General features: G+C 46.2%; 52 protein-coding genes (2 of these 52 only partly in view). 29 read left to right on the forward strand and 23 right to left on the reverse strand.

The window, feature by feature from the left end:
- From LU361_RS06015 to LU361_RS06030, 4 genes are all read left to right on the forward strand, one after another.
- A protein-coding gene (locus LU361_RS06015) for an ABC transporter permease (protein WP_233087911.1) crosses the window boundary here: on the forward strand, positions 1-864 show its 3' portion. It extends 345 nt beyond the left edge of the window; the window shows 864 of its 1,209 coding nt (coding positions 346-1,209); its start codon lies off the left edge, out of view; it ends in the stop codon at positions 862-864.
- A gap of 3 nt (positions 865-867) precedes the next feature.
- Entirely contained in the window at positions 868-2,064 is a 1,197-nt protein-coding gene (locus LU361_RS06020; protein ID WP_233087912.1) for an ABC transporter permease, read from the forward strand.
- 93 nt (positions 2,065-2,157) lie between these two features.
- Positions 2,158-3,174 (forward strand): hypothetical protein, encoded by a 1,017-nt coding sequence (locus LU361_RS06025; RefSeq protein ID WP_233087913.1) that lies wholly within the window; start codon positions 2,158-2,160, stop codon positions 3,172-3,174.
- A 123-nt stretch (positions 3,175-3,297) separates the two neighbouring features.
- A complete protein-coding gene (locus tag LU361_RS06030; RefSeq protein WP_233087914.1) occupies positions 3,298-5,058 on the forward strand; it encodes a DUF885 domain-containing protein in 1,761 nt (586 codons plus the stop codon).
- 90 nt (positions 5,059-5,148) lie between these two features.
- On the opposite strand, the gene LU361_RS06035 is transcribed toward LU361_RS06030, so the two are convergent.
- Positions 5,149-5,562, reverse strand: a complete 414-nt coding sequence (locus LU361_RS06035; protein ID WP_233087915.1) for a hypothetical protein — start codon at positions 5,560-5,562, stop codon at positions 5,149-5,151.
- Positions 5,563-6,037: 475 nt separating this feature from the next.
- Between LU361_RS06035 and rsd the strand changes: the two genes are divergently transcribed.
- Positions 6,038-6,520: a sigma D regulator gene (gene rsd, locus LU361_RS06040; RefSeq protein WP_233087916.1), complete on the forward strand. Its 483-nt coding sequence runs from the start codon at positions 6,038-6,040 to the stop codon at positions 6,518-6,520.
- 111 nt (positions 6,521-6,631) lie between these two features.
- Positions 6,632-7,627, forward strand: a complete 996-nt coding sequence (locus tag LU361_RS06045) for a WD40 repeat domain-containing protein (protein ID WP_233087917.1) — start codon at positions 6,632-6,634, stop codon at positions 7,625-7,627.
- On the opposite strand, the gene elbB is transcribed toward LU361_RS06045, so the two are convergent.
- The 10 genes from elbB to ftsY form a co-directional block, all read right to left on the reverse strand.
- The gene (elbB, locus tag LU361_RS06050) at positions 7,614-8,270 is read right to left on the reverse strand and encodes an isoprenoid biosynthesis glyoxalase ElbB (RefSeq protein WP_233087918.1); all 657 of its coding nucleotides are present in this window, start codon (positions 8,268-8,270) and stop codon (positions 7,614-7,616) included. The genes LU361_RS06045 and elbB overlap by 14 nt on opposite strands.
- Positions 8,271-8,327: 57 nt before the next feature.
- Entirely contained in the window at positions 8,328-8,924 is a 597-nt protein-coding gene (locus LU361_RS06055; protein WP_233087919.1) for a hypothetical protein, read from the reverse strand.
- 199 nt (positions 8,925-9,123) lie between these two features.
- Positions 9,124-10,221, reverse strand: a complete 1,098-nt coding sequence (locus tag LU361_RS06060; RefSeq protein ID WP_233087920.1) for a hypothetical protein — start codon at positions 10,219-10,221, stop codon at positions 9,124-9,126.
- Between the two features lie 328 nt (positions 10,222-10,549).
- A complete protein-coding gene (locus LU361_RS06065; RefSeq protein ID WP_233087921.1) occupies positions 10,550-12,898 on the reverse strand; it encodes a hypothetical protein in 2,349 nt (782 codons plus the stop codon).
- A 552-nt stretch (positions 12,899-13,450) separates the two neighbouring features.
- Positions 13,451-14,164, reverse strand: coding sequence for a tRNA (guanosine(46)-N7)-methyltransferase TrmB (trmB, locus tag LU361_RS06070; RefSeq protein ID WP_233087922.1), 714 nt, complete (start codon positions 14,162-14,164; stop codon positions 13,451-13,453).
- 31 nt (positions 14,165-14,195) lie between these two features.
- Positions 14,196-14,582, reverse strand: a complete 387-nt coding sequence (locus tag LU361_RS06075) for a DUF423 domain-containing protein (RefSeq protein ID WP_233087923.1) — start codon at positions 14,580-14,582, stop codon at positions 14,196-14,198.
- A 96-nt stretch (positions 14,583-14,678) separates the two neighbouring features.
- Positions 14,679-15,533: an RNA polymerase sigma factor RpoH gene (gene rpoH, locus LU361_RS06080; protein ID WP_233087924.1), complete on the reverse strand. Its 855-nt coding sequence runs from the start codon at positions 15,531-15,533 to the stop codon at positions 14,679-14,681.
- Positions 15,534-15,813: 280 nt separating this feature from the next.
- Positions 15,814-16,863: a permease-like cell division protein FtsX gene (ftsX, locus tag LU361_RS06085; RefSeq protein WP_233087925.1), complete on the reverse strand. Its 1,050-nt coding sequence runs from the start codon at positions 16,861-16,863 to the stop codon at positions 15,814-15,816.
- Complete coding sequence (gene ftsE / locus LU361_RS06090; RefSeq protein ID WP_233087926.1) at positions 16,856-17,554, reverse strand: cell division ATP-binding protein FtsE; 699 nt, start codon at positions 17,552-17,554, stop codon at positions 16,856-16,858. The genes ftsX and ftsE overlap by 8 nt, the downstream gene beginning before the upstream one ends.
- Before the next feature lie 7 nt (positions 17,555-17,561).
- Entirely contained in the window at positions 17,562-18,605 is a 1,044-nt protein-coding gene (ftsY, locus tag LU361_RS06095) for a signal recognition particle-docking protein FtsY (protein ID WP_233087927.1), read from the reverse strand.
- Positions 18,606-18,882: 277 nt separating this feature from the next.
- Between ftsY and rsmD the strand changes: the two genes are divergently transcribed.
- Both rsmD and coaD read left to right on the forward strand, forming a co-directional pair.
- Positions 18,883-19,485: a 16S rRNA (guanine(966)-N(2))-methyltransferase RsmD gene (rsmD, locus tag LU361_RS06100; protein WP_233087928.1), complete on the forward strand. Its 603-nt coding sequence runs from the start codon at positions 18,883-18,885 to the stop codon at positions 19,483-19,485.
- 119 nt (positions 19,486-19,604) lie between these two features.
- On the forward strand, positions 19,605-20,096 hold the full coding sequence (gene coaD / locus LU361_RS06105; RefSeq protein WP_233087929.1) for a pantetheine-phosphate adenylyltransferase: 492 nt from the start codon (positions 19,605-19,607) through the stop codon (positions 20,094-20,096).
- Between the two features lie 38 nt (positions 20,097-20,134).
- Here the strand turns inward: coaD and mutM are convergent, their stop codons facing one another.
- Positions 20,135-20,956, reverse strand: coding sequence for a bifunctional DNA-formamidopyrimidine glycosylase/DNA-(apurinic or apyrimidinic site) lyase (gene mutM / locus LU361_RS06110; RefSeq protein WP_233087930.1), 822 nt, complete (start codon positions 20,954-20,956; stop codon positions 20,135-20,137).
- Positions 20,957-21,103: 147 nt separating this feature from the next.
- Between mutM and LU361_RS06115 the strand changes: the two genes are divergently transcribed.
- A complete protein-coding gene (locus tag LU361_RS06115) occupies positions 21,104-23,119 on the forward strand; it encodes a hydantoinase/oxoprolinase family protein (protein ID WP_233087931.1) in 2,016 nt (671 codons plus the stop codon).
- Positions 23,120-23,756: 637 nt separating this feature from the next.
- On the opposite strand, the gene rpmG is transcribed toward LU361_RS06115, so the two are convergent.
- The 3 genes from rpmG to radC form a co-directional block, all read right to left on the reverse strand.
- On the reverse strand, positions 23,757-23,912 hold the full coding sequence (gene rpmG, locus LU361_RS06120) for a 50S ribosomal protein L33 (RefSeq protein ID WP_233087932.1): 156 nt from the start codon (positions 23,910-23,912) through the stop codon (positions 23,757-23,759).
- Between the two features lie 36 nt (positions 23,913-23,948).
- A complete protein-coding gene (gene rpmB, locus LU361_RS06125) occupies positions 23,949-24,185 on the reverse strand; it encodes a 50S ribosomal protein L28 (RefSeq protein WP_233087933.1) in 237 nt (78 codons plus the stop codon).
- A 193-nt stretch (positions 24,186-24,378) separates the two neighbouring features.
- Positions 24,379-25,053, reverse strand: a complete 675-nt coding sequence (gene radC, locus LU361_RS06130) for a RadC family protein (protein ID WP_233087934.1) — start codon at positions 25,051-25,053, stop codon at positions 24,379-24,381.
- A gap of 319 nt (positions 25,054-25,372) precedes the next feature.
- Here radC and coaBC point away from each other — a divergent pair, with 319 nt between their 5' ends.
- From coaBC to slmA, 4 genes are all read left to right on the forward strand, one after another.
- Positions 25,373-26,620, forward strand: a complete 1,248-nt coding sequence (gene coaBC, locus LU361_RS06135) for a bifunctional phosphopantothenoylcysteine decarboxylase/phosphopantothenate--cysteine ligase CoaBC (protein ID WP_233087935.1) — start codon at positions 25,373-25,375, stop codon at positions 26,618-26,620.
- A 279-nt stretch (positions 26,621-26,899) separates the two neighbouring features.
- Positions 26,900-29,356: a phosphomannomutase/phosphoglucomutase gene (locus LU361_RS06140; RefSeq protein ID WP_233087936.1), complete on the forward strand. Its 2,457-nt coding sequence runs from the start codon at positions 26,900-26,902 to the stop codon at positions 29,354-29,356.
- A 90-nt stretch (positions 29,357-29,446) separates the two neighbouring features.
- Positions 29,447-30,358, forward strand: coding sequence for an acetylglutamate kinase (argB, locus tag LU361_RS06145; RefSeq protein WP_233087937.1), 912 nt, complete (start codon positions 29,447-29,449; stop codon positions 30,356-30,358).
- Between the two features lie 383 nt (positions 30,359-30,741).
- Positions 30,742-31,398: a nucleoid occlusion factor SlmA gene (gene slmA / locus LU361_RS06150; protein WP_233087938.1), complete on the forward strand. Its 657-nt coding sequence runs from the start codon at positions 30,742-30,744 to the stop codon at positions 31,396-31,398.
- A 23-nt stretch (positions 31,399-31,421) separates the two neighbouring features.
- Here slmA and LU361_RS06155 read toward each other — a convergent pair whose 3' ends face one another.
- Complete coding sequence (locus tag LU361_RS06155) at positions 31,422-32,048, reverse strand: hypothetical protein (RefSeq protein WP_233087939.1); 627 nt, start codon at positions 32,046-32,048, stop codon at positions 31,422-31,424.
- 4 nt (positions 32,049-32,052) lie between these two features.
- On the reverse strand, positions 32,053-32,700 hold the full coding sequence (gene pyrE / locus LU361_RS06160) for an orotate phosphoribosyltransferase (protein ID WP_233087940.1): 648 nt from the start codon (positions 32,698-32,700) through the stop codon (positions 32,053-32,055).
- A gap of 97 nt (positions 32,701-32,797) precedes the next feature.
- Here pyrE and LU361_RS06165 point away from each other — a divergent pair, with 97 nt between their 5' ends.
- Positions 32,798-33,568, forward strand: coding sequence for an exodeoxyribonuclease III (locus tag LU361_RS06165; RefSeq protein WP_233087941.1), 771 nt, complete (start codon positions 32,798-32,800; stop codon positions 33,566-33,568).
- Positions 33,569-33,614: 46 nt separating this feature from the next.
- On the opposite strand, the gene rph is transcribed toward LU361_RS06165, so the two are convergent.
- Positions 33,615-34,337, reverse strand: coding sequence for a ribonuclease PH (gene rph, locus LU361_RS06170; RefSeq protein ID WP_233087942.1), 723 nt, complete (start codon positions 34,335-34,337; stop codon positions 33,615-33,617).
- A gap of 211 nt (positions 34,338-34,548) precedes the next feature.
- On the opposite strand from rph, the gene LU361_RS06175 reads away from it, so the two are divergent.
- Positions 34,549-35,412, forward strand: a complete 864-nt coding sequence (locus tag LU361_RS06175) for a YicC/YloC family endoribonuclease (protein ID WP_233087943.1) — start codon at positions 34,549-34,551, stop codon at positions 35,410-35,412.
- A gap of 24 nt (positions 35,413-35,436) precedes the next feature.
- Here the strand turns inward: LU361_RS06175 and LU361_RS06180 are convergent, their stop codons facing one another.
- The 3 genes from LU361_RS06180 to LU361_RS06190 all read right to left on the reverse strand — a co-directional run bounded on the left by LU361_RS06180 (position 35,437) and on the right by LU361_RS06190 (position 38,197).
- Complete coding sequence (locus LU361_RS06180) at positions 35,437-36,060, reverse strand: hypothetical protein (RefSeq protein WP_233087944.1); 624 nt, start codon at positions 36,058-36,060, stop codon at positions 35,437-35,439.
- A gap of 414 nt (positions 36,061-36,474) precedes the next feature.
- Positions 36,475-37,059 carry a DUF502 domain-containing protein gene (locus LU361_RS06185; RefSeq protein WP_233087945.1) on the reverse strand — a complete coding sequence of 195 codons (585 nt, stop codon included), beginning with the start codon at positions 37,057-37,059 and terminating at the stop codon, positions 36,475-36,477.
- A gap of 31 nt (positions 37,060-37,090) precedes the next feature.
- Entirely contained in the window at positions 37,091-38,197 is a 1,107-nt protein-coding gene (locus LU361_RS06190) for a hypothetical protein (protein ID WP_233087946.1), read from the reverse strand.
- A gap of 395 nt (positions 38,198-38,592) precedes the next feature.
- On the opposite strand from LU361_RS06190, the gene gmk reads away from it, so the two are divergent.
- The 4 genes from gmk (at position 38,593) to LU361_RS06210 (ending at position 42,708) form a co-directional block, all read left to right on the forward strand.
- Positions 38,593-39,210 (forward strand): guanylate kinase, encoded by a 618-nt coding sequence (gene gmk, locus LU361_RS06195; RefSeq protein ID WP_233087947.1) that lies wholly within the window; start codon positions 38,593-38,595, stop codon positions 39,208-39,210.
- 101 nt (positions 39,211-39,311) lie between these two features.
- Positions 39,312-39,560, forward strand: a complete 249-nt coding sequence (gene rpoZ, locus LU361_RS06200; protein ID WP_233087948.1) for a DNA-directed RNA polymerase subunit omega — start codon at positions 39,312-39,314, stop codon at positions 39,558-39,560.
- A 491-nt stretch (positions 39,561-40,051) separates the two neighbouring features.
- Entirely contained in the window at positions 40,052-42,172 is a 2,121-nt protein-coding gene (locus LU361_RS06205) for a RelA/SpoT family protein (RefSeq protein ID WP_233087949.1), read from the forward strand.
- Between the two features lie 152 nt (positions 42,173-42,324).
- On the forward strand, positions 42,325-42,708 hold the full coding sequence (locus tag LU361_RS06210; protein ID WP_233087950.1) for a RidA family protein: 384 nt from the start codon (positions 42,325-42,327) through the stop codon (positions 42,706-42,708).
- Here the strand turns inward: LU361_RS06210 and LU361_RS06215 are convergent.
- Positions 42,701-43,633, reverse strand: a complete 933-nt coding sequence (locus LU361_RS06215) for an NAD-dependent epimerase/dehydratase family protein (protein WP_233087951.1) — start codon at positions 43,631-43,633, stop codon at positions 42,701-42,703. The genes LU361_RS06210 and LU361_RS06215 overlap by 8 nt on opposite strands.
- 156 nt (positions 43,634-43,789) lie before the next feature.
- Between LU361_RS06215 and LU361_RS06220 the strand changes: the two genes are divergently transcribed.
- From LU361_RS06220 to LU361_RS06230, 3 genes are all read left to right on the forward strand, one after another.
- Positions 43,790-44,716, forward strand: coding sequence for a hydrogen peroxide-inducible genes activator (locus LU361_RS06220; RefSeq protein ID WP_233087952.1), 927 nt, complete (start codon positions 43,790-43,792; stop codon positions 44,714-44,716).
- 136 nt (positions 44,717-44,852) lie between these two features.
- Entirely contained in the window at positions 44,853-46,943 is a 2,091-nt protein-coding gene (gene recG / locus LU361_RS06225) for an ATP-dependent DNA helicase RecG (RefSeq protein WP_233087953.1), read from the forward strand.
- A 214-nt stretch (positions 46,944-47,157) separates the two neighbouring features.
- Complete coding sequence (locus LU361_RS06230; RefSeq protein WP_233087954.1) at positions 47,158-48,555, forward strand: aminoacyl-tRNA deacylase and HDOD domain-containing protein; 1,398 nt, start codon at positions 47,158-47,160, stop codon at positions 48,553-48,555.
- 207 nt (positions 48,556-48,762) lie between these two features.
- Here the strand turns inward: LU361_RS06230 and LU361_RS06235 are convergent, their stop codons facing one another.
- Positions 48,763-49,038, reverse strand: coding sequence for an HU family DNA-binding protein (locus LU361_RS06235; RefSeq protein ID WP_233087955.1), 276 nt, complete (start codon positions 49,036-49,038; stop codon positions 48,763-48,765).
- A 272-nt stretch (positions 49,039-49,310) separates the two neighbouring features.
- Between LU361_RS06235 and ubiA the strand changes: the two genes are divergently transcribed.
- The 7 genes from ubiA to LU361_RS06270 form a co-directional block, all read left to right on the forward strand.
- Positions 49,311-50,192, forward strand: coding sequence for a 4-hydroxybenzoate octaprenyltransferase (ubiA, locus tag LU361_RS06240; RefSeq protein ID WP_233087956.1), 882 nt, complete (start codon positions 49,311-49,313; stop codon positions 50,190-50,192).
- Between the two features lie 137 nt (positions 50,193-50,329).
- A complete protein-coding gene (phoB, locus tag LU361_RS06245; RefSeq protein ID WP_233087957.1) occupies positions 50,330-51,034 on the forward strand; it encodes a phosphate regulon transcriptional regulator PhoB in 705 nt (234 codons plus the stop codon).
- Positions 51,035-51,085: 51 nt separating this feature from the next.
- A complete protein-coding gene (gene phoR / locus LU361_RS06250) occupies positions 51,086-52,420 on the forward strand; it encodes a phosphate regulon sensor histidine kinase PhoR (RefSeq protein WP_233087958.1) in 1,335 nt (444 codons plus the stop codon).
- Positions 52,421-52,717: 297 nt separating this feature from the next.
- The gene (locus LU361_RS06255; RefSeq protein WP_233087959.1) at positions 52,718-53,866 is read left to right on the forward strand and encodes a GNAT family N-acetyltransferase; all 1,149 of its coding nucleotides are present in this window, start codon (positions 52,718-52,720) and stop codon (positions 53,864-53,866) included.
- A 188-nt stretch (positions 53,867-54,054) separates the two neighbouring features.
- On the forward strand, positions 54,055-55,710 hold the full coding sequence (locus tag LU361_RS06260) for a tetratricopeptide repeat protein (RefSeq protein ID WP_233087960.1): 1,656 nt from the start codon (positions 54,055-54,057) through the stop codon (positions 55,708-55,710).
- Positions 55,711-56,342: 632 nt separating this feature from the next.
- Complete coding sequence (locus tag LU361_RS06265; protein ID WP_233087961.1) at positions 56,343-57,014, forward strand: alpha/beta fold hydrolase; 672 nt, start codon at positions 56,343-56,345, stop codon at positions 57,012-57,014.
- 359 nt (positions 57,015-57,373) lie between these two features.
- Positions 57,374-57,671: the 5' portion of a hypothetical protein gene (locus tag LU361_RS06270; protein WP_233087962.1), read on the forward strand. 23 nt of this gene lie beyond the right edge of the window; only the first 298 of its 321 coding nucleotides appear in the window; the start codon lies at positions 57,374-57,376; the stop codon falls past the right edge of the window.

Genomic DNA, 57,671 nt, shown 5'->3' on the forward strand with positions numbered 1-57,671 from the left:
GACTCTCGCGCCCGCGAAACCCTTCTTATTGGCACCACCAACACGTTTATCGATATTCAAAAAATCACCCTGTCGCAAGGGCGTAACTTGATCATCAATGATATTCGCCGAGCCGACGGTCAATGCTTAATAGGAGAAACGCTGCGCAAAGAATTATTCAGTACCAATCCAGTGATTGGGGAAAATTTAAGAATCGCGGATTATCGCTGCCGTGTTGTCGGAGAGCTGCAAGGGCGGGGCGACGCCTTTGGTATGGATTTAAGCGATAGTGTAATTATTCCGGTGGCATCGGCGCAAAGGGTTTTTAACATCGAAGGTTTATTCCGAGTACTCATACAAATAAAAGCCAATGCCAACCTTGAACAGACCAAGCAGCAGATTCTCGCCACCATGACAGAACTGCACCAGGGCGAACAAGACGTAACCTTAGTCAGCCCAGATGCGATTTTATCGACCTTCGATGACATCATTTCAGCACTGACGTTAGCGATTGGCGCCATTGCTTCGATCAGTTTGCTGGTTGCCGGACTGCTGATTATGAATATCACGCTGATCAGTATTGGCCAGCGCACGCGCGAAATCGGCTTGCTCAAAGCACTCGGCGCTTCGGCTCGGCAAATCATGACGTTATTTCTGTTGGAATCTGCGTTAACCAGCGGCATTGGCGCGTGTTTGGGATTATTAATCAGCTTGGTGTTTATCGCCGCCGCCAACGGTTTTGTGACTAGCACTGAGTTTACCGTTCCTGTGTGGGTATTTTTTGCCGCCGTATTCACCGCACTGGCAACCAGTCTTATTTTTTCATGGGTGCCGGCAAAAAGGGCCAGCCGACTGGCCGCTGTCACCGCTATTCAAAAGGTGTAAAACGTGAATTTAATCGACGGTTTTACCTGGATCACCCGATCGGTTTTAAGCGCAAAACAACGCAGTGTGTTGACCGTTGCTGGTATCGCAATTGGAATTACTGCGGTTGCATTATTAACGTCGGTGGGTGAAGGACTCAGGCATTACCTGCTCGACAGTTTCTCGCAATTTGGCACTCGCATTATCGCGGTCACTCCTGGAAAAAGCAGCACTCAAGGCATGCCTGGCGTATTGAACTCGGTAAAGCCTCTGAGTATTGATGACGCTGAATCCTTAAGGAAATTGCCCTACGTAACCGCCGTTGTTGCCATTGTCAATGGCACCGGTAAGGTCGAAGCCGATCAATTCAGTCGCGATACAAATATTTTTGGCGTTAGCTCAGATGCCGATAAAGCCTGGAAAATTAATGTCTCGCAAGGGCGTTTTCTACCGGCAGACGATCCTCATTCATCACGAGCTTACGCGGTATTAGGCAGCAAATTAAAACAAGAATTGTTTGGCGACCGACCGGTATTGGGAGAATTTGTCCGAGTTGGTGGTACGCGTTTTCGCATTATTGGCGTTATGGAATCAAAAGGCCAACTGTTGGGTTTTGACTTGGATGACATTATCTATATTCCTGTCGCCCGAGGTCTGCAATTGTTTGATCGCGAAAGCTTGATGGAAATTGATATTGTCTTTGATGAATTTACCAATAGCACCAACATGAGTGATCGTATTACACGGCAATTAGTGTCTTTACACGGGATTGAAGACTTTACCCTATTTACTCAAGAAGACATGCTATCAACCCTGGATGATATTCTTCGATTCATTACCTTAGCGGTGGCCAGCATTGGTGGAATTTCTTTATTTGTCGGCGGTGTCGGCGTAGTGACAATCATGATGACATCACTGCAAGAGCGCGCCAGCGAAATAGGCTTACTCAGCGCCTTGGGTTCCACCCGGCAGCAAATTTTAAGTTTGTTTTTAGGCGAAGCTGTTGTACTTTCTTGCTCGGGTGGACTAATCGGAATAGTCACTGCGCTCGGTATTGTGTTTACGTTAAATGTTACTTTGCCGAACTTACCTTTATCGATAAACGTATTTTATTTGTTGTTGGCGCTATTGTTATCGTTGATTATTGGCTTGATTGCCGGAATTCTTCCAGCCTTAAAAGCGTCTCGATTGAACCCTATTGAAACTTTGCGTAACGAATAATTTACGCGCATTGGCTTATAGGGAACCAAATACCAGCCCTAGCGGTCTTTTCGATGTTGATTCTAAAAATTCATCATCAAAAAGGTGTTTTCCTTGCAAGCGGTATACGAACAGGAATGTTTGGATTCTAACAACACCCTATTTTCTAACCGGAAATTATGGTATTGCTTGAGTGCCAGTTTTGTTCTTCACGCCGCTGCATTTATTTATATTTCAGAAAAATACACCAACCATAGAACCCCATCCGTTACCGAAAAATCCGTTGTTATTAATATCAACATACAAACCAATAGCGTAAAAACTGAAAGCTCGGCAACAGAATCATCACAAGCGCACGACAATAACTCAACGTCAGAAGATACAATCGTAGAGCCAAAACAAACAAGAAAAACAGTCGCCGCTCATACAACGCCAACAAAAACCGAAACAACGAATCCAATCGAAAACACCACTGAAACTCAATCAGAAAAAACACCCGAAAAAATACCGACACCAGAATTTAATTACTCCGAGCAAATCAGCCGTGCTGTTGAGTTGGAACAATCTGCAAGCACCGACAATTTAACCTTTCGTCCATTTAATTCCTGTACTGACCAAGAAAGAAAATCCGGCGTCGTCAATTGCTCAGATTTTTCTAATTTAGCAATTCAACCTGAGTCAGATCGCCTGCCCATTAATTCGAAACATTTGATCGTTAAAAATTTTGAATTAAACCAGGTCGATTTTAAAAAACGAGTTCAATTAATTGAGCACCTTTCACTGATTGAATCTTTATCGAACAACCCAAGTATTGATAAATCGGTATTGATCGAACACAGACGCAAACTCACCCAAGAGATAAATTCAATTGATGATCAACAAACTCGATTCGGGCTACTCAAAATTCCAATCATTGCCGGCCAAATTATCGCACATGAACTCAAGCAAGAAGGGTACTACGACAGCGCCAAAAATCGACCTAAATTAATAATCGATCACAAAGAAGAATCTTCTCAAGAAGCCATTACTGCACCCGGCGCTGATAGACAAAATACGGATTCACCCAATAATCCAGTAGATACCCCAGCCAATACGCCGGTAAGTGTACCGGAGAGGCCAGACTCACCTTAACTGTTCATGTCAGCGAGAGTATTTCGGAAAAAGTATTTCGGAAACTGTCGATGAAATTATGCGGCAGGCGAGGTTTTATCCGTCGTATCAAGCATTAATATTTCAGTTTGATGAGTGGATACCATGAACAGTAAATTTTATCTAACGTGTTGGTTAGCCTGTGTGCTAGCGTCAGTGCAGTATGCCCATGCTGGAGCAGCAGACAAAAAATTCGAGCGAATACTCGACGACCACTGGCAGTATTCCTTGCAGGAAAGCCCGTTCACAGCATCCTCAGAAGGCGATAAGCGCTACAACAGACAATTACCAAAGACATCGTTGGCCGATTTGGCCCGCAGAGCCGAGCAATCAGAAAAATTCTTGCAGCGCCTTAATAAAATAAAGGTTAAAAAATTAAGTGCCAGTAACCAACTCAATCTTCAACTTCTAAAACAAGATTTGGAGTACCAGGTAAAACGCCACGACGTTAAATACGATTTGATCAACTTAACCAATCGCGGCGGCATCCATTTGGATTACCTTTATTCCATGAATCGTTTGGCGTTGTTTACCGAGCAAGATTATCGGGATTACATCGAAAGAATTCGCGCTTTCCCTGAGTATTTATCAGGCCATGTAGAAGTCATGCGCGAGGCAATCAAACACGGCTTCACTCACGCCTGCGAATCCATGCAGGGCTATGAGACGTCTATTAGCGCTCACATTGTCGATGCAGCAAGTGACAGCTCGTTGTATCAGCCTTTTAATAGCCTTCCCGACAGACTCAGTGAGGACACCCGTTCTCAACTTAAAGCCGAAGCTCAAGCGGCAATCTCCGATCAATTTATTCCGCCACTCAAACAGCTTTACCAGGTTTATACCGAAGAGTATCACCCTGCATGCCAGCAAAATCCAGGGATTCGTCACTGGCAAAATGGCGATGAAATTTATAAATCTCGCGTTGCGCAATTCACCACCACCGATTTAACGCCACAAGAAATTCATAACCTTGGCCTGTCGGAAGTGAAAAGAATTAATCGCGAAATGCAGCAGGCGGTTAAAGACGCGAAATTTCACGGCGATGTACAGGAATTTATCGATTACCTTCGCACCGACCCAAGATTCTATCCAAAAACGCCGGAAGAGTTAGTGTCGGTTGTCAGTACCATTTCGAAAAAGATGGACGGTTTTATGCCCCAGCTGTTTGGCAAATTACCGAGACAACCCTACGGCATTGAAGAAGTGCCTGCCGATATTGCCGAAAAAACCACAATTGCCTATTACGCACCTGGCGCCTCTGACGGCACCAGAGCTGGCTTTTATTTTATCAACACGTCTAAATTAGAATCTCGACCGTTGTACACAATGGAAGCGCTTACACTGCACGAAGCGGTTCCGGGCCATCACTTACAAATTGCCTTGAGTTTGGAGTCGGAAATTCCTGATTTTCGCCGACAAGTGAATTACACAGTATTTATCGAAGGTTGGGGTTTGTACGCTGAACGCTTGGGCTTGGAAGTAGGATTTTATCAAGACCCTTACAGTAACTTTGGCCGTTTAAGTTACGAAATGTGGCGAGCGCTGCGTTTAGTGGTTGATACGGGTATTCATTCTCTGGGTTGGAGCCGCCAGCAAGCCATTGACTTTATGGCAGAAAATTCTGCGTTAAGCTTGCACAACATCACTTCCGAGGTAGACCGCTACATCACTTGGCCCGGCCAAGCCTTGGCATACAAAATTGGCGAATTAAAAATCCGTGAATTAAGAGCAAAAGCCGAACAAGAACTGAAAGAAGACTTTGATTTAAGAGCCTTCCACGATGAAATTCTCAGTCACGGCGCAATTCCGTTATCGGTATTAGAAACTCTGGTAAATCAATGGATTGAAGACAGTCAATCTTCTTAAGATTGCTAAAAATAAGTGGCTGGTGCGAATTAACAATTCTACAAACGATTCGAACCAGCTTACTTGTACCAACCAATGATTTAACAACTGTTAACAATCAAATCCGCAATCGATAACGTCAATTGATGTTTTCATCCAACCTTCTAGCTTGCTTTTCTGAGTTTGAAACCAAGCTAATCCCGCTTCCGAAAATTCACCAATTTCTAATAATCTTACGAGTTGATTAGCATTCGTATTTTTAATCTCAAGTGAAATCCAACCCGGTCCTTTTGCGCGCCGAAAATACAACAATTTTGTCTCTAGTATTTCATGGATGGGAATTTCAACTGCTTTTTCTTTTAGGAAAAACTTTACCCAGGCATCATGAGTTTCGACCACAAGATGCCTCTTCAACAATTTGCTACATTCCGCCCGCTCAGAAGCATTTATGGGTCGCGCCCAAGATGATCGCTCATCGAGAATTAACGTGTCACTAGAGGGTAATAAAATATTATGAGTAGGCATGATAACTCCACCGGATCAACGAGCCTTGTGTGATCCAAACTTTAAAAACACTTATCATTGTAATATTACTCGTCTGGCATTCTTTTATATCAAAAAGTAAATATTCATGTACCCAAATAAATACACTTTAAGAATCTCTACTTTTATTACAAGCAATATTGAAGGCTCGGCCAATGCTAACTCTTTTTTATTGATGCGTGCTATTAACTCAGAACGATATATAGAAATCGAAAATTGTTATTAACCGAATTCAGGCAATTAATTCAGTTGGTGAGTTTATTGCTCAACCTTCTGTGAACGACAGAATCTCGCCTATATTTCAAATTAAAGTATGGACGACTCGGTTTTATGGGAAACAATTTTAAAACCGGTTTTTCTTGCTCTATAAAGTGAGATAATCTATCGTCAAGCTTACAAGGTGCGCCTTTACAACGAGCACTTAATTTAGATTGATTGATAAAACTAAGGATGTCCCATGTTAGATGATTGCCGCACAGCCCAGGAGCGTTGGGGTGGTGTTAACGAATTGATAGATCGCTGGTTGGCAGAGCGCCAGGAGCTGTTGGTCATATTCTGCGGTTTATCAGGCGTCAAATCCTTTCAAGACAATGATCCAGAATACGGTCCTAAACTTCGCAAGCTGTGCCAATTGTTGGTTGATTATGTCTCGGCCGGTCACTTTGAAGTTTATGACAACTTGATTCAAGAAGGACGCCAATTCGATGACACCGAAGGCTTAAAAAAAGCGGCAGAATTTTACCAAATCGTCGACTCTACTACCGAGTCACTGTTGGACTTTAACGATAAGTACGTTGAAATCGATGATCTGGGCGCACTTGTCAGCGACTTATCTCATATGGGAGAAATGCTCGCTAACCGTTTTGAAGCCGAAGATAAAATGATCGATATTCTTCACAACGCGCACAAGAACGAAGTGTTCGAAATCGAAAACAAATAGCCCTCACTCTTTATCCCTTCTCTGAGCCCGCTATTCCTTGTGGGCTCAAGAATTTCTTTACTTATTTTCATTCCTGCCGAATAAGCTAACACTCCTTGTGGAATTTAGCGTATGTACTCGACCCAAATTCGGCGTCATCGCACTTGCCTGATCATTGGATTAGTCACGGCTTTGTGCGGCTGTGAAGTCAGTAAAGGCCCGTCATCAAGTTTCGAAATCGCCAGCAAAGGTACCTACAGTGCGTCCTACGATGCGACCGGGCAGCACTTGGTGATCGGCTCGATCTATCACGGCGGTAGCCTCTGGGATAAGCGAGGCGAGCGACTGTTTAATTGGAATCACAAAGCCAAAGAAGCGTCTGTCATTATTGCTACGTCAATTTCCCACAACGGCAAATGGGCAGCGACTGCGGAAAAAAGTGCGTTTGCTATTTGGTCGTTGGAATCGGGACAGGCCACGGCTTATGTTGCCACTCCGGGCGATGTTCTCGATATCGCATTGAGCGCCAACGGTAACCTATTATTAGTTGGGTTAACCAACAATGCCGCATTGCTCTACCAAACCCGCACGCAGCGAGTGGTAAGAACATTTCAGCATCGCAATACCGTACGTACGGTGGCATTAAGTGCCGATGGCCGATTCGCGCTGACAGGCTCTGAGGACAGAACCGCTATTTTGTGGGATGTAAATTCAGGGAAGTCGCTTGTCACCAAGGAACACGAAGATGACGTTCAACAAGTGGCAATCAGTGACAATGGCGAACTCGCGATGAGTGCCGCTCAGTACGACAAAGCCATTGTCTGGCGTACCAACACAGGTAAAGAACTTGGCCAATTGCCGTTAGGAGCACAGCGATTAGCCCGTGGCACTCGTTTTACTGCCGCCCGATTCAGCGCCGATGGCAATCGTCTGCTCACCGGCCAACCCAATCGTTTGGTGCAGTTGTGGGACGTGAACTCTTTAAAACTCTTAGACAAATGGGAGCTTCCCAAACGCAACGCCTGGAAGCCCACCAGCGCCTCCGTTCAAGCCGTGGCCTTCACCTCAAAAAACAGCTTTCATGCGGTTGGCTCGAACGGATTTGCCCACAAACTTACGCGAGACTGAGCACCGAACTCACTAACTTATCGATGCCCGTTTTGGCTTCGACCATGTTCGAGGCCAACATGTAAGCAGGTGTGGTCACGAGCTTCTTGTCCTCATCAACGTGGAAACTGGTTACTTCACAATCGACATGCTTGGCGCCAGTTGCGTTCACAGCGGCTGCCGTTTCTGGATCAGTGCCAATCGTACACTCGGCGCCTTCGCCGCAAATGGCTGCGGTCATGGTCGGTGAAATACAAATCAAACCGATGGGTTTACCAGCATCGTGAAAGCTTTTTGCCAAGGCTAAAAAGTCGGGATTGACCGTCAAACCGCTGCCAGCGACCGCAAAGTCGGACAAATTTTTCGCAGCACCAAAACCGCCAGGCACAATCAACGCGTCAAATTCTTCGACATTTGCCTGGGCAATATCCAAGACATTGCCGCGCATAATGCGTGCAGATTCAACCAACACATTGCGAGTTTCACCGTCGGCGACCTCACCGGTTAGGTGATTGACCACGTGCATTTGATCGCAATTTGGTGCAAACGCCTGCACCTCAGCACCAGCCTCTGCTAAGGCTAACAGCGTGAAAACCGACTCGTGAATTTCAGAACCATCGTAAACACCACTACCCGATAAAACGACCGCTACTTTCTTCGACATAACGAAACTCCCAGATTTGCTGTGTTAGGGCTCAACGGCACTAACATGAGCGTGTTGTTAACTGTTTGCACGAGTCTGGCTTTCGATGGTGAAGCTCAACTCGTGAATACTTTTCTCAAGGCGTTGCAGCTCATCAATCTGTTGATTGACTGACTGTACAAAGTCACTGGAAAAGCCGGAAAAATCGGTCTTCATTGCTTTTTTCGCGCTTTTGCGTAACGCCTCAACGGATTCAATCGTCTCGCGACTGCGCTTTTGCAGGCTCTCAACAGAGCGCGTTAATTCGGCCAAACCAAAACCGTTTACCGCCTGAAAACCACCTTTTCGCTCAAGCGTACTCAGCCAAATATTGCCGCGGCGTTTAAACGTACGATTCTGTTTTTTCAGCATACTCACTTGAGCGCCAAGCTGTGACACCAACGCTTTCGCATCCGTTCTAGAAGTAGTGCTGGGTTCTGAAAATTGTCGCAGCAGTTTTTCACTGGAACGCAATTCATCACGTAAATTGCCAGTGCTATTGATAAAAATATCCTGGCGTTTAAAACCCAGAGATTCAACCGACCAAAAATAACCGGTTTCACAGCCAGCGAGAGTAAACATCAGGCCTACAACTAACAGCCGAGAGAAAAAAGAACCGCCCCAATGGCTAATCATTTGTTAACTTCCTTAAGCCCTTAAAAAATTTCGATTAGTTTAACGCGGGAGGATTTGCAAACAAAGTGACGTGTTTGGGTAGCAAAAAGCAAGAGCGTGTCGTTCAACACAAAAAATTATGGCAGGTGTGGCAAAAGGAAGCTCCAGAATATTGGGAATTTCCTTTTAACCACCAAAAATGAACGGGAATAACCGTAATTTAAAACACCGGAATCGAAACATTCATACTCAAACCCAGAGTATGCGCTTGTTCTACGTCGGTCGAATCGGCGATCAGTTTTAATGAGAAATACTTGCTGGTAAACGCCAGGTCAAAGGCTTCGGTTTCAAATTGATAACCGCTGGCGATACCCCATCCACCCCAATTTGCCTGCCAAGCCAAACGCGAATAAACGTATTCTTCAACGTGATCAATTTGGGCCGACACGCTCATTACATTGGTCATTTGGTGATTGACGACCAACTTGCCACGCTGGGGAAGGGTTTGGGTGAAATCGCGAAAACCTTCTCGTCCCGATAAGACGGGAATGGAATCTAATCGGCCTTCGTCATCAAAAGTAACAGTGTTGGTGTTAGCTCGCGCTTGAGTGAACGTTACGTCGTCCCAATAGATTTCGGAATAGTAATCTTTTAGGTAAGCGTTTAAGGTCCAGTTTTTGGCGATTTGCCACTGCGCGGCAATATCGAGACTGAAGCCTTCACCGGATATAGATTCTTGCTCGCGATCGAGCAAAATATCTTCTTCGTAAATGTAATCCAGTACCAATTCACCTTCATAATCGCCATCTTCATTGGCAATAATTTCACCGCGCAAAAAACCACGCGTTGCCGCATCGGCTTTTAAATAATTCAGGCGCGGTGTAATGGTTAAAGAGGGCGTAACGACAAATTGATAACCCACGCCAATACCTTCGGCCTCAATATGATTGGGTTCGATATTAACGTTGTAGGTTCGGTTAATCGGAAAGGGGAGGTCGTTGCTGTCTCGGTAAAATAATTCGACGGTATCTGAATTGAATTCTAATAAATAATCGTAGCGCGTAAATACGCCCACTTGCCATTTGCCAAAATTTGCACCGATTTCGGCTTGGTTAAACGTAAACGCCACTTCTCCAGAATCCGGTTCTGGCCCTTCAAAGTTATCAATGAGTTGATCGATCGGTGCCGGTTCACTGTAACTGAAGCTGTCAACGGATACATAAATGTCGTTAGTGTTTTTTTCAGCGCTGGCGCTAAGAGGCAAGAGTGCAGCGAATGAGAAAAATAACCAAGGGCGATAAAAGTGCGAGTTTCGCATAGGAGTTACCGTAAATATAGGAGTTACCGTAAATAACAAGGGTGGTATTTCAGCAAAGAAAACTTGATTCAGCGAGTGCGGCTACATCATTCATTTCATCGACCAATTTGATTAATAATTTAATAATCGATGCATTGGCGAGAAAACTGAGATTTTACGATATGAACGCCTAGACGAACGCTTAGATAATTCCATTTACCTTGCAGTTTTTTATTGATTTACGTGCGGGTATTTTCGTTAAAATTTTCCACCTTGGATAAAATCAACGCCGCATTTACAAACAAGGGGCGCATTAAGCGCCCCTAATATCTTCAAAGCAAGATTTTACTTAAAGTGACTCAAAGGTTCCATCTGTGTAATTAATCAGTACTAGACCGTTATCTTGTTCTTCGATGATCGCGAACACGGTGCCATCTAGACTGATTGAACCGGCAATGTCGGTTTCAGGGTCGGCCGTTTCAGACAAGGTAATGGTAACGCCGTCTTGGTTTTGAATCATGACGCTGCGCAACGCATCTTCTTCGGTCGGCTCGCTGTAGCTGACAACGAATTGATTTTCTAAGTAGCTAACGCTTGCTGTTACATCGGCAGCTTCAATGTCGGTACGCTCACCAGAAACAATCACTGCTACGTCGTTATCAATACCGTCGATATCAAGGCTGAAACCTAAACCGAAGCTGATTTCTACAAAGTTATCTGCGGTCTCATCGAAACACTCTTCCATGACCATGAATTCGCCGGTTGTTACTGACGTGGTTTCAGTTTCAACACAGTTAAATTCAACACCTCGGGCATCGGCAGAAATTTGCAAAGAAGCGGTTAGGCTTTCACCTGCTTGATCAGTAAACTCACCTGACAAACCAAAGGTAACTTCGCCTGCAGTTAGTGACTCTTCAAATTCATTAATTAATGCAGAACCAGTTTCGCCAAAGAGACCAGAACCAAAGAAGTCAGTTTCTTCAGACGCGATTTCATCGGCAACAAAGGTGAGGTTACCATCGAAAGAAACTGGATTGTCGGCGGTTAATTCGCTAATGATTACGTTGAGGTCTAATGCAACGTCGGTAGCTTCTAGTTCGCTGATGAATTCATCACCGAAAACATCCATACCGTCTTGCTCAGAAGAAATGAGACCGTTGTCGGTATCGGTTGCCACTAACACAATGGCAATGTCGCCAGACTCAACTTCAACTTCAATTCTGTCGGTAATGGTTGCAGAACCGGTCACTGAGAAATCAACGTCTGCGTTGGTTTCTTCAACAGTGACAACATTGACTGAACTGCCGTCGTCGGCAACTTCTTCGCTGACCATTTCGGTAATTGTGCTACCGGCATCGGTTGCGATCAATTCAACGTCAACATCAACGGTCATTCCGCTTGAAGTTTCCACCGGAATCATGTCTTCAACGGTGTAAACACCTTCGGAGATCACAACGTTAATGTTGCCATCGGCAAACTCAACAGCTTGCTCATCAACCAGCTCAACAAACTCAACCGCGCGTCCAATGGCTTCGGCAGCAACTGATAACGCCTCTAATGCGTAAATGGCATCGTCACCGGCAACCGCTTCTGCAAGTTCCAAACGATCGATAAACACTTCCGTATCGGTAAGATCAACACCGTTCACCAAATCACGAAGATCACCAACGGTGTCTTGTACGATTTCTAGGTCTGAGTTGTCGCCGTTATCAGATGAATCGCCTTCGGTAGGATCAGTTGAACCATCGGCCGCGATCATTTCTTGGGTTTCAATGAGTGTTTGCAGCGTGTTCAAACTAACATCAACACCTGCGTCCATCGCAACGGTTTCAATGCTATCGACAACATCGCTCGCGAAGCCAAGAATGTCTTCTAAGGTAATGCCAGCGGCACCGTCCATTTCGGTATCGGCAACACCGCCATTATCAACGTATTGATTAGCGAACGCTTGTACAGCGTCGGCAATGCTTGCGGTGTTGTCATCGCCTAACACCGCTTCAACGATGGCTGCGTTGTACAGGTTGTATTGCAAAGTGAATTGATCAGCAGAAGCAACTTCATCAGGGTCAGTGACATCAACTACTGAGAATTGCGTTACATCACCGGCCAAACCAAAACGATCTGCAACGCTGGTGTTGGCGTTTGCGATAGCATCTAAAATGTCGGTCTCGCTGCCCATAGAGAAATTATTTAACGCTAATTCTGAGGCAACAGAAGATAGAGGAGTGACTGCAATATCGGGAGAAGTGTCATCAACTTCAGGAAGTACGGCATTAAGTTCTAATTCATTGAGAACAAAAGTATCGCCAAAGTTTACGCCATCACCGCAACCAGCTGCGATGTCACAAACCATTGATGTGGAAGAGTCGTTAGCAGCGCTGATAACAACCGCGATTGGGCCACCGTCGTAATTGGTTAATTCAAGATTTTCGTAACGGCCTGAGTCGTTGGTAACGCCACTGCCTAAAACTGTGCTTTCGTCGATTGAACCACTGACAATTGGGTGAACATTAACAACACCACCAATCACGATACCTTTAGCGGCATCACCTGAAATAGTTACGGTTGTAGTAGGATCATCACTACTACCGCCGCCACCTCCACCGCCGCCGCCACAGGCGCCTAATAACATGGCTGACATTGATAACGAACAAGCAACAAAAATTTTCTTTTTGCTGAATCGGTTTAATCCTTCCATTAAATTCACTCCTAATTTATAGCGAGATATTCCCTGGCATCCTAAAAAAAGGGCGCCGACTATCTTACATACCGGTTAATATTCCCAAGGTGTTAAGGGAGTCTTTTAGGTATAGAACACGTAAGAGGTGTCGCCCAGTATGTGAGAAAAAAATATAGTCTACGGGCGATTTATAATGGAATAGATATAAGAATTGTTAAGAAAATAAAATTCTTGAGAAGCGAAAAATTAAACACTTGTTAGTGTCTAAAAATTGTTTTTTATTTTTTTCACACTTTTTAATTAGTTTTTGGTTATTTATTAATTTAAAAACAGCATTAATATTTTTGGGTTTATGAAGTTGTGTAACCTTATGTTTTGTTAATGTTAATTTTTGAATTTACACAAAAGTTGTGTAAAAAACTGTACAAAAATAACGTTAATTTAATACACAACTTTATAGTTTTTAACTGCTGATTTATAAACCCATACGATCAATTATTTTTCAATATTATACGCATTTAAATAACGATTTAATGACAACCCGTTATCTAAAATAAACATTGATCAATATCATTCGCTTTCACTTTTTTTAAAAATAATATCCCAAACCCCATGACCCAATCTTTCACCACGGCGCTCAAATTTTGTTATCGGACGGTGATCAGGTCGCGGGCAATAATCGCCATCGCTGGCTGTATTCACAATTTTTGGCTCTTGATTTAACACTTCAATCATGTGTTCGGCATATTCCTGCCAATCCGTTGCAAAGTGATAGCAACCATTTGATTTGATTTTGGTTAACGTTGTTGTGATAAAAGTCGGCTGAATAATTCTGCGTTTATTGTGTTTTTTCTTATGCCAAGGATCGGGGAAAAATACTTGCAGTCGATCGACGGATAAATTGGGAATACATTCTGTTAGAACGTCATTAGCGTCAGCCATGTAGACTTTTAAGTTGGTAATTTTTTCTTTGTAGGCGTTGTTAATCAAACGGCCAACACCGGGAGGGTGTACTTCAATTCCGATAAAGTTTTTTTCTGGTTCGTTTTTGCACATTTCCAATAACGAATCCCCCATACCAAAACCGACTTCAACAACTAATGGCGCTTGGCGCCCAAAAACTTGTTCGGGGTTTATTTCACCATCGAATAAACTCATTCCAAATTCTTTCCACGCGAGGTCAAATGCTTTGCGTTGGCCGTCGGTCATTCTTCCAGCGCGAATGACAAAACTGCGAATGGATTTATCGTTAAATTCTGGTTTGATTGGAAATTCTTCGGACATAGGATTTAAAACTGATCGATAAAAAATTAAATTACTGTTGTGTCGGAATTTTCACAACAAGATGCACAACTAAACACAGCCAACCGGCCATAAAACACAAACCGCCCAGAGGGGTAATGGGGCCAAATAATTTAGAACCGCCAAAGGTCAGCGCGTACAAACTGCCTGAAAAAAACAGGGTTCCAACAATAAACAACCATCCGCTAATAATACTCAGACGGCCGCCTAAATTAATAAAGCCAAGTACGGCAACAAAGGCGAGCGCAAACACGTGATAAAACTGATATTGCACCGCTGTTTGGTAGGCATCGAATAAGTGCGGCGGTACTTTGCCTTTTAACCCATGTGCACCAAACGCCCCCAAACCCACGGCTAAAAAACCACTCATTGCCGCAACTACTGCAAATAATTTAGGCATATTCAGAGTTTCCTCGCGCTTGATGATATTAGGGCCTTGCCCACAAAAAAAGCCGTGCAATGCACGGCTTTTTAATGATTAAACCAGATCGTGCAACTAGGCTTCGATCATAGCTCGCACTTTTTTCATGGCGTTCTTTTCAAGCTGCCGAATTCTCTCAGCAGAAACACCGTACTGAGCAGCCAGCTCATGCAGTGTTGATTTATCTTCATTCAACCAACGTTGCTGCAAAATATCTTTACTGCGGTCATCTAACTGGCTAATGGCTTTTTCTAGATTGTTGGTACTGTTTTGTTCCCAATCAGCATCTTCAAGCTGAACAGCAGGGTTGTAACGAGTATCTTCTAGATAGTTAGATGGCGCTTGGAATGCAGTTTCATCGTCGTCATCAGCACCGGCATCGAATCCCATGTCTGTGCTGGCCAACCGGCCTTCCATTTCTCGAACGTGTTTAACTTCTACGTTGAGATCTTCCGCAACCGCTTTCGCTTCTTCGTTGGTCAACCAAGCCAGACGCTTTTTAGCGCCGCGCAAGTTGAAGAACAATTTACGTTGCGCTTTGGTGGTCGCAACTTTAACGATACGCCAATTGCGAAGAATGTATTCGTGAATTTCTGCTTTGATCCAGTGAACGGCAAAAGACACCAGACGCACCCCTTTTTCAGGGTTGAAGCGTTTAACGGCCTTCATTAAGCCGACGTTACCTTCTTGAACCAAATCAGATTGGTTTAAACCATAACCACTGTATGACTTAGCAATGTGTACTACAAAACGCAGGTGCGCCATCACCAAGCGACGTGCCGCCTCTAGGTTTTCTTCGTAGTACAGCTTCTCTGCCAATTCTTTTTCTTCCTCGGCAGAGAGGACTGAGAAGTTGTTTACGGCCTGAATATACGAGTTCAGATTTTGCCCTGGGGCTAGAATCTGTACAGGCTGTAAGTTGGTTCCCATGTATGCCTCCAAAATTAGTGGGAGAAGAATATTATCATCGCGTATTTAGAACACCAAGCTTTGGATAGTTCAATTAAAGCAGTTTTCATGCGTAATATCCTTATTACTCGTCAAAGCTTGGGGCAAATTTCTTCAGTTCAAGTCGCACTAGAAAGTGCTAATGTAGTGTCTCTATCAAAACAAAATATAACGGTGCCATCAATAAATTGAGCCCGCTTGTCGCTCAATAACTTCAAGATGTGAACTGAAGTAACAATAAACGCTATTTTCTTAGTAACACTTACTCGGGTTTTATCTCAGCCAAGTGCCTCGAAACCGCCAGCCAGGCTCCCATAGAGCTGAGTATGCAGGCGCTAGCGATGATCATAAGGCTCTGCGAAAAACTGAAGCCTGAGACATCTATCTGTGACTGATAAAGCTGAGCCAGTTTCGAAATCGGCTCCGACAACCACCATTGAGCAATCACGACGATCACCAATGCGAGCACGCCACCGCCAATTCCGTACCACATTCCGGTGTACAAAAAAGGGCGTCGGACAAACGCGTCAGTGCCACCTACCAGCTTAGTGATAACAATCTCGTCTATACGACTGGCAATGGCTAAGCGGATGATATTGCCGATAACCAACACTACGGCAAGGCCAAAAATCAACGACAGAGCGGCAACGATACGCCCGCCAAGGCGGATCAGCTGCTCAAGTTTGGCCAGCCACTCAAAGTCCATTTGCACACTTTCAACGATAGCGTTTGTGCGAACTTGTGCCGTGAATGCCTCTAATTGCGCCAATTCCAGTTGATTCGGTGTAATCACCAGCACCGGCGGAATCGGATTGTCTTCGAGAGAGTCGAGAATATCGCCAAATCCTGAAACCGACTGAAATTGGCTCAAGCCCGCTTCGGCGCTCACAAACGTGACCGAATCAGTAACTGCATTCTCTGACAAGCGCTGTTGCAACTGATCAATTGCTGTTTGTTTGGCATCCTTGTGCAGATACACACTGATTTGCGCGGGTTGATCCCACTGATGGGTCTGAGATTGAACGTTATCCAAAAACAGATACAGCAGTGAAGGCAGAGCAAGGGCGATGGCAATCACCAAGCACGTAAGAAAGCTTTGCCAAGGTGCTACGACCAGTTGCATTAAGGACTTACTGGCACTGGCTTTGTGATGTTGAAAATACGCGGCGAGCTTTGCGTTATAGACGGCAAAGCCAGACGTAGAATCTCTGGAATTACTTTTTTCTCGCTTAACCTGACGAGCGCTCGCTTTTGCTGATCGAGACTCGGAACGGCGATTAGCGCGGGGAATACGTCGATTCTGTTCAGCCATCGGCGTTTCGACTCCCAGTTGATCGACTCGGCAGTTCGCCGTCGTGAACCAACTTACCATCGGCCAAGCCCAGCACTCGGCGGTTCATGGTTCGGATCAAAGCGATATCGTGGCTGGCGATCAGAACGGTTACGCCAACTTGGTTGAACTGATCAAACAGATTCATCACTTCGGCAGACAATTCTGGGTCGAGATTACCGGTGGGTTCATCGGCTAACAACAACGCGGGTTTATTAACAACCGCCCGAGCAATGCCCACCCGCTGCTGTTCGCCGCCCGATAAAGCAATCGGGAGCTGTTTTTCTTTGTCGAGCAGCCCGACTTTATCGAGTGCAGCCCGTACCCGACGGCCCATATCTTTGCCTTGATAGCCGGAGATTTGCAGCGGCAAAGCGACGTTGTCGAAGACGTTGCGATCGTTGAGTAACTGGTGGTTCTGGAACACCACTCCCACGTTGCGCCGCAACGAGGGAATTTGGCGATCAGACAGGCGATTGAGGTTGAGCTGATTGACAAAAACTTGGCCTCGGGTGGGCCGCTCAATCAGCATAACGAGCTTTAGGAGCGTGCTTTTACCCGCACCCGAATGCCCGGTGAGAAATGCAAACTCGCCCGTTTGCATTTCAAAGTTGAGTTCAGATAAGGCGTCTTGATTACCGTAGCGCTTGCTGACTCGGTCAAATCGAATCATGTACTAACTAATTTGCCTCACGGGAGAACAGCGCTTTGGTGAAGTCCGGTGCGGAAAACGGCTGAAGATCATCGACACCTTCGCCCACACCAACAAAACGGACCGGAATATCAAAACGCTTGCACAGCGCAAAGATAATGCCGCCTTTGGCCGTACCATCGAGCTTGGTCAGCGCCAAACCCGTCACACCTACCGCTTCGTTGAATTGTTCGGCTTGGTTCAACGCATTTTGGCCGGTGCCTGCATCGAGCACCAACAACACTTCGTGCGGCGCACTGACGTCCAGCTTTGCCATGACACGTTTTACCTTGGAAAGCTCTTCCATCAAATTGCTTTTGTTATGAAGACGACCAGCGGTGTCGGCGATCACAACATCAATGCCTTTGGAGCTTGCCGATTGAATTGCGTCGTAGATCACCGAGGCGCTGTCGGCGCCTGTGTGTTGCGCAACCACAGGTACGTTGTTGCGCTCGCCCCACACTTGTAGCTGTTCCACTGCAGCAGCGCGGAAGGTATCACCGGCTGCCAGAGTAACTGATTTTCCTTGCCCCATCAGATGCTTAGCAAGTTTGCCAATTGTGGTGGTTTTACCTACACCGTTAACGCCGACCACTAAAATAACGTAAGGCTTTTTATCGGTATCGATCACCAAAGGCTGATCAGCGTTTTGCAGCATGCTGGTTAAATGCTGCTGTAAAGCGTGATAAACCGCATCGCCATCGGTTAACTGCTTGCGCTCAATGCTAGCCGTTAATGCATCAATAATTTCAGACGTCGCATCGAGGCCAACGTCGGCGGTAAGCAGCAGCGTTTCAATGTCTTCTAACAGCTCTTCATCGATCTCTTTTTTGCCAAGTAACAGATTGGCTAAACCGTTACTTAAGTTACTGCTGGTTCTGGCAAGACCCGATTTAATGCGTTGAAAAAAGCTCTTTTTTGCAGGCTTTTCTACGACAGGTTCCGCTTCGACCACTTCATTGGTGACCGGAGAAGATTCGGGAGAGGCTTGTTCGGTAGACTGAGTCTTTTTAGACTTGCGTTTGAAAAACATAGATTCCTTAAGTGTGCGACAATAGGTGTTCGACAGTGGCCGAAGGTCGCAGCTCGATGTTCTTACAGGCTTTCATAAAGCCCTAGAAAATCGCTAGACTGCATGCGGCGATGGCAACCTCAAATTTGGCCCATCGTAAAAGTTGCTATCCTACCACTTTCAGGGGCTTTGGCGGTATTCCCAACAACTTCATATGCCGTTTTTGAGGACAAAAATGTGTATTAATACCCCGATCACTGCACCGCGACAGATTTCACTTCTCAAATGAGTTCCAATCTTGAAGAAAAAACCCGCCAAAAATCGTTCAGCAAATGCTCCGTCCAACCACTTACGCATCATTGGCGGTCAATGGCGAGGTCGCAAACTGACGTTTCCCAGCATTGAGGGCTTGCGTCCTACAGGCGATCGCATTCGCGAAACCGTGTTTAATTGGTTGCAGTTCGAGCTTCCAGAAGCACGTTGCCTCGATCTATTTGCCGGTTCCGGTGCATTGGCCCTAGAATCCCTGTCGAGACGAGCTGAGTTTTGTTTGATGCTCGAAAAAGACGGCCAAGCGTGTGCGCAACTTAACAGTCATCTTGTTGCATTAGAGTGTCGCCAAGCACAGGTATTGAATACAGATTCACTCGATTGGTTGGCACAGTGTAAGCCGGAAAATGAATTGCAGTTTGATGTTGTCTTTTGTGACCCACCGTTTGCCCTGGGGCTTTGGCAGCGGTGTTTTGAGCTTTTGGAATCCAAAAACCTCATTGCAGAAGGCGGCTGGATCTATGTGGAAGCCCCAAAGAATGAATCGCTCGATTTTCCCAGCCAGTGGCAAATTCATCGCAAAAAATCCACGGGTCAAGTGGACTTTTACCTACTAAATCGTGCCAGTTAATCGATATTGACACCTCAAACGGACGTTTGAGCACTTTGTAACAGCGGCTCTAGTTGTTAAGATTCGCGCCTTGTAACAGTCAGCTGTCGATCTGCAGCTGCAAGTGAGGAAATTGAGTCATGAAAAAAGTGGTTTATCCAGGAACCTTTGATCCGATTACCAACGGACACGTCGACCTAGTAGAACGTGCCTGCCGGTTGTTCGATCATGTGGTCGTTGCCGTGGCAGCTAGCACGAAGAAAAACCCACTGTTCACTATGGAAGAACGAGTTGAACAAGCTCAAAAAGTACTCTCTCATTTAGATAACGTCGAAGTGATCGGTTTTGATGTTCTGCTGGCAGCGCTGGTAGAAAACTTAAACGCTCAAGCCGTTATGCGTGGCTTAAGAGCGGTCTCTGACTTCGAATACGAATTCCAATTGGCCAACATGAATCGTGCGCTCTCCCCAAATATGGAGAGTTTGTTTCTCACACCAGCTGAGCACTTAAGTTACATATCATCCTCATTAGTGCGAGAAATAGCCTCGTTGGGCGGAGATGTCAGCAACTTTGTGCCACCACTCATTGTTGATTGCCTGAAAGAAAAGTTTAATTCCGGCGCCGAAATTTAACCGCTACAAAACATTGCCAGGTTAGCGGCCACTCGCCACTAACTTTGGCACTGACTACAATAGACTGTTGTACGATTGCCCATACGAATTTCTTTGAGCGGTTTTTGGCAGTTAACACAAGGTTCGTTACCACGCCCGTATACGTTTAATTGCTGGGCAAAATACCCCGGCTTGCCGTCGCCACCAATAAAATCCTTAAGTGTTGTCCCGCCTTGCTCAATCGCCCGCGCCAGAACCTTTTTAATCTCTTCCACTAAGATTTCAGCTTGAGCTTTGGTCAGCTTGCCCGCGGGTTTTGTCGGACGAATACCGGCGGCAAACAAGGCTTCGTTCGCATAAATATTGCCGACCCCAACCACCACTTTGCTGTCCATAACAAATGTTTTGATGGGCTGTTTCCGCTTTCGAGACTTCTGATACAAATACTGCCAATCAAAGTCTTCGGATAAAGGCTCTGGGCCAAGATGCGATAAAAGGTCGTGCTCAAATACGGGATGGCTCGCCCACAAAACCGCGCCGAAACGGCGAGGATCGTGAAATCTCAAGACAACACCATTGGCCATACACAAATCTACATGTTCATGAGTTTGCACGCTGGCTTGCTGCCCAGGAGGTAATACTCGCAAAGAGCCTGACATTCCCAAATGCCAAAGCACATAACCGGCATCAAATTCCAGCAATAAATACTTACCTCGGCGAGTGAGAGACCGCAATTGTTCACCCTTTATCGTACTGGCTAAGTCTTTTGGAATCGGCCAACGCAAACGATCATTGCGAACGACCAGTTTCGCAACTTTTTCACCGACAATATGAGGCGCAATTCCTCGTCGGGTGGTTTCTACCTCGGGTAATTCGGGCATTCTTATTCCTTACACTCTCACTCTTGGTTCACGACACGACGTAATCCGCAGCCAACTAAACTACTGCCCACCAGAGCCGCTTGCGGGATAAGTTGGAGTCACGCACAATCACCATCTTACAAATGAGCAGTAGGTTAGGTTGTAACCGTGCAGAATCAAGCACTTAATAATAAAAAATATCTGGTGGGTGTAGACACAGGCGGCACGTTTACAGACTTCGTGATTGTCGAGCCCGACACCGCCACGATTAATGTTCTGAAAGTTCTCTCCACACCCGACAATCCTGCCGAAGCGATTCTATCGGGCTTACATGAAGCCGGATTAGCCTCAGCACTCGCCGACGGAGAGGTCATTGTTGTCCACGGAAGTACCGTAGCCACCAATGCCGCCTTGGAACGCAAGGGCGTAAAAACCGTGTACGTGACCAACAAAGGTTTCAAAGATACCCTCACTATCGGCCGCCAAACCCGCGAAGAACTCTACAACTTAAAACCGCTCTCGGTTACACCGCCTGTGCCCGAAGAACTGTGTCTTGAAGTGGACGTTCGATTGGATGCCAACGGCGAACACATCAATACGCTGTCGCCTGAGGATATCGATCAATTACGCCACCAATTAGATGCCCTCGCGCCCGAATCAGTCGCAATCAATCTACTGTTTTCTTATCTCAACGACGAAGACGAGATTCGGCTGGCCAAGGATTTGTCGGAGAAATATTTCGTCAGTCACTCCAGTGACGTACTGCCTGAACCCAACGAATACGAACGCGGAATTGCAACTTGGCTAAACGCCTATCTCGGCCCGAAGGTGCAGGGTTATCTCAACCATCTTAAACAAGGTGTTGGCGACAGCCCACTCGCTATTATGCAATCCAACGGCGGAACCATGGACGCTGAACAGGCCGGAAATAGGGCGGTCGACTTGCTGTTATCAGGACCTGCGGGCGGCATTGCCGCAGCCCACAAATTGTCGCAATCCGTGGCTGACTCAAAACTGTTGACCTTCGATATGGGTGGAACGTCGACGGATGTCGCCTTGTTGAACGGTGACATTACATTGACCTCCGAAGGCCGTATTGGGCCTTATCCAGTAGCCGTACCCATGGTGGACATCTACACCATTGGCGCTGGTGGCGGTTCGGTGGCCTTTGTGGATAACGGCGGCATGTTGCAGGTAGGCCCGGAATCTGCCGGAGCTAAACCGGGACCCGCTTGCTATAACCAGGGCGGCACCCGAGCCACAGTGACCGATGCCAATGCGGTTTTAGGGCGCTTGCTCACGGATCAGTGCTTAGCTGGCGGCCTGCCTTTACGACTCGATAAAGCCCAACAGGCAATTTCAGACATTGCCGACGCTTTGGGGTGTGAATTAATAGAAGCGGCCGCTGGAATCATCACACTTGTCAACGAACACATGGCCGCTGCATTGCGAGTAATGTCTGTACAGCGTGGGCTCGATCCCAAGGAATTTAGCCTGTGTTGTTTCGGCGGAGCCGGAGGTTTGCACGTGTGCGCACTGGCTGAAAACTTGGGCATGAATCAAGCAGTGGTGCCGGCTCACGCGGGTGTTTACTCTGCCCTAGGAATGCTGGTAGCCCCGAAACTACGGCAATCATCGCAATCTTATGTGTGTTTATTGGAGTCATTATCGGAGCAAAAACTAGCCAAAATTGTCCACAAACTTTGTGGAAAGGTCAGTGCACAACTTACTTCGGAAGGTGTGGATAACAAAAATATCGAGCATCAGGTGTCTCTCGATCTGCGCTACAAAGGCCAGTCATTTTGCCTCCAAATACCTTACCAAAACCCAAACCAACTCGAACAAGCCTTTCACCAATTGCACCGCCAAAAATACGGCCACGAATTGCCCCTTCCTGTTGAGCTAGTCACTGTTCGCGTACAGGCAAAAGCCCAAGCAATTGCGGAAAAATATTTGGAATTCAGTCAATTACCGAACCAGGCAAACACAACACAGACTCCTCAGCGGCAGTTAAACCTAGCCATGATAGGCACCACCGATCACTATCAACGCGAATACTTGGCGGCTGGAATAACATACCAAGGCCCTGCGTTGATAACGGAACCGACATCAACCATTCTGGTTGAGAAAGGCTGGCAGTTTTTTGTGGATAACTCTGGGAATATCTTATTAGAAAAACAGTGAGTAATTACTTATCGACACCAATGTATTGCAATAGCGGTACAAACAGCACCAACGCATCGCTATTCATTGCACAAAACTCGAAAAAAGTGCCCATTTTACAATAACAAACAGGGCACTTACTCACAGGCGTAATGAGCAAAACTCAGTTGTGGATAAAGATTTTCTCGCCAACGTCAATCAATAAAACCTTCCAGCCTTCTCATCCTGTGCACAATAAGGCTTATTAAAAACGAAAGCTTAGATATTTCGAACCGCCAGAAGCAAACAACCTATTGCAGGATAAGCTTTGTAAATCAGAAAGATTAAAAAACGACGGTAAATAAAGCGTGAAATTTCTCAACCGCTGTCTTTACGTTATGAAATAGATTGGCTTGTATTATTGTGTACACAGTTCGATTGCCCAATCGCTTTGGAAATAGACGTGTCGATGACAAGCACGGCTTCACACAAAATCCAAGTGATTTTTATGTGGATAACTCTGGGAATAACATCTACATAACGAGCAAAAAAACAGCTGTTGTAGAGAGGTGCAGCGGAGATAAGGAAGTTTTGCTCAATCCGTAAAAGAGAGGCAACAAAAAAGCCGCTGATGCACGATCAACGGCTTTTCGGCAAGAACAACAAATTTAAGTGTTAATTACTTAATTTTGCCTTCTTTGTACATAACATGCTTACGAGCAACAGGATCAAACTTTTTGATCTCCATTTTCTCAGGCATGGTGCGCTTGTTCTTAGTAGTAGTGTAGAAGTGACCAGTACCAGCACTTGAATTCAAACGAATCTTCTCTCGCATGACGATTGCTCCTTTAGAGTTCGATCAGAGACCGAATTAAACTTTCTCGCCGCGAGCGCGAACGTCCGCAAGCACTTGTTCAATACCTTTTTTATCGATAATGCGCATGCCTTTGGTTGATACGCGCAATTTAACGAACTTCTTCTCAGACTCTACCCAAAAACGGTGAGTTTGAAGGTTTGGCAAAAAACGACGCTTAGTGTGGTTTTTTGCGTGAGAAACATTGTTGCCGGTTACCGGGCGCTTACCGGTTACCATACATACCTTAGACATCTGTTAGCCTCATTTGCTGTTGGCGCCAAAACATACTGTGCCTGACTGACACAGACAGGCGTTAGGCAAGAAACTGTTGAAAATTTATGCAACGCTCCGGTTGTTGCGAGCATTTGCTCAAAGCCCAACCTACCCCGTTGCGAAGAGCCGCGTTTTATACCAGAAGAGGTCACTGATAGCAAATCAAATTGTATTAAATTAAACCTAATTCAGCGAACGAAGCGTTCTCGCCATCACCGACAATGATGTGATCCAGCACCCGAATATCCATTAAGCCTAGAGCATCAATCAAACGCTGTGTCAGACGTAAATCAGCGTCACTTGGTTCGGCGACACCCGACGGGTGATTGTGGGCAAAAATGACCGCAGCTGCATTTCGGTCCAAACACTTTTTAACCACTTCGCGACTGTAAACCGATGCACCATCAATTGTGCCATTGAATAAATTCTCGTAGCCAATCAAGCGATGTTGCGAATCGAGATAAATAATCGCAAATGTCTCGTGATCGAGATGTCGAAGTTGCGCGGTTAAATAATCTTTGACCGCCTGTGGGCTGTTAAGCACATGTTCTCGATTCAATGTTTCTTCTATGTGTCTTTTGGCGATTTCCATCACGGCTTGCAACTGCGCATAGGTCGCTTCGCCCAAACCTTTGCCGCGACAAAATTCAGTTTTGTCAGCGTTTATCAAATTGCGCAATCCACCAAAGTCTTCCAATAAATCCCGAGCGACATCAACCGCACTTTTACCAACGCAACCTGTGCGCAAAAAAACCGCCAGTAATTCAGCGTCGGATAAAATCGAGACACCGTTTTTTAATAATTTTTCACGCGGTTGTTGGTCTGCTGGCCAATCACAAATCGCCATAAGAATCTCCCTATCAAAAAAATAGCGATCGTTCGTCGGTATTCACTGTGCTAAACGAACGATATATAAGAGCTATTTTCCGCGAAATAGCGATGAAAAATTAATAGCTTTTCACGACAAATTATTGAATTTGTTACACATTTGGCGAAAATCAATGAAGTTATAATCAGATAGTTTTATAGTTTTGAACTAATGTTTGGTAGATCCAAAACAGAAACACGTCAGGTCTCAAACAAGATCGAAACAAATTCCCATAAAATCCCTTTACAATACCGCCGAACGCACACAGCAATATCACACTGAGTTAGTTGAATAGCCCATGAGTCAAACACGAAAACTGGAAAACAAGAAAATTCTATTAGGTGTCACCGGAGGCATCGCTGCATACAAAGCCGCAGAATTAAGCCGCAGACTGCAAGATCACGGCGCTGAAATTACCGTCGCCATGACCAAAGCGGCGCAAACGTTTGTAACTCCGCTCACATTCCAAGCGCTCACGGGCAATCCAGTACACACAGAATTACTCGACCCACAAGCCGAAGCAGGCATGGGACACATTGAACTGGCTCGCTGGGCGGATTTGGTATTGGTGGTTCCAGCCAGTGCCGATTTCATTGCTCGCTTAGTTCACGGCTTCGGAGACGATTTACTCACCACTTTATGTTTGGCCAGAAGAGCGCCTCTAGCGGTTGCGCCAGCAATGAACCAAGCCATGTGGACGAATAAAACCACTCAGAACAATATCGCCAAACTGGCCGAGTTAGACATCAAACAATTTGGTCCGGCTCAGGGCGATCAAGCTTGCGGCGACATCGGCTACGGACGCTTGATGGAAATTCCAGATATCGTCAATTCGGTAATTGATCATTTCGATGACGAAGCCGTTGAAGAGCCATCACAACCTTCGATTCTCAGCGGGAAAAAGGTGCTATTGACCGCCGGCCCGACCCGAGAAGCCATCGATCCCGTGCGCTACATTACCAATCACAGCTCTGGAAAAATGGGTTACGCATTAGCAACCGCAGCCGCCAAAGCTGGTGCTGAGGTAACCTTAATAAGCGGTCCAACAAATCTGCCAGACCCTAAAGGCGTAACCACCATTCGAATTAATACCGCGCTTGAGATGCAAGCAGCAATCATGGAAAGAGTGGATGAGTCCGATGTATTTATTGGTTCTGCTGCCGTGGCTGATTATCGCCCAGCGTCGGTTGCTGAGCAGAAAATTAAAAAGACACAAGACAAAGATGATATGACCATTGAGCTTGTGAAAAACCCAGACATCATCGCTGGCGTTGCAGGCTGCACAAACAAACCCTTCACTGTAGGTTTTGCCGCCGAAACCAACGACGTTGCGCAATACGCTCAAAGTAAACTTGAGCGCAAAAATCTCGATATGATTGTCGCCAACGACGTGTCGCGAAAAGATATCGGCTTTAATTCCGATCAAAATGAGGTAACGGTTTTCTGGCCGAATGGCCATCAAGCGTTGCCCAATTTAGCAAAAGGCACCCTAGCTGAAACCCTGATCAGTTTGATTGAAAAGCGTCTTAGCGAGACAACCCAGTAAGCAGTGTTCAAAAAATACGAGTTGTGAGCAGTTTATCGGCTCACAACCGATACTACTGACAGGTTATTAGAGCGGTTTCAATCGAAAAAACTAATTAAAATTAATCTGGTTATGCGCTCAAACGCTAACGATTTTTTCAACGAGATAATTCTAAGCAATTATCGAAGACTGATTTATTGTGTTAATTTAACGGGATACGATGCGAACGAGTATCAATTTTAATGATACCGTCTATTTACGCATCGTTTGAATTGGACTAAACAACATACAGAACAGTCTGTGTTGAACAAAGAAGGATTTAGTGTGTTTGCCTTTCGAAGAGAAAAAAATCAACAACCGTCGAAAGAAAAATCCCCTAAAAACCCAACCAAAATTGGGCTCATAGCAGGAGCAATTGTGCTCAATGCACTGGTTGCTTATTTTGTGTACCAACACTTTATTGTCCGTGTTGAACAAGAAAACTTAGCGCGCTTAAGTGAGCAACAAGTTCAAACCGCCGCACGCCAGCTGCAATTTAAAATTAATGGCCTTCAATCCAGTCTCGACCAATTCGGCCAGAGGCACACATTAATTTCTGGCATCGAGAAAAACGACGGCCAACTGTTGGAACAATGGCGCGCAACCATTTCTAATGCCTTACCCGAAGGCTCAACAGTTCTGCTGCTGAACTCAAGAGCGGCACCGGAAGCCCAAATTCCTGGACTCGATTTTCGCTTCACTGAATTGGATATGATCAACGAAGTGATTCGCGGCGAAAAACCACTGCCCGAGGCGGGAAAAATTGAAGACTCTTGGTTCTTCACATTGGTATCCGGCATTTTTTCACGCGACGACATAGAAATTAACAACGCGCACTTAGCACCCGGCGCAATTATGGTGCGCCTGCCCATATCTTCGCTGGACGACGCACTCATCCAAGCCGACGTTAGCCTAGGTTCGTACCAATTAATTCAGAGCTATCAACCGCGATTAAATCAAACACTAACCACCGTAGGCACAGGTTTGTCACCGAAGGTTTCAGCTAAACTGAACGATCTTTGGTCAATCGATTTCTACCCATCCAAAATGCTCATCAAACAAGCCAACGCCCAACCCTGGTTTGTACTTATAGGTTTATCTGTCTTCGCAGGCTTAACGTTCTTTGGCGCAGTTTTCGCGGCTAACTTCATAGAAAAGAAAAAGCTTCGCAAACACCAAGCATCAATGCTGTCGAACACAACCCCATCGGCTCACCAAGCCTCCGCAGCCAATCCGTTAGCGGCATTGGATGACGTTGAAATCGCCGAAGAGGATAAATCGTTGATGAGTGGTGAAGCAGCCTCGCGCTCAAACACCACAACAACGATGGAACCGGTAAAACTCAAATTCCCTGAGCACGTCTTTCGCGCCTACGATATTCGCGGTTTGGCCAAGGATGAAATCAACACCAATTTTGCATTGGCTCTAGGAAAAACTCTGGGCAGTCGCATTGTCGCTCAGGGAGACACTCATATTTTTGTCGCCAGAGATGGCCGAACCTCAAGCCCCGAACTGTCTAAAGCGCTGATAGACGGCATTGTCAGCACCGGTTGTCGAGTGAACGACATCGGCCTTATGCCTTCGCCGTTACTCTACTACGCCGTGGCGACAAGCGAAGAAAATAAACACGGTGTTATCGTGACCGCCAGTCACAACGGTGCTGATTACAACGGCTTTAAGATCATGCTCAACGGCAACACGTTGGCGAAAGATGAAATAGCCGTAATTCGCCAACAAATGGAAACCGAAGATTTCAACACGGGTGAGGGCAGCGTTACCGAAACCGACGTTGAGTCCAATTACATTGACGAAATTTTATCGGATGTCGCCTTGATGGGTGATGTCCGCTTGGTGATTGACGCAGGCAACGGCGCCACCTCAGAAATTGCGCCGCGTTTATTCTCAGAAATGGGCTGCGATGTTATTCCACTGCATTGTGAAATCGACGGTAACTTCCCTAATCACGACCCGGATCCGAGTCGAGAAGAAAATCTCGCCGATTTAATCAAAGCCGTAAAAGATGAGGGTGCGGACCTCGGTGTTGCGTTTGATGGCGACGGCGACCGAATCTTTATCGTCACTGACGAAGGCGAAATTATTACAGCCGACCGTCTGCTCATGTTGTTCGCCAAAGATATTGTTTCTCGAAATCCCGGTGCCGATGTTGTCTACGACGTTAAATGCACCCGTCAATTAGGCAGCTTAATCAGCAGCTACGGTGGCCGACCCATCATGTGGAAAACCGGCCACGCTCACATGAAAGCAAAACTGATAGAAACCGGCGCCTTACTCGGCGGCGAATACTCCGGTCATATCTTCATTAAAGATCGTTGGTACGGTTTTGACGACGGCCTCTTAGTCGCCGCACGTCTACTCGAAATCATGTCGTTGCGCGACCAGAAAATGAGTGAAATTTTTGCCGCGTTCCCGGCACTGCCATCGACGCCGGAAATTCGTGTTGCCATTGATGAAAGCGAAAAATTTGAAACCGTTAAACGCTTGGTGGAATCCGGCAACTTCCAATCCGGCACCACCACGACTGTCGACGGTTTACGCGTAGACTTCGCCAAAGGGTGGGGCTTAGTTCGGGCATCCAATACGGCGGCAGAACTCACCTTAAGATTTGAAGGCGATAACGAGGAAGTTATCGAACAACTGAAGCTGTTATTCAAGCGCGAGCTGGCCAAAGTTGCGCCTTCGCTCGACCTTTCATTTTAAACCATAACAATTACTGACTATGACCAAGCTCTTGCGAGGGCTTACACTAGGATATTGAGTCACCAAAACATCAGGAAAAAGGATTCTGACATGTCACTTGATCGCACCGCCGCCATGAACATCGCCAAAGTTCTCACCGAGGCGCTACCTTACATACAACGATTTACCGGCAAAACCATTGTGGTTAAGTTCGGCGGCAACGCGATGGTCGATGAAGACTTACAAAACAGCTTTGCCCGCGACGTTGTTTTGATGAAGCTGGTCGGCATGAATCCAATTGTGGTTCACGGCGGCGGCCCTCAAATTGGCCAACTGCTGGAAAAACTGCAGATCAAATCAGAATTTATCGACGGTATGCGCGTCACCGACAGCGAAACCATGGACGTTGTTGAAATGGTGCTCGGTGCCAACGTTAACAAACAAATCGTTTCTTTGATCAACAATAATGGCGGCCAAGCGATCGGTATTACCGGTAAAGACGGCCACTTAATTCGAGCTAAAAAGCTTGAAGTTAAGCGTAAAACTCCCGACATGAAAGCGCCTGAAATCATCGATATCGGCCATGTCGGTGAAGTGGAATCGGTAAACACCAGCGTGATTGATATGCTGGTTAACAGCCATTTTATTCCCGTTATTGCGCCGATTGGTGTGGGTAAAGACGGCGCAACTTACAACATCAACGCAGACTTAGTGGCCGGTAAAATCGCCGAGGTTGTCGGTGCCGAAAAACTCATGTTGCTAACCAACGTTTCTGGCCTTCAAGATAAAAATGGCGAAGTCTTAACTGGCCTTAGCACTCAGCAGGTCGACGGATTGATCGAAGATGGCACCATTTACGGCGGCATGCTGCCAAAAATCCAATGCGCGTTAGATGCCGTAAAAGGGGGAGTTAATTCAGCCCACATCATTGATGGCCGAGTAAACCACGCCGTGTTGTTGGAAATATTCACTGACGTTGGTGTCGGCACATTGATTACAAACCGCCCAAAATCCAGCAATTAGTCGATAACAATTGTCCTTTCAAGTTGAGAAGGCTTGCGGGAATCGCTAGCATTATTCGTTTTATAGTCGCCTATTTTGCACAAAGCGCTCAATGGGCTGACTAAAAAAGCGATCAAATGACAGAATTATTGAATATTCCTTATTTGCCAGTTGCCAAAGCGACCGGAAAACGTTTTAACTAATAGCTTTTCGTTAAACCCGTCTGCAACACTGCAAATACTGAAAAACTAGCGGTAATTGCAGCTTGTGGATGATTATTTACAAAGCGACTATCGAAGCGTGGTCAAAATCGATAGTCTTAATTGCGCTTTCAAGTCCTATTGCCAAAACCTCGGGACAAGCTAACGCTGTACGTTTACTAAAGAAACCGATATTCATTTGTTATGACAAAAACTGAAACTAAGCTCACTAGGCGCCAGGAAATTCTTCAGGCTCTCGCTCATATGTTGGAAATCTCGCCAGGATCGAGAATCACAACAGCGGCCTTAGCAAAGCAAGTGGGCTTTTCAGAAGCAGCGTTATATCGTCACTTCCCCAGTAAATCGAAGATGTTTGAAGGCTTGATCGAGTTTATCGAAGACACCGTCTTCACTCGCATCACGTTGATTCTTTCCGAAGAAAGCACCGCCGTTGGCCGTTGTGAGAAGATCCTTACCTTGCTGCTCACGTTCACGGAGAGAAACCCAGGCATCACCCGCATTCTTACCGGCGACGCACTTGCCGGAGAAAACGAGCGCTTACACGCGCGCGTCGTTCAGTTCTACGATCGTTTGGAAACCCAAATTAAGCAGATTATTCGTGAAGCTGAAATCCGAGAAGGGCTGCGCCCGAAGATTGGTTTGAATGCCGCCGCTAATCTGATGGTAGCAACGGCAGAAGGGCGAATTGCGCAATTTGTAAGAAGTGGTTTTAAACGTCGTCCGACCGAACATTGGCCGGACCAGTGGAATCAATTGATGCAGAGCTTTTTCCGTGAAGTGCTCACAACCGGTGTCACGTTAAAAACAGCGGACACCAGCGTCAGCGAAAGCTCAGTATGATGTTCGGGCCTGTTCACGTCGCTCTAAAATGAACGTGAACCGGTCAATGTCTTTATCAAACTTATCCTCGGCCTGCCTATACTCGTCGCGACGCTCTTCAATTTGTCGCTCGGCAGCGGCTTTTCACCCCGGAAATTCTTAATATTGATCAGGATTGATTCCGGTACCTGAATGCCCTGACGCTCACTGTCAGCGGCGCGTCTTTGTTCTCGGGCAATCTGTGAATCGAGATTGAGAATATTGCCGCGGAGGATTGCGATATTGGTGTTGATTTCTCCCAACCGGCGTCGCTTCGCCGCTTTTACGTCCGCTACCGTACTGTAGCGCTTGAGTAGATCTTTATCCCAAGCTTCCAGTTCTCTCTTCTGTTGCAGCGCTGCCAGTTCTGTATCTGTCAGGCTCGGTTGGACAACTTCGACAACATCACCTTGAGAATTCAAAACCTCATAGCCATTTTGTGCGTACTCAGGTGGTATGGTGTGATGAATTACCTTAACGCCCTCCGCATTGACATAACGATATAGCAGCACACCTTGTGCTGCCACCGGAAGACTCAAGCTCCCGGCAAATACCCACACCATCAACCACCGCCCTAAACGACGCTCGTTACCGTCATTTAGCGTTATGCGTGAATTGATGATTTTTGACATACAGTTAACTTACTCCAAACTCAGCTCGATAAGCTTTTACCCGGTCGATCAAACCTTGATCGTCTTGGTTATTTTGAATCAGATACTCAATGATGTCGTCCAAACAGACAATACTGACAACCGGAATGTTATATTCTTGTTCAATTTCCTCAATCGCACTGGCGCTGCCTTGGCCGCGCTCCTGGCGATTCAAACCAATCAATACCGCCGCAGGTTTTGCCCCTGCTTCGGAAATTATAGACATCACTTCACGTACAGCTGTTCCTGCGGTGATGACATCGTCGACAATCAACACACGACCCGCCAAAGGAGCGCCGACAATGGTGCCGCCTTCGCCGTGATCCTTGGCTTCTTTACGGTTAAAACTATAAGGTAAGTCACGCTGGTGTTGATCAAATAACGCAGTGGCAGTTACAGCAGCTAAAGGAATGCCTTTGTATGCAGGACCAAAGACCAAATCGATTTCAACCTTCGATTGCACTAGGGCCTCGGCATAAAATCGACCTAACGCAGCAAGCGCCGAACCGGTTTGAAACTGCCCGGCATTAAAAAAGTAAGGGCTTGTGCGTCCGGATTTAAGTGTAAATTCACCGAAGCTTAATGCTTTATGTTTAATGGCTAATTCAATAAAGTCTTTTTGGTACTGATGCATGTAAAGAATACCTAAGTAAATCAGGAATAAATGGCAACTATCTAACAAATTTGTTCAAACGTCGTTATCATACACAGTCCATTATGAAGGGGCGAATATGCGAATAATAAGTTTAAGCGTTGACGGCATTCACCAAGCTGCGCAACGCGGACTATACGAGTGGTTATCCGAGCAGGACGCGGATATCGTATGCCTACAAGATTTGCGTGCGCTGGAGTATGAACTCGACCACGACATCTTTCACCCAGAAGGTTACAACGCGTACTTTTTCGATTCCGGTATCAAACACTACAACGGCGTTGCGATTTACTCGCGCCATCAACCTAAAGCGCTAATTTATGGATTAGGTTTTGCCAGCGGTGTCGACATGGAAGGCCGCTACCTTCAAGCTGATTTCGAGCATATCAGCATCGGATCATTGCTCGCCCCTAGTGCGAATACTGAACTGGAATCCCTCGAAGTCAAAGTAAAATTTTTTGATGACCTCCAGGCTCACCTTCATAAAATAACTCGTAAACGCCGTGAATTTGTCTTCTGCGGTAACTGGCAAATGGCGCACAAATCGAGCGATGTTAAAAACGCGAAGGTCAATGAAGAAAACGCCGGTTTCCTCGCACACGAGCGTTTATGGATGGACCAGCTGTTTAATCAAATTGGCTACATCGACGCATTTCGTGCAGTAAACAAAGATTCTGATGAATATTCCTGGTGGCCTAGCGGAGAAATCGGAAAAGGCGATGGCTGGAGAACCGACCTGCAAGTGATTTCAGAAGGGTTAAAACCCCGTGTTGAATACGGAGTGATTTATAAAAACCGCGCCTTCTCTTCGCACTTACCGGTGATCATGGATTACGATATAGAGCTGTAAAAAGCTCTATATCGGGCACCTTTTTTATTACTTAAGATTTTACAATCTAGCTTAAATCTAAAGCCTGTTTTTGCAATTTGTGAAGCTCATCGATGCCTTCTTTAGCGACCGCTAACATTTGCATAAACTGCTCATTCGTAAATGGATTTTCCTCAGCCGTACCTTGAACTTCAATCAAACCGCCGCCTTCACACATCACGATATTCATATCGGCTTGAGCATTGCTGTCTTCTGGATAATCCAAATCCAATACAACCTCGCCCTCATAAATGCCCACCGACACCGCAGCAACCATCTCCGACAACACAGTGCCTTTCAACAAACCTTTATCGCCCAATTTCGAAAGCGCATCGACGACTGCCACACAAGCACCAGTAATTGACGCTGTTCGCGTGCCGCCGTCGGCTTGAATAACATCGCAATCTACTATGATGGTGTTTTCACCCAACGCTTCCAAATCAGCAGCCGCACGCAACGAACGACCAATCAGACGCTGAATTTCTACGGTGCGACCACCCTGCTTACCACGCGCCGCTTCACGGCCCATACGAGAACCCGTTGAACGCGGCAACATACCGTATTCCGCCGTAATCCAACCGCGACCCTCACCGCGCATAAAGCGAGGAACACCTTCTTCAACCGTTGCGTTACAGAGTACTTTAGTATCCCCAAACTCAACCAAAACTGAACCTTCGGCGTGTTTGGTGTAATTTCGGGTTAATTTTATTGTGCGTAGTTGGTTGGCAAGACGACCGCTGGGTCTTTGCATGAAGCTATTCTCCTGAATGGAATAAGGCACTCGATTTCAAGCGGATAATTTGATTAAGTCCGAGAAAGAGCAGTAAATAATTATGCCGTGGATTATAACGAACTCACCCTGTGATAACATGGATTATCTGGCCCAAACAAAAGAGCTGATCGTTTTAATACCAAACTCAGTTGATTTGAACTGTCTCTAAAATATAAAAAAGGATGACTCAATGACCCACAGCATGACTGGCTTTGCCCGCAACCAAGAAACCTTCACATGGGCGCAGCTAACCTGGGAAATCCGCAGTATTAATCACCGATATTTGGAACCACATTTTCGCCTACCAGAAACACTCCGATTACTAGAGCCAAACCTTCGGGAAATATTGCGCAATAAAATTGCTCGCGGAAAAGTCGAAGTATCTTTGCAAGTACAAAAAACGACAACGCAACAGACCATCAACATTGATGAAAACTTGGCAAAAGAAGTCATACAAGCGGCGGAAACCATCAATCATCAACTGAGCAAACCCGCCACAATTAATCCAATGCAAATCTTGCAATGGCCAGGCGTCATTCAAGAATCAGAAATTGATCCCGAACAAGCCAAAGCAAATGCGTTGAGCAGTTTCTCAACAGCCGTAGACGATCTTATCCAACAGCGAGCACGCGAAGGCAAAGAACTCAAAAACCACATAACTAACCGTCTAGATCAAGTAAATGCCTTGGTTGAAAAAACCCGTTTAGTACTGCCAGAGTTAAAACAAAATCAGCGCAATAAATTGTTGGAAAAGCTATCGGTCTTAGAAGTGGAAGTGGATCAAGATAGGCTCGAACAAGAATTAGTGTATCTGGCGCAAAAATCCGACGTCGACGAAGAATTAGATCGCCTCGAAACCCACGCCAACGAAGTGAAAAACTGCTTAAACCAGAAAAAGCCCGTAGGACGCCGGTTGGATTTTTTAATGCAAGAATTAAATCGCGAGGCCAACACACTATCATCCAAAGCAACGGTTAGTGATACAACCCAAACGGCCGTGGAACTCAAAGTGCTAATCGAACAAATGCGCGAGCAAGTGCAGAATATTGAGTAATTACAGAAAATATTTTTAATTAATTTAGTGCGAAGCCTCGGTTGCAAATAGCGTTTTTGCAACATGAGGCAAGTTCGAAACCTCCGAAGCATACCCCTCACTGAGCGAATACAAAATATTGTTCGCATCAGACGCGCCATTACCAATTTGTTCACACACAACAAATCCGAGCAGTCGCAATTGCTCCAACCGATAAAACATTTCGTTATTGGTTCTTTCAGAAAAATTATTCAAAAGCTGCACATAACTCACCGAATTTTTTTCTTCAACGTAAGCCAATAAGTTTCGTTGCGTCTGACTTAAAATATTTCGTTTTTGTCCCCAAGACATAGCCAACTCGGCAACACCGCCATTGGCAGGGTGAAGAATTTTTTCGGTTGTGTCATCGGTGGGCTCAAACTCTTCGGGTTGCGGGGAAGGGCGGTAGGTGGGAGGCTTGTAATACACAACAGTTGCTACAATCAACGCCAGCACTCCCAAACCAACTGCCAGATAGCGGAAATTCTCGCGAGTTTGAATTGTGGTGCTGTCGGTGAGCGGTATGCCATCGGACAATCCCATTAACGTTAAAATGACACCGACAAAAAACATCATCGCAGCTAAGGGATGATGGAATGCTTTCATTATTTTTTCCAACAAATCACTCACGATGAAATCCCCTTAATTTGTTAATTTTGAGCATCAATTACCAATGGTACTTATAACTCGAATGCACTCTAAAAAGAGTGAATGAAAAATATTTTAGGAAAATCCGATAAATAGAAAAGACGCTTTATAACCAAGCAGCAAATAATCACGATACCTTATTACAAGCATACACCAGAGTGACAACCTAGCCTAGCCAGTGTCATGGATCGGATAAAATCAAAGACGAGATAAAACTCAGAAACGTCAGATTAACTGACCAAATTCAGTTACGCGTAGGCAAAAAACCGGTTTTAGTAAGGGCTTAGATAATTTTGAAGTGTTAATTATTGTTATTAACAACGAAAAGTCAGTTCGATCTGTTTACGCGTGTTTAATCGGTTTTATCAGAAAAACATCGGTAAACAGATATAAAAATTAATCGCTACTTTTCGATTGTGCACCACCAGTGAGCGTAATCCGCATGGCCTCTTCAATGCTGATATCCAACGGTGTAATTCGATCGCGATCCATATACATGGTGAAGCCACCAATTTGATAACTCATCGGCAAGTAAACGCCGATTTTATTGTCCTCTGGGTACAATCGTTTACCTGTATCTTCGCCGGTCACAAAACCAATCTGATGAAAACCATTGCCCATATCGACGCTCACAACAGCGCTCAAATCGCTGTTTTTGCCGATGTTAAACACGGTGATAATATCGCTGATTGCAGCGTAAATAGATTTAACCAATGGAATCCGCTGAATAAACCGATCACCAATACCCACTAAGTAACGCGCGCCATACATATTCATTGCTAGGCCAACGACAATGACAAACACACTGGCCACCATTAATCCAAGGCCCGGAAAATACCAGTCGATTGACAAGGTATTGGTCAGTGTTTTTCTTGAAAGGTTTTCTATATTAATAACCAACCAATAAATAGCGTACAAGGTAATGCCCAACGGTAATATCGTCAGCAAGCCTTGAACCACAAACGTTAATAATTTTTGCATCTAAGAGATTTCTCACATCCTGGAAATTTATTCAGAAAAGACCATCAACATCTTTCGAACCAAAACCGCCGAAAAGGTCGTCAGCGTAAAGTAAATTATTTTTCTTATTTCTAATTTGCAGTATTTCTTTTAATCGCGTTAAGTTTTTTAAAAATTCCAGCATTTCTTGTAAACGTTCTGCAACCACATCAATGTTGTCTAGATAGTCCGAAAATTTTTGCTCTCTCACATTGGCATCGGACGAATAAAAACTTTGATACAAATAGTGAGACAGTTCGCTGTGATAAATAAGCTCTGATTTTAAACTTTTACAGTGATCTATTTGAGCCGCTAACGCTTGTTCCACTTGCTCAATATCGAGAGCCGCATTATTTAACTCTTGCTCCGATAAATTCTCAGCAATAATTTCTAACATGGTGGCTATGTCGCCATTGTCGCGCGCAGACAAAAGCTCAGCTAACACCTGCTGTTTTTGCAGCTTCAGTTCGGCTTCTTGCTCTCTATCAGGATGCAACTTATTAGTCACTCGCCGAAATAAATCACGCAACCATTTACCATCGCCAACATCAGAATGCGCATCAAACTTATTGTTTACACTCAACACATCGTCGGCTTGTTTTTGTTGTTCATACTCAAAGGCATCGATCAATTCTTGCAGCTGTTCTTCACTCAAGCCTAATTTTAATTGCTCAAGAATACGTTCATAGGCGAGACGCTCAGACGCCTCATTGAAGCCGCCAGCACTCGCCTCATCTGCCGATGAATCTTCTGCTGGAACATCAGGGTACAGCTCGTGAATCACCTGATTGTATTTTTCAGTGAGCGCCAAACTCAGTGGGTAGTCGACCAAGGAAACGGCGTCTATTTCTAGACTAATCCAACCGGCCAACTCCTGTCGGTGCCACTCCGACAAACTCTTTCGGCCCATAAATTCAGTCAAGCGCTCGATTAACGTGACACGATGCGGCAATAAAACACGTTTTTCTTTGGGCAATACAACGCGATAAAATTCGCCTCGAATCTGCGACATTACGGATTCGAATTGCTCAACCTCTGCACGTGCACGTTTTAGCTCTTGCCAGCACGCGTTAATCCGGCTTTTTTGAGAACGTTTACTGCGTCGAATTATAGGCAACATAGTCTGAATGGTTTCTAAAGATAAAGATCATCATCTGAAATTCGACACCAACTGCGGGAATTGAATCCAAGCACTGTTAATCAAAGCAGGGCGCAACTTGAGGTTATTAAATCGCAACGCTACGCTTTATGCTGAGTGCTTATGCAGAATACCCAACTCAGTACCCAAGTCTTGCTCGAATGAACTTACGCTGAGTTACTGTGTGATAACACCGTAACTTCATCAAATAAGTACTCATAAATCCTGGGAAAAGTTGTAGTTTAACGGCGAGATCAGTAGGATGCGCAGTTTTTCTCCGCCCGTCCAGATGAGAATTGCAACCTCAGTGCTATCGGTCTCAAGCCTATGGGGCTTGTCGGGTATGAATGATAATCAACTGACAGTTCGAGGCTTGGATGACTGTTCGAGGAACTCTCTACACCGTATCGGCTCCATCGGGAGCGGGCAAAACCAGCTTGGTTAACGCGCTCATTGAATCTATCGATGATATTTCAGTGTCAGTTTCACACACCACTCGCGCGTGTCGGCCGGGGGAAGAAAACGGCGTGAACTATCACTTTATTGACGTTGAACAATTCAAAGCCATGGTCAAGGCCGACGAATTCGTCGAACATGCGGAAGTTTTTGGCAACTTCTACGGCACCGCAAAATCAACGGTGGATGCACTACTAGCAACCGGTGTTGATGTTATTTTAGAAATTGACTGGCAGGGCGCCGACCAAATTAGCCAAGTATTTCCAGATACCGTCGGTATTTTCATTTTGCCGCCGTCCATCGAAGCACTGCGAACACGTTTGACCGGTCGCGGCCAGGACAACGAAGAAATCATCGAACACAGAATGGCGCAGGCAATCAGCGAGATGAGCCACTACGTGGAAGCCGACTATGTGATCATCAATGAAGACTTTGATCGCGCCTTGGTGGAATTTCGTTCAATTATCCAGGCCCAACGCTTAACATTGGACAATCAACAGGCGCGACACGGCGAGCAATTACAAAAGCTATTGTCCTAGCTGAGTAAATTGCGTACACTCGCTCCCCTTTTTCAAAAGGCAGAATCCTAATCGATGGCTTTTGCCAAAAGACATCCCGTTGAGAAAACCGAGTAGATATTATGGCCCGCATCACTGTAGAAGATTGTTTAGATCACGTCGACAACCGCTTTGAATTGGTCATTGTCGGTAGCAAGCGCGCTCGACAAATCGCTGTTGGCGGTAAAGATCCATTGGTTCCAGAAGAAAACGACAAGCCTACCGTTATCGCTTTGCGTGAAATCGAAGAAGGTTTGATCGACGCCAGCATCCTCAATCAAAAAGAAGAAGTAGACGACGAGTTTCCGGCCGAAGAGCCAAGCGACGCTTAATTCTTGAAAAGGCAGTATTTATACTGCCTTTTTCTTATCTCGATATTCAATCGCACAGACGTAACGCTTTTTAAAGCGACGCCTTCTGTCAAATTCATTCCCCCCAACATCAACACCCATTCGATCTCTTTATTCCCCCGAGCACCGAAATTCTCCGTTCAAAAGACTCACCGCCATTTCTGGTTTTATTTTTTTGGGCCGTCAATTAACTATCAAGCATCACATAACCATCAAGCATCACTTTTAGCGGCAGATCACGAGCGCATTTAACCGTGCTAGGCTAACTCAAATTAATCAAAACGTGCGCCTGAGAATAAATCGAGCCGAAATTAATCCAGCGGTATTGATATTCACCAACGACTCACGCATGCTTCTAAAAGAAACATTTATCGATCTCGCGATCCAAACTGGAACACGTCAATCGTTGAAGCATCAGCCATTAAAAATTCAGCATTCAGTTTGCCGCCACTATTGGAGTTGATAGAAAATCCGTGGGTAGTATCGAAAAGCTTAGCCAACACCTAACTTCCTATTTAGAGCCTCACCAAATCGATTTGGTCAAACGCTCTTATTACTACGCTGAACAAGCTCACGAAGGCCAGCGCCGCCGCAGTGGTGAGCCTTACGTCACCCACCCGCTGAGCGTCGCCTCGATACTTTCTGAAATGCACATGGATCACCAAAGCCTGATGGCGGCGATGCTCCACGATGTCATTGAAGATACCGCCATCAACAAATCCGCGCTGTCGACACAATTTGGTGAAACCGTCGCCGATTTGGTTGACGGAGTCAGTAAACTCACACAAATTGAATTTGAATCTCAGGCAGAAAAAGAAGCGGAAAACTTCCGCAAAATGACGCTGGCGATGGCAAAAGACATCCGCGTTATTTTGGTAAAACTCTCCGACCGTTTGCATAACATGCGCACGCTCGGCGCCCTAAGACCCGAGAAAAAACGCCGTATTGCTCGGCAAACTCTAGAAATCTACGCGCCCATTGCCGCGCGCCTGGGCATGAACGATATCCGTATGGAATTGGAAGATCTGTGCTTCCAAGCCATTTACCCCATGCGCTTTCGCCGTTTGGCAGCTGCGCTCAAATCGGTACGCGGCAATCGCAAAGAGATTGTTGAAACCATTCAAACCGCCATCGGTAACCGGCTTGATCGCGACATCATTGACGCCGCCGTCATCGGCCGTGAAAAACACCTCTACAGCATCTACCAAAAGATGCGCAGCAAGAAAAAATCCTTCAAAGAAATCATGGATGTCTACGCCTTCCGAATTACGGTTAACAGCGTAGACGCCTGCTATCGCGCCCTGGGTTCGATCCACAATTTATTCAAACCCATTCCGGGCGAATTTAAAGACTACATCGCGATCCCCAAGGTCAATGGCTACCAGTCACTACACACGGTACTTGTGGGCTTAAACGGCATACCCATCGAAGTTCAGATTCGAACCGACGAAATGGACGGGATGGCCAATCAGGGAATTGCCGCACACTGGCTCTATAAAGCCGACGAAGAACTCGACGACGGCGATCACATCGGTCATGCCCGGGCACGCAAGTGGGTGCAAGATCTGCTGGAAATCCAACAGCAGGCGGGTAACTCATTGGAGTTTATCGAAAACGCAAAAATTGATCTTTTCCCCGACGAGGTCTACGTCTTCACCCCCAAAGGCAAAATCGTCGAACTGCCCGCCGGTGCCACCGCCGTGGATTTCGCCTATGCCGTGCATACCGATGTTGGCGATCACTGCATTGCCTGTCGCATCAATGATCGAATGGCACCGCTTTCTCGACAATTGCAAAGCGGCGAGCGCGTCAAAATCATCACCTCTGAGGTTGCCGAACCCAACCCGAACTGGTTGAACTTTGTGATCTCAGGAAAGGCACGCGCGGCGATTCGCCACTTCATGAAAAATCAACGCCACAGCGAATCCGTTCAGCTTGGCGCTCGCTTGCTCGAACAAGCTCTCAGCCCAAATCAATTGAGTATCGAAGCGCTCAGCGACGAGCAAACCCAACTGTTACTGGCGCAGTGTAATCTGCCCACCATGGACAAACTGCTGGAAGAAATCGGCCTGGGTAAACGCTCGGCGATGTCGGTTGTTAACTTTGTCACAGCGGAAAACTCAATTAAGGGCAAATCGGCCAACTACACGCCTTTGGTGATCGACAACTCTGACGGCATGGTGATCAGCTTTGCTCGATGCTGCCACCCAATTCCGGGCGATACCGTCGCCGCCCATGCAAGCTCGGGCAAGGGCCTGGTAGTTCACCAAGAAGGCTGCAGAAACCTGGCCGAGATTCGCAACAAAAAACCCGACTCAATCAGCTCCATCACATGGGCAGATCATGTTCAGGGCGAATTCCCGGTGGCTCTGAAAGTCGAGGTTGCCTCTGAACGCGGCATCATCGCCAGCATGGCAACACGCATCTCTGAGCAGGGCGCTGGTATTGAAAAAATTCAGGTTAACGAACGCGATGCGCAAAACATGGTAGTGCAACTAACGCTCAACGTCGCCAACCGTAAGCACCTCGCCAATATCATGCGTAGAATCCGAGTTTTACGCAGTGTTGTTCGAGTGAACCGTAACAAAAACTAGGCTTGCCTCCGAACAAAAGCCATTTATACTTGATCGCTTTTGCGGGCGACCAGCTCTGTAATGCGGCTCCATAGGCTGCACCTTTCGGGTTCATTTCCAACCCCACCCGAAAGCGAACTGAGTCGCCTTACTATTCATTACCGGGGGCAACTATGACTAACAAAGCAACCATCCAAACCGAATCTGCACCAGCGGCCATTGGCACTTATTCACAAGCCATCAAAGTGAACAACACCGTGTATCTTTCTGGCCAAATTCCATTGGACCCAGTCACCATGGAAATGGTCTCGGAGGATTTTACCGAGCAAGCTCACCAAGTATTTAAAAACCTTGCTGCCGTTCTCAATGCTGCCGATGGTGAATTGAAAGACATTGTTAAGCTCAATATTTTCTTAACCGATCTTTCAAACTTTGCTCAAGTTAATGAAGTCATGGCTCAATACTTTAGTGAACCCTATCCCGCTCGCGCCGCCATCGGTGTGAAACAACTGCCAAAAGACGCCCAAATTGAAGCGGACGCCATTGCCGTTATTTAAGTGCCTGTCGTAGTTCTGATAGCGCGGTCTCGTTAGCGGCAACAAACGCCGCTAACGTCTCTCGATACCCTTCCTTGAAGTTTCCATAGTCAAAACTAAAACCCGATTGCTTTAACCGCTGATTACTGAGCCGCTTTGCCTTGGGTTCATCGTTACTTACTCGGTAGACGATGGGCAACCCCAAGCTGTCTGCGATATGTTGATAAACTTCGGCATTGATTACGGGCAAATCGTCAGTGCCCAGATAAATTTCCTGCGGTGACTCAAGCGATAACACGTGACTGATTGCACGTGCACAATCGTGCTGATGAACTCGATTCGTCCAAGCACCTTCAACAATCATTTCCGGATTTTTTGGGTCTACCGAACGCGCATCTGACATCACCTTTTGAAGCAGTCGGTTTCGACCTGCGCCATAGATGCCAGAAAATCGCAAACACACCACGGGTAATCCGGTTGCCAACAAGCGGTCTTCCGCCTCCCGAATTCTGCGACCGGAAAAATACTCGGCGCTGGCGTCACTGCTTTCATCAACCCAACCGCCGTCACTTTGGCCGTAAACGCCTGTGCTCGATACAAACACGATTCGCCTCGGCGAGAGATTCTCGCGCTCAAAAAGCTCACACAATGCCTTTGTTGGTGCAACGTAACCGTCACGATATGCCTCATCTGAGCGCTGTGCCGGTGTCAGCGTAATAACCAAGTTAAGGTTGTCACTTTGCAGTATCGAACGATAGTTTTTGGGTTCACCAACGTCCGATAAAATCGGCGAAAAACCACTGTAATCGAGCTTTTCACTCCGGCAAATAGCGTGAAGTTGGTAATCAGAAGCTTCGCTCAATTGGCTAAATTCGCGAGCTAACTTGCCAAACCCCAACCACAGTAGGGGGTTCGTTTTCGGTGCAGGCTTGTTAAAACTTGTCATAGATTTACGAAAAGTTAATAAAAATTTTTTATTTAACCTATATCTTAATAAAATAAATCAATTTAAGGCAATCGATAGCCAAAATTGAAAATAGAGAGTAATCTTCAATGACATCGATAAATTTGATTACAAAAGCAAGTCGAAGAGCTACTAAAAATGACCCTCACGGAACTTCGTTACATAGTAACACTCGCGCAGGAGCAACACTTTGGTCGTGCCGCAGAAAAATGTTTTGTATCTCAACCGACATTAAGTATTGCGGTTAAAAAATTAGAAGAAGAGCTCGGAGTCGCGTTATTTGAACGCTCCAAAACTCGCGTTAAACCAACGCCTTTAGGCGATACCATCGTCAACCAAGCGCAGTTGGTGTTAGAACAAACCTCTGCCATTAAAGACATGGCGACTGCCGGTAAAGACCAACTGAAAAGTCCATTGCAAGTTGGCGCCATCTTTACCATCGGACCTTACTTACTGCCACACTTCATTCCAGAACTCATCAAACGCGCACCAGACATGCCGTTGTATGTGGAAGAAGGCTTTACCGCAACCTTGCGTCATCGTCTTCGTAATGGCGAGTTGGACGTAATCATTGTTGCTCTGCCATTTACCGAAGCCGACGTCGTCACGCAACCTTTGTACGATGAGCCTTTCGTGGTGCTAACCCACAAAAGCCATCCGCTTGCTGAAAAAGAAGCCATTGAAACCGAAGACCTTGATGGCCACAACATTTTGCTGCTCGGTGAAGGCCACTGCTTTAGGGATCAAGTGTTTGAAGCTTGCCCCAATATTCGCCCTTCGGCAGAAAACGACAACAACGCTTCGAAAATACGTACCGCCGCTGAGGGCAGTTCACTCGAAACCCTGCGCCACATGGTCGCCTCAGGCTTGGGAATCACGATTTTGCCAGCCTCAGCAGCAACCAGCCCGTTCTACAACAGTGGCCAATTAACGGTTCGTCCTTTCGCCGGTATCGCACCGAGCCGAACGGTTGCACTGGCCTGGCGTGCCAGCTTCCCGCGTCATAAAGCCGTGGATGTATTGCGACAAGCGATCAACCAATGTCAGTTAGAGCGCAGCTCTTAAGCCATCCCGTTCTCGTTGCAACCAATAATTTATCTCTGATTGCGCATTACAGAGGTAAATTATTTGGATTTCCCGTCGATTTGTCGTTAAATCCCAACAAACCATTCAATTGTCAGGGATACGGAAACAGACACACATGTCAGGCAGGCCTTTAGAAAGCTCGTTCGAATTAAGCAAAATCGAACTGTTAAAAGGCGTTGGCCCGCAAATGGCCGAAAAGCTCGCCAAACTCGGCATCGTGTATTTCCGGGATTTATTGTTTCACCTGCCCATTCGCTACATCGATCAAACCCAAGTTACCGACATTGCCGACTTAAGGCCCAACATGTACGCCGTTATTGAAGGCCGCGTGGCTTCGTCGCACGTCGCCTACGGTAAGCGCCGCAGCTTGATGTGCAAGGTGTCCGACGAAACCGGGTCGGTGCATATGCGGTTCTTTCATTTTACTGCTGCACAAAAGAATCGGCTGGCGGTGGATACCCAAATTCGCGTGTTCGGCGAAATTCGTCGCGGCGCCACCGGGCTTGAGTTTTATCACCCCGAAACCGAAACCCTCGACGTAGAAAAACCCTTGTCGACAAGCTTAACGCCGATCTACCCAACCACCGACGGCGTCACTCAAAAACGCTGGCTGCAACTCACAGATCAAATCGTGCAGCGGCTGAAAACCGGCTCGGTGAACGAATTGCTCAGCGAAGACGTTCGCAAAACCCAATCTTTAGCACCGCTGTCTGAGGCGTTGATCTATCTGCACAGACCACCGGTCGATGCCGATTTGAACCAACTGAGTCTGGGTTTGCATCCACACCAATGTCGATTGGCTGTGGAAGAATTGTTGGCTCACCATTTGAGTTTGAAAGCCGCCAAACAGCAGACCGAGCAATACCACGCCTTCGCGTTTTCCCGAGCGCAGGCGAAAACACTGGAACACCAATTTTTAGATCGATTGACGTTCAAACCAACCGGCGCCCAGAGCCGAGTCATCGACGAAATTTGCGCAGACCTAAAACACCCACAACCCATGAAACGACTCGTTCAAGGTGACGTGGGCAGCGGCAAAACTCTGGTCGCCGCTATCGCTACCTTGCAGGCAGCGGCGTCGGGAAAGCAAACAGCCCTGATGGCGCCAACCGAAATCCTCGCCGAGCAGCATTTTCAAAACTTTCGTCAGTGGTTGGAGCCGCTGGGTGTTCAGTGTGCGTGGCTGGTGGGTAAACAGGGCGTTAAACAACGCCGAGAACAACTGGAGTCCATTCGAACGGGCGATGCTTTGGTGGTTGTTGGCACTCAGGCGCTGTTTCAGGAAGCGGTAGAATTTCACGATTTGGCGTTAACCATCATCGACGAGCAACACCGCTTTGGTGTTCATCAACGCCTCGCCCTGCAGGAAAAAGGGCAACAAACCCGCCCCCACCAATTGTCACTCACCGCAACTCCGATTCCACGAACTCTGGCGATGAGCTTTTACGCCAATATCGATATTTCCAGTATTGATGAGCTGCCACCGGGTCGAACGCCGATCTCTACCGCCGTTATCGGTGACGGAAGAAGAGGCGACATCGTCACGCGTGTTGGCGATGCCTGTCGCGAAGGTCGCCAAGCGTATTGGGTGTGTACGCTGATTGAAGAATCCGAATCACTGCAAGCCCAGGCCGCCGAAGCCACGTGGCAGGAATTATCCGAAGCGCTTTCAGACATTCGCGTCGGCCTGATACACGGACGGATGACCGCCACCGAAAAAGACGAACACATGCGAGCCTTTAAAGCCCAGGAATTGGATTTGTTGGTCGCCACCACCGTCATTGAAGTCGGCGTTGATGTGCCCAACGCCAGCTTAATGATTATCGAAAATCCCGAGCGACTCGGCTTGGCACAATTGCATCAATTACGCGGTCGAGTAGGGCGCGGAAAAACCGAAAGCCACTGTGTTTTGTTGTATCAATCGCCGTTGTCGAAAGTTGCACGCAAACGCTTAGACATTATGCGCTCAACCACAGACGGATTTGTCATCGCCGAAGAAGATTTAAAAATTCGCGGTCCCGGCGAAGTGTTAGGCACGCGGCAAACCGGAGAAATTCAATTTCGGGTTGCTAATTTAGACACTCATCAAGAATTATTAGAAATTGCCGTCGAACTCGGTGAAACCATCAGCCAACAACATCCAGCAAGTGCAAAAGCCATTGTCGAACGCTGGCTCGGCTCTAAACAACAATTCGCAAATGTGTAGAAATTAATTTTCTACAACTAAAAATCATAACCGCTAAATTCCAAACCGGAATTTTTACACACCTCACCAATAAATCCTCAAAATTAAACTCACGAATTCCAGCCCTGAACTACACTTACAAGTGCCTATAAAATCATACTTCCAAAAGCATCAAACATTGGCTGCGGTTTTAAGGCGATAAAAAAATAGTAACGCTAAGAACCGAGGGCTAAAGGTGCACTTCCCAAGTAACTTAAAAAAACTCTTGGATACCAAGCAAATTAATTACTCTTTGACTATGTATACCAACGATAATTTTGAGGACAACGCTTTTCGCGACCATCACTTACGCAACAGCAACGCGGCGCGCTCCGTGTTACTCGAAGATGGCCAAGGAAAAGTGCTGGCATTAGTTCCAGCTAATTGTATTTTGGATTTAAATCGGCTTTGCCAATTACTCGGCAGAGAATTAAAAGCCGTCAGCCCCGCCGAAATCGAAACCATGGCCTCCAGCAAAGGGCTCGATGTAATCCCAGCGATTCCGAATATTAATGGCCTAGAAACCGTCATTGACGATCAACTCGTGAATTCCGAAAACCCGGTTCTGTTAGACTCAGGAAAATCCCCGCACCTGCTCGAAATCGATCACAACGCACTAGAAAGTTTGATGTCCGACAAAGCCAAACAAATGGACATCGCGGTTCCGGTAGATTCCATCGAAGACGAAAATACAGACGACCTCAGAGACATCACCGAAGCCGTTACCAGTTTTACCAATCACCGAATAAAACAACGTCTCGAAGACACCTTAGAAATGCCGCCGTTACCAGAAACGGCGCAGCGAATTATTAAACTGCGCGTAGACCCCAACGCCGACATCGCCGATCTCTCCAACATTGTTGAAATCGATCCGAGCTTGGCCGCACAAGTGGTTAGCTGGGCCTCGTCACCGTATTACTCGGCGCCGGGGAAAATACGCTCCATTCACGATGCCATTGTGCGTGTATTAGGGTTTGATATGGTGTTAAACCTCGCGCTGGGCATTGCCTTGAGCCGAACACTCTCGATTCCAAAAAACGGTCCTTACGGTTCTCAACCTTACTGGCGCTCCGCCGTTTATATGGCGGCAACCATGGAAGGTTTAGTCACCGCAATTGAACGCCAACATCGCCCTGGTTTTGGCTTGGCGTACCTTTCAGGCTTACTGCACAACTTTGGCTACTTAATTATTGCCGACGTTTTCCCATCTTATTACGACCGCTTATGCGACTCCTGGGACGCCAATCAACACTTAGAACAAACCATTATTGAACGCCAACAAATTGGTGTTAGCCGCAATCAAATGTGCGCGTGGTTAATGGAAGTGTGGAATTTACCGGAAGAAATTTTGGTAGCTCTGCGCCAGCAAAACAATCCAGATTACGACGGAGAACACGCGATTTACGCGAATTTATTGTATATATCCCAACAATTACTCCGGCGCAAAGGATTAACCTGCGGCCCCAAAGAACCCATTCCCAAACACTTATTAGAACGCGTTTATTTAAGCGACGATATCCTAGAAGACACGATTGATAATATTATGGAATCGGCTATGGAATTGGAAAACATCGCCAACGAACTGGCCGGTTAACCAACGCTAAAATCTCCCAAGCACCACCCTTGTTCAGCCCAACCTTTGCGTTGGGCTTTTTATGGGAAAAGGGTTTGAAAAAATCTGCGCGGGGAAGAGAAACTCAAAATAATCCAGGGTTTATGGAAGATCAGAGTTTCTGGAAAATCAAAAATAGAAATACCAATTCAAGCAACGCGACAATCAGAACCACTTGCCGAATATTTTTTAATGATTCACAGAGTCCTTGAGTTGTTTTCCGGGTTTAAATCCGACACTGATGCTCGCCGGAATTTGAATGGGTTCTCCGGTGGATGGGCTGCGTCCGGTTCGCGCGGAACGATGTCGTCGAGAAAAGGTTCCAAAGCCGATCAGGCTCACAGTTTCGTCGCGACTTAACGCATTAGTTATTTCATCTAATGTCGCGGTCACAGCTTCATTTGCTTGGTCTTTGGTAATATTGGCAGCTTCGGCAACCGCTGCCACAAGTTCTGTTTTATGCATGATAATTTGAATGCTCTATTTTGTAGTGATTATTACGAAGTTCGAAAGCGAATAATGTTCACTCAATGCAAAAGCGTTTTCTGTGGGTACGTTTTACCAATGCGTCGGTCAATCGCGACGCACGCCTAGGTTCTGTGAAACTCGCGATGTTACCGAACTCCAGACTGAGTTTAAGGGAAGCTCAAAAACCCTTACCCCTGGGTTTCTTTTTAGTTCAAATTGTGGCTTTATCAAGGAAAACTTGGCTCAACCCCTAAAATACGGGCACTAGAATGATTGTAGAGAAGTATTTGCAACCAAAATCCGGTAATTGGAACGATTACCTCGCGTTGATGCGCATGGATAAACCCGTAGGAACTCTGTTGGTCTTGTGGCCGGTTTTATGGTCTTTGTGGCTCGCAAGCGACGGTTCACCGAGCGTAAAAAACCTGGTTATTTTTGTTCTCGGTGTTTTTGTGATGCGCTCAGCAGGATGTGTAATAAACGACTACGCCGATCGCAATTTTGACGGCAGTGTCAAACGCACAAAACAACGTCCACTGGCCAGCGGCAAATTATCCGAGCAAAACGCACTGAGTTTATTTTTTATTTTGTGCTTGGTTGCCTTGTTATTGGTTTTGTTAACCAATTGGATGACCGTAGCGCTGTCAGTCGGCGCTTTGATCTTGGCGTCGGTTTACCCATTTGCAAAACGCCACACGCATCTGCCACAAATTGTTTTAGGCGCAGCGTTTTCGTGGTCCATTCCGATGGTATTTACCGCCGAGACTGGCACCGTCAGCAAAGAAATCTGGCTCATCTATTTTGTTAATTTACTCTGGGTTGTTGCCTACGATACTTACTACGCTATGGTTGATCGTGACGACGACCTAAAAATCGGCGTTAAATCCACAGCCGTATTATTCGCAGAAATGGATAAAACCATCATCGGTTTTCTTCAGGTACTGGTTGTGATTGGATTGCTTATGATTGGCAGCCAATTCAACCTCGGTGGAATTTACATTCTAGGTGTCGTTATTACTGCGGGCCTGTTTGTCTATCAGCAGTGGATAACACGAGATCGAGAGCGAGAAAAATGCTTTGCTGCGTTCAAAAATAATCAATGGGTTGGCTTGGTTATTTTTATTTTTATCGCTTTGGACTATTTATTTTAGAAAAACTGATCGAAAGTTTGCCAAAAAACCGTAATTTCGCATACATTCGTTGAGTCTGTCATAAAAGCGCAACAAAACCTTTATTAAATGCACGCAGCTCAAACAACCACATTTCGCTACCACAGTGTGTTCCTGCCATGGCCGATAAAACTATTTTGATCGTTGACGACGAATCCTCAATCCGCGACATGCTTCGTGTTGCCCTAGAGATGGCTGACTACAAATGTCTTGAAGCCATGGATGCGCAAACCGCGCACACCCTGATTGTCGATGAAAAACCGGATTTAGTATTACTGGATTGGATGTTACCGGGCACCAGCGGTATCGAGTTGGCCCGACGCCTTAAGCGCGACGATGTCACCGCTCAGATTCCTATCATCATGTTGACCGCCAAAGGCGAAGAAGACAACAAGGTTCAGGGATTGGAAATCGGTGCCGACGATTACATCACCAAGCCATTCTCGCCGCGCGAACTGGTTGCTCGCTTGAAAGCAGTATTGCGACGCACCGACAACACCTCCACCAATGGCCCGATCGCCGTTGAGGGCTTAATTCTAGACCCAGTCAGCCACCGTGTGACCATCAACGACAAACCTGTCGATATGGGACCGACCGAGTACCGCTTGCTGGAGTTCTTCCTGACCCACCAAGAGCGTGTTTACACTCGCGGACAGCTTCTCGATCACGTTTGGGGCGGTAACGTCTACGTCGAAGAGCGCACCGTTGACGTTCACATTCGACGCCTGCGCAAAGCACTCTCAACCGACGACCACGACCGCTTTATTCAAACCGTTCGCGGGACGGGTTACCGCTTTTCGGTGAAAGTGACCGAAAAAGCTTAATAAAATTTCATATAATATCCCCGTAAGCTAAACACTGTTTTTGGGGGCTATGTGCAACGCGGTTTCATATCTGAGCTTCAACGCTTCTTCGTCATTCTGGCCGTCGCCTGCGTGATCGGCTTTGCATCGGGGTATTTTTTATCCTCGATCACTGTCACCGCGTTTGGTTACATCGCCTGGTGTTTTTACAACATGCGCCGTATGGAGAGGTGGCTCAGCACATACACCAGTGATAACGTGCCCGATGCTTCGGGTTTTTGGGAAGAAGTCTATTACCAGATTTCCAGCCACCGTGCGCGCCACATCAAAGAAAAACGCCGCCTGCAAACGCTCATTCTGCGCGTTCAAGAAACCACTGCCGCACTGAAAGACGCCGTGGTTGTTCTCGACGGCGAAACCTCAATTCAGTGGTGGAACCAAAGTGCGCGCCGATTGATTGGTCTGCAACCGGAAGATCACGGCAAACCCATCGTTAACTTTGTCCGCTCGCCGCGTTTTGTGCGCTATCTAGAAGAAGGCAATTTCAACGAGCCACTGACCATCAGTTCTGCCATTGATAACGACCTGTTTCTGCATTTCCAAATCAGCAAGTACGGGCAGGGGGAATACCTGGTCGTGATTCGCGACGTTTCGCGCGTGCAAAAGCTCGAACAAATGCGTAAAGACTTCATTGGCAACGTTTCACACGAACTGCGCACACCACTGACCGTGGTACGCGGTTACCTCGAAACCATGTCGGACAATTCCGATTCGCTGGCGCCGGTTTGGCAAAAAGCTATCGGCCAAATGAGCCAGCAAACCAAGCGCATGACCTTAATTATCGAAGATCTGCTGACGCTGACGCGCTTAGAAACCGAAGATACTCAGTACAAAGAATGCGCCATCAATGTTCATGATTTGCTGGCGAGCATTGCCAACGACGCCCGCGATCTAAGCCGAGACAAAAACCACCGCTTTGACGTTGATGCTCCCGATCACTTCTTGCTGACAGGCGTTCCTGAAGAGCTTCGCAGCTGTCTTTCTAACTTGGTTTTCAACGCCGTGCGTTACTCACCGCCGGACAGCCTCATCACTCTAAAAGCCTACAGCGATAACAGTGGCTTCCACATCGGTGTGCAAGATCAGGGCATCGGTATTGAAGAGCGCCACATTCCGCGTTTAACTGAGCGCTTCTACCGCGTAGATTCAAGTCGTAGCCTCGATACCGGCGGCACTGGTCTTGGTCTTGCCATCGTTAAACACGTGTTATCTCGGCACCAAGCTCAGCTTCAAATTACCAGCCGAATCAATCACGGCAGTACCTTCACCTGTTCATTCGAAACCAGTCGCTTCTCCGAAAAACCTCCGGCTGACCTCGAAGAAGAAACCTCGGATATCGACGGTTAAACAACCACAACAATGTGCAACCGCTGTCGTAACAATCGTCAGTTGTTGCAATCGTTGTGAAACACCATAATGATAATTCAAAAACTCAAATGTCGACCTGCACAGGCGACAAGTTTGTTCTGATCAATCATTGAGTTTTTGAATCGTTGGTTGAATTTAACCACCCGTTTCGGTTTTACTGTCATTTAGTGTTCCGCCTTGTATTTCGGTACGTAATCAATCAGCACAACGTTTGCTCAGGCCTTGCTTGTTAATCGCAGAGCCCAAGCTTCATCCATTTTCCGATAGGCTCTCAACATGTACTTTCAGTTTATTACCAGCATTACTGACATAGACCGCGACCAATGGAATCGAATTGCTGGTACCGATTACCCGTTTACACGTTTCGAGTTTTTAGCGGCCTTAGAGAGCAGCGGCGCAACCAACTCCGAATCGGGCTGGCAGCCACTGCATTTAGTTGCCAAGACCGACGACGATGAACTGTTAGGGCTGGTACCGCTGTACATCAAGACTCATTCCTACGGCGAATACGTATTTGATTGGGCCTGGGCTGACGCCTATCACCGCAACGGTATTCAGTACTACCCCAAGCTTCTAACCGCAATTCCATACACGCCCGCAACCGGCCCGAGATTTTGCTTTTCGGACGACCTTGCCGAGCCACACCAACTTGAATTGCAAGTTGAGATGACCAAAACCATCAAAGAACAGGCACAAAAAATTGGTGCGTCGTCGTGGCACTGTTTGTTTCCTGAATACCCCCACGCACAACGTTTGGAAGAAGCCGGATTTGCGTTGCGCCAGGGCTGTCAGTTTCATTGGTACAACCGAGATTTCACAAGCTTCGATGACTTCTTAGCCACGTTTAACAGCCGCAAACGAAAAAACCTCAAGAAAGAGCGCCAAAAAGTACACGCGCAAAACGTTCAGCTCATCCGTTGCGAAGGCCGAGACATCAGCCGTGAGCACTGGCAAAAATTCTACGAGTTCTACCAGCTCACCTACCTAAAACGCAGCGGCCACGATGGCTACCTCACTGGCGATTTCTTCGAAACCCTAGGCCGAACCATGCCGGAACATTTGATGATGGTGCAGGCATTCGCCGACGACAAACTCGTCGCTGCAGCCCTGTGTTTTAAAAGCAGCACCCACTTGTTCGGCCGCTACTGGGGGTGTCGTGAAGAGTTCGATTCGCTGCACTTTGAAGCGTGTTACTACCAAGGTATCGAATACGCCATTGAGCACGGCATCCAATGTTTTGATCCCGGCGCTCAAGGCGAACACAAAATCCAGCGCGGCTTTACACCGACGGCCACTTGGTCGAGCCACTGGCTTGCCGACGAACGCTTTGATAACGCCGTGCGTGATTTCTTGCAGAGAGAGCAGCCCGGAGTTGAGCAATATATGATCGAAACTGCAGAATTACTGCCATTTAAGCAAGAATAATCCGCCACAAAGCCCTAAGGGCCTGTTCACACTAATTTAACCGCACCTGTCGCGCCTAAAATACGAAAAAAGTACCCTCCAGCAGGTGTGATTAAATTAGTGTGAACAGGCCCTAGGTGAGCAATTTCAACTACACTTACTTGCAGAGAAACTCATGTAATTGTTGTTGATTAAAGCTTGAGACCACCTTGGCACTGACTCGCAAAATAGACCTCATCAAACTCTACGAAACGCACACGTGTCTGATTGTGGATGACATGCCGGAGATGCGTGGCGCCATTAAACGTATGATTGTCAGCCAAGGCATGGCACGAATCGACACCGCCGCCAACGCACCCGAAGCAATCTCCATGTGCGAGACCCGCGCGTACTCAATGATTATTTGCGATTACAATCTGGGTAAAAGCCAAGACGGCCAACAACTGCTGGAAAACCTGCGCCATCGCAAATTGCTCACCCCGGTAGGATTGTTCATCATGATCACCGCCGAAAGTTCACGCGAAATGGTACTCGGCGCCATCGAAAGCCAACCCGACGATTACATCACCAAACCCTTTACGCCAAAGCAACTGTGCCTGCGGCTCGACCGAGTTCTCATCAAACACGAGGCCTTGCTGCCCATCAAAAAACTCTTCGCCGACAAGCAGTACTCCGAAGCCGTTACTTTGTGCGAGCAAATGATCAATAACAACAGCGAATTCGCCTTTGAAATCAACCGAATGAAAGGGCGCATTTTATTCCTGTTGGGCGACTTACATCGCGCGCGCGAACACTACGAAAAAATCGTCGAACAGCGCCCCTTGCCCTGGGCCATGCTCGGCTTGGCAGAAACCTTGGTCGAACTCGGCGCCTACGATCACGCAGAAATTATTCTCAATAAAATCGTAAAAATTGATCATCGATACGTCGAAGCCCACGACTTGTTAGCGCGAGTGCATCTGGAACAATCCGACATCGACAAGGCCCAAAGCGAACTCGAACAAGCCTGCGAGCTGTCACCGAAATCGGCATTACGCCAACGCAGGCTGGCACACATTGCCGAGCGCAACGGCGACATAAAAACCAGTCTCAAAAGTTATCAGCAATCCATTAAATGGGGTTCCAACAGCATTCACGAAGACGATTCCGATTTATTTAATTTCGCTCGCAAAGCCGCCGAACTGGTGCGCACAGACACCTCAAAACCCGCGCGCGATTTAGCCGATAAAGCCGTAAAACAATTGGCCAGAATGTGCCAAGAAAATCCCGATAATCTTGAAATCCAATTAAAAGCCGATTTAATTTCGGCAAGCATTAATCAGTTACTCAACAAACCCAACGCCGATCAAAAAAGTGAAGAAGTTCGCCAGCAATTTCACGACAACCCACCCGACGACGCCGAATGCCATTTGGATTTTGTCAAAGTGTTACAAGACTGCGGTGATGACGACGAAGCGCAAGAACACTTACAAGCCATGGCGGCAGAATTTTCCGAAGACAAAGACGTACTCACCAAAATTGAACGCTCAAGCTCCGAACCCCTCACCGATGAATCTCGCAAAAAAGTCGCCATCTTAACCAAATCGGGGATCGCCTCTTACCAATCCAAAGATTATCTGCAAGCAGGCAGAACCTTCCAAGAAGCCTTATCGGTTTTTCCCAATCACGTGGGATTAAATTTAAATTTAGTGCAAGTGTTATTAGAACAACACAACGGCAAAGTAAACGAACGCGATGCCGCCTCAGTAGAACGATGCTTTGATCGCATCCAACACATTCACGAAAGCGACCCACAAGCACAACGCGCACAAACATTAAAAGCACAATTTAAAGAAGCGAAGCGGGTGGAGAGCTATACCAATTAATAAAAGCTTCGTATTTATCATCTCTATGCTTTTAACGATAAATTTTTTAAGTGTTGGAATATTTTTCAAAACATAAAAAACAAAATTCAAAAAAATCAATACCACCATTAATATATCGACCTCCAACCCATGACCACCATCGTGACACCCATCCGCACTTTCTGTAAAAATCAAAATTATTAGCTAAACCAAGTTGGATTCACCGTGCCCATCGAACCTGTCGTTCACTTAACATATAGTAGCGTTACCCTATAAGTAAAAAATCCACTAAATAGATCATTAAAGCAAATATAAAAACCAACCTTTGACTGGTTGGCGTTTATATTTATGCTTTACCAATTTATTAACTGATAAATTTTGACAAAAGAAGAAAGTTATTAGATCTTAACATTTAATCGATAAAAGCCCTAAAAAGACAATTTAACAATGATTCTTACGCCAAATTTTATAACAAGTTGACGTAATAAAACTTTCAGGATAGCGTTGAGAAAAATAAAGACCCCAGACCCAATAGAAAGTGAAAAGTTAGATCATGCCATAGTAATGGCACAAATATTTAGCCCTCTGATTTCATTCTTGAGAAGCCAAAATCATCACAATAATTTTAGCTACTCGTACAGAAAGGTATAATCATGCAATTTGCGGAAATTACAAATAAGGACACCCAACAGAGGAGCGGACCTCTCAGAGGTCAATGTTGTGTAAAACCGGGCGGGAAAATTAAAGGGACTTTTTTTCTTGGTGGTGCAGGAATGGATGGCGTATATATTCCTAAAATGATTCAATCATTTCACTCCGCTGGAATAGCAAGTGCCATTCATCTAGATCGTGACAAGTGGTCAGGCGGTCAAGCTCTTGATGTAGCAGCAGGAGTATTTATCGGACGAGAATATGACCCTAGATTTCCAATGCTGCTTCGTATGCATAGTAACTCGCACGAACAATTTAACTTAATTGGATATTCATATGGATCGATCATCGCAGCACAACTAGCAGCAAAATATTCTAGAGGAGGGACCATTGTTAACAACTTAGTTCTAATTGGAAGCCCAATTAGTAATAAATTCCTATCTCAATTAAAATCTAACAGGTTAATTAACAAAGTAACGGTAATAGATCTTGATGAACAAGGTGATCCAATCTACGCAGGGATGAAGGCTCACGAGTTAATTACTAGCACACCTAAGCTCTTCTTACAAATGAATGAGTCAAGCGGTCACTTTTACTACGCTGAAAAGGGCACTATCGGAGATAATAGAAGAAACGCACTAGCTAAAGAATTATATGAAATGGGGTTGAGGTAATGTCTTTCAATAAAAGCATATCATCGCTTTTTATCTACTTTTTATCACTTACCCTGCTTATCGGAGCAGCGTCTTTTATAATTTTTGAATCGCGCAATTTCATCCTAGAGGGCCATGGAATAGGCATATATGGCGTCTTAATCTACTACACATGTGCATTTGTAAGCTCTATCCTTTGGATTGCTTCATATTTTCTGTTAAAGAACAAAATACGTGCAATAATATATTGGATAACAGTAACTATTATAACTACTTTTTTTGCTTTGCAACCAACATGGTGGGCAGCGCCATAAAAATCTAGTAAAGAAAGACGGAATCATTAAGTAAGAGCAACATGCATTTTAGTTTACAGTGTAATTGTGAGTTTTTCTGAAAGACGCGAATACAGCAAGGTTAGTTTAGACTACTATCTACTAACACCCAACGAGCTGTCTCAACTTGCCAAATACTGCGAAAATAACCCCCAGTTCACTTACAGCGCTGCTGACGGCCCAAAACCAATAATTACGCACCTACACTGCCATTTAGAAGAAGAAACGATAAACTCCTACGCAATCGATCATAATTTTGAAAAGACATCCAACAACCTGTTCAAGAGAGAACAAACAGAAACAGAAATAGAATTTGAAAAAAACGGTACGGGTAAAATTATATTAA

Origin of the sequence: Sessilibacter corallicola, from assembly GCF_021290925.1 — a bacterium.
In the GTDB taxonomy this organism is placed as follows: domain Bacteria; phylum Pseudomonadota; class Gammaproteobacteria; order Pseudomonadales; family Cellvibrionaceae; genus Sessilibacter; species Sessilibacter corallicola.

Bases quoted from the DNA above. Each gene is read 5' to 3' on its own strand.
- LU361_RS06030 (WP_233087914.1), top strand. From the start codon at position 3,298: ATGAACAGTAAATTTTATCTAACGTGTTGGTTAGCCTGTGTGCTAGCG.
- LU361_RS06035 (WP_233087915.1), bottom strand. From the start codon at position 5,562: ATGCCTACTCATAATATTTTATTACCCTCTAGTGACACGTTAATTCTC.
- rsd (WP_233087916.1), top strand. From the start codon at position 6,038: ATGTTAGATGATTGCCGCACAGCCCAGGAGCGTTGGGGTGGTGTTAAC.
- LU361_RS06045 (WP_233087917.1), top strand. From the start codon at position 6,632: ATGTACTCGACCCAAATTCGGCGTCATCGCACTTGCCTGATCATTGGA.
- elbB (WP_233087918.1), bottom strand. From the start codon at position 8,270: ATGTCGAAGAAAGTAGCGGTCGTTTTATCGGGTAGTGGTGTTTACGAT.
- LU361_RS06055 (WP_233087919.1), bottom strand. From the start codon at position 8,924: ATGATTAGCCATTGGGGCGGTTCTTTTTTCTCTCGGCTGTTAGTTGTA.
- LU361_RS06060 (WP_233087920.1), bottom strand. From the start codon at position 10,221: ATGCGAAACTCGCACTTTTATCGCCCTTGGTTATTTTTCTCATTCGCT.
- LU361_RS06065 (WP_233087921.1), bottom strand. From the start codon at position 12,898: ATGGAAGGATTAAACCGATTCAGCAAAAAGAAAATTTTTGTTGCTTGT.
- trmB (WP_233087922.1), bottom strand. From the start codon at position 14,164: ATGTCCGAAGAATTTCCAATCAAACCAGAATTTAACGATAAATCCATT.
- LU361_RS06075 (WP_233087923.1), bottom strand. From the start codon at position 14,582: ATGCCTAAATTATTTGCAGTAGTTGCGGCAATGAGTGGTTTTTTAGCC.
- rpoH (WP_233087924.1), bottom strand. From the start codon at position 15,533: ATGGGAACCAACTTACAGCCTGTACAGATTCTAGCCCCAGGGCAAAAT.
- ftsX (WP_233087925.1), bottom strand. From the start codon at position 16,863: ATGGCTGAACAGAATCGACGTATTCCCCGCGCTAATCGCCGTTCCGAG.
- ftsE (WP_233087926.1), bottom strand. From the start codon at position 17,554: ATGATTCGATTTGACCGAGTCAGCAAGCGCTACGGTAATCAAGACGCC.
- ftsY (WP_233087927.1), bottom strand. From the start codon at position 18,605: ATGTTTTTCAAACGCAAGTCTAAAAAGACTCAGTCTACCGAACAAGCC.
- coaD (WP_233087929.1), top strand. From the start codon at position 19,605: ATGAAAAAAGTGGTTTATCCAGGAACCTTTGATCCGATTACCAACGGA.
- mutM (WP_233087930.1), bottom strand. From the start codon at position 20,956: ATGCCCGAATTACCCGAGGTAGAAACCACCCGACGAGGAATTGCGCCT.
- rpmG (WP_233087932.1), bottom strand. From the start codon at position 23,912: ATGCGAGAGAAGATTCGTTTGAATTCAAGTGCTGGTACTGGTCACTTC.
- rpmB (WP_233087933.1), bottom strand. From the start codon at position 24,185: ATGTCTAAGGTATGTATGGTAACCGGTAAGCGCCCGGTAACCGGCAAC.
- radC (WP_233087934.1), bottom strand. From the start codon at position 25,053: ATGGCGATTTGTGATTGGCCAGCAGACCAACAACCGCGTGAAAAATTA.
- coaBC (WP_233087935.1), top strand. From the start codon at position 25,373: ATGAGTCAAACACGAAAACTGGAAAACAAGAAAATTCTATTAGGTGTC.
- argB (WP_233087937.1), top strand. From the start codon at position 29,447: ATGTCACTTGATCGCACCGCCGCCATGAACATCGCCAAAGTTCTCACC.
- slmA (WP_233087938.1), top strand. From the start codon at position 30,742: ATGACAAAAACTGAAACTAAGCTCACTAGGCGCCAGGAAATTCTTCAG.
- LU361_RS06155 (WP_233087939.1), bottom strand. From the start codon at position 32,048: ATGTCAAAAATCATCAATTCACGCATAACGCTAAATGACGGTAACGAG.
- pyrE (WP_233087940.1), bottom strand. From the start codon at position 32,700: ATGCATCAGTACCAAAAAGACTTTATTGAATTAGCCATTAAACATAAA.
- LU361_RS06165 (WP_233087941.1), top strand. From the start codon at position 32,798: ATGCGAATAATAAGTTTAAGCGTTGACGGCATTCACCAAGCTGCGCAA.
- rph (WP_233087942.1), bottom strand. From the start codon at position 34,337: ATGCAAAGACCCAGCGGTCGTCTTGCCAACCAACTACGCACAATAAAA.
- LU361_RS06175 (WP_233087943.1), top strand. From the start codon at position 34,549: ATGACCCACAGCATGACTGGCTTTGCCCGCAACCAAGAAACCTTCACA.
- LU361_RS06185 (WP_233087945.1), bottom strand. From the start codon at position 37,059: ATGCAAAAATTATTAACGTTTGTGGTTCAAGGCTTGCTGACGATATTA.
- LU361_RS06190 (WP_233087946.1), bottom strand. From the start codon at position 38,197: ATGTTGCCTATAATTCGACGCAGTAAACGTTCTCAAAAAAGCCGGATT.
- gmk (WP_233087947.1), top strand. From the start codon at position 38,593: ATGACTGTTCGAGGAACTCTCTACACCGTATCGGCTCCATCGGGAGCG.
- rpoZ (WP_233087948.1), top strand. From the start codon at position 39,312: ATGGCCCGCATCACTGTAGAAGATTGTTTAGATCACGTCGACAACCGC.
- LU361_RS06210 (WP_233087950.1), top strand. From the start codon at position 42,325: ATGACTAACAAAGCAACCATCCAAACCGAATCTGCACCAGCGGCCATT.
- LU361_RS06215 (WP_233087951.1), bottom strand. From the start codon at position 43,633: ATGACAAGTTTTAACAAGCCTGCACCGAAAACGAACCCCCTACTGTGG.
- LU361_RS06220 (WP_233087952.1), top strand. From the start codon at position 43,790: ATGACCCTCACGGAACTTCGTTACATAGTAACACTCGCGCAGGAGCAA.
- recG (WP_233087953.1), top strand. From the start codon at position 44,853: ATGTCAGGCAGGCCTTTAGAAAGCTCGTTCGAATTAAGCAAAATCGAA.
- LU361_RS06235 (WP_233087955.1), bottom strand. From the start codon at position 49,038: ATGCATAAAACAGAACTTGTGGCAGCGGTTGCCGAAGCTGCCAATATT.
- ubiA (WP_233087956.1), top strand. From the start codon at position 49,311: ATGATTGTAGAGAAGTATTTGCAACCAAAATCCGGTAATTGGAACGAT.
- phoB (WP_233087957.1), top strand. From the start codon at position 50,330: ATGGCCGATAAAACTATTTTGATCGTTGACGACGAATCCTCAATCCGC.
- LU361_RS06255 (WP_233087959.1), top strand. From the start codon at position 52,718: ATGTACTTTCAGTTTATTACCAGCATTACTGACATAGACCGCGACCAA.
- LU361_RS06265 (WP_233087961.1), top strand. From the start codon at position 56,343: ATGCAATTTGCGGAAATTACAAATAAGGACACCCAACAGAGGAGCGGA.